This window comes from Spongiactinospora rosea, assembly GCF_003315795.1.
Taxonomy (GTDB): Bacteria; Actinomycetota; Actinomycetes; order Streptosporangiales; family Streptosporangiaceae; genus Spongiactinospora; species Spongiactinospora rosea.
On record NZ_QMEY01000040.1, the window covers coordinates 1 to 50,982 of the forward strand.

Genomic DNA, 50,982 nt, shown 5'->3' on the forward strand with positions numbered 1-50,982 from the left:
GCGCCTCGATCACCTGTCCATGCGTCAACTCCGCCGTGTCCCGCACCGGGCAGGCCGCATCCACCAGCTCCCGGATCCGTAACCGCGAGCAGAACCCGGCGATGACCGGTAACGCTCCGAGCATCTTCTCGACACTGGCCTGGCCCCACTGCGCACGCTGTCTCACCAGCCAGGTGATATCGCGACGACGATCACCACGGCAACCCGGCGATCTTCAAAAAGCCTCACGTGCGGAAAACGGGGCTAGCCTGCCGCTGTGGCAGTGGAACCCCTCGTCGCGGTGGTCGTGGTGGCCGTTCTGGTGGGCGTGCCCACCTTCGTACTGTGGCGCGTGCTCCGCGGGCGCAGGGAGCTGGGCAGCAGCCCCGCCGAGCGGGCCACGTTCGAGACCCTGCACACCGCCTCGCTGGCCGCGCCCCCGCTGCGTGCCGGGCTGACCGAGGCCGGGGCCACCAAGGCATCCCGCCACCTGCGCGAACTCCTCGGGTCACCGGCCCTGGCGATCACCGACGGGGAGCGGCTGCTGGTCTACGACGGCGTGGGCGAGCACCACGCCGCCGCCGCCTTCGGCCTGGCCGGTGAGACCTTCAAGGACGGCAGGACCCACGTCTTCGGCCCCGACGTGGTCACCTGCGACCACCCCGAGTGCCCGATCAGGTTCGCCGTGGTGGTCCCGCTCACCCCCGACGACCGGGTGGTCGGCACGCTCACCGCGTACGGCGGGCACGCCTCCGCCGGTCTGGTCCGCGCCGCGCAGGAGGTCGCCCGCTGGGTCGACTCCCAGCTCGAACTGGCCGAGCTGGACCGATCCCGCACCCTGCTGATGGAGGCCGAGGTCCGCGCGCTGCGCGCGCAGATCTCCCCGCACTTCATCTACAACTCCCTGACCACCATCGGCTCCTTCGTCCGCACCGACCCCGAGCGGGCCAGGGAACTGCTGCTGGAGTTCGCCGACTTCACCCGCTACTCCTTCCGCAGGCACGGCGACTTCACCACGCTCGCCGAGGAGCTGCGCTCGATCGACCGCTACCTCACCCTGGAACGCGCCAGGTTCGGCGACCAGCTCCAGGTCACGCTGCGGATAGCGCCGGAGGTGCTGCCGGTGGCGGTGCCGTTCCTGTGCCTGCAGCCGCTGGTGGAGAACGCCGTGCGGCACGGCCTGGAGAGCAAGCCGGGCACCGGCCGCATCTCGATCATCGCCGAGGACGCCGGGGCGGAGTGCTCGATCAGCGTGGAGGACGACGGCATCGGCATGGACCCCGAACGGCTGCGCCGCATACTGGCGGGCGAATCCGGCGAGCGCTCGGGGGCCGGCGGCGTCGGCCTGGCGAACGTGGACGTACGTCTGCGCCAGGTCTACGGTGACGAGTACGGCCTGGTCGTGGAGACCGCCCCGGGCGCCGGAACCAAGATCAACGTACGCGTTCCCAAGTACCACCCGGGCGTGTCCGCGCGCTGATCTACGCGCGTACCCGTTGACTTCTGATGCCGGTTTCATCACGCTCTAGTGCATTCGCCGATTAAGGAGGGGAGCCCTGGTGGTCGGCCTGCGCGTCCTCGCTGTTGACGATGAGCTGCCCGCGCTGGAGGATCTCGCCTACCTCCTGCGGGCCGACACGAGGATCGCCGAAGTGGCCACGGCCAGGGACGGCGCCGCCGCGCTGCGGCTTTTGGACCGTGGCATCGCCGAGGGCAGGCCCATCGACGCGGTCTTCCTCGACATCCGGATGCGCGGCCTGGACGGCGTGGTGCTCGGCCGGCTGCTCTCGCGGTTCGCCAACCCGCCGCGGGTCGTGTTCGTCACCGCCTACGAGGACCACGCGGTTGACGCCTTCGAGATCAAGGCCGAGGACTACCTGCTCAAACCGGTGCGCCCGGAACGGCTGGCCGAGGCGATCCGGCGGGTGAGCGTCGCAGCCGAGCACGCCGACCCCGAGACCGGGGGCCGCGAGCCGGACACCATCCCGGTCGAGCTGGGCGGGGTGACCCGGTTCGTGTCCAGCACCGACGTCAAGTACGTCGAGGCGCAGGGCGACTACGCCCGGCTGCACACCGAGGGCGGCAGCCACCTGGTCCGGATCTCGCTGGCCACCCTGGAGGAGCGCTGGGCACCCGTGGGGTTCGTCCGGGTCCACCGCAGCCACCTGGTCGCCGTCAAGCACATCGACGAGCTGCACATCGACTCCGGCCGGTGCGTGGTGCGGGTCGGCGAAACGGAAATACCGGTGAGCCGCCGCCACACCAGGGAGCTTCGTGATCTGCTTGTGCGCAGGGCGCGCAAGGCCCAGAGCTAGCTCGCATCGCATGGGGGGACGATGACCGAACGGCAGCGCAGGGTGGTCGTGACCAGCCCGCGCACGGTGGCCGCACGCCGCCCGCGCCATCCGGTGACCCGGGAGCTGGACGAGCAGACCCGGCTCGGCGAGGTGTACATGCGCTCGCTGATCAGGACGCAGTTCCGGCTCGGCCTGTTCGTGTGCACCCTGCTCGGCTGCGTGATCGGCGGGCTGCCGCTGCTGTTCCTGCTGATGCCGCAACTGCGCGAGGTGCACCTGGGCGCGCTGCCGCTGCCCTGGGCGGTGCTGGGCGGGCTGATCTTCCCGGCCTTCGTCGTGGGGGCCTGGCTGTACGTACGCCAGGCCGAGCGCAACGAACGCCACTTCGCCGACCTCATGGACGAGCGTCCGTGAGCACCGCCTCCGGCGTCACCGCGGTGGTCCTGGTCGTGGTGACGGCGGTGCTGATCGGCGCGTTCGGGCTGCGCCTGTCGCGCACCACCTCCGACTTCTACGTGGCCTCGCGGACCGTCTCCCCGCTGTGGAACGCCTCCGCGATCGGCGGCGAGTACCTCTCGGCGGCCTCCTTCCTCGGCGCGGCCGGGCTGATCCTCGCCTACGGGGCCGACATGCTGTGGCTGCCGGTCGGCTGGACCGGCGGCTACCTGGTGCTGCTGGTCCTGGTGTCGGCCCCGCTGCGCAGGTCCGGGGCCTACACGCTGCCCGACTTCGCCGAGGCGCGGCTGTCGTCGATGACCGTCCGCCGGACGGCGAGCGTGCTGGTCGTGCTGATCGGCTGGCTGTACCTGATGCCGCAGTTCCAGAGCGCGGGCGTGGTGCTGCGGACGATCACCGGGGCCCCCGAGTGGGTGGGCGGGGTGCTGGTGGCGGTCGTGGTGGCGGTCAACGTGCTGTCCGGCGGGATGCGGTCGATCACGTTCGTCCAGGCGTTCCAGTACTGGCTCAAGCTCACCGCGCTGGCCTTCCCCGTGCTCTTCCTGCTGTCGGCCTGGCGCGGCGCCGGGGCGCCCGGCATCAGCGCGCACGACGCGGCGACCTGGGCGCTGCCGCTGGGCGGGGGGCGGGAGTATCCGCTGTACGCGACGTACTCGCTGATCCTGGCGACCTTCCTGGGCACGATGGGGCTGCCGCACGTCCTCGTGCGCTTCTACACCAACCCGGACGGGCGGGCCGCCCGCCGTACGACCCTGGTCGTGCTGTCCCTGCTCGGCGCGTTCTACCTGCTGCCGGCGATCTACGGCGCGCTCGGCCGCCTCTACGCGCCCGACCTGATCGCCAGCGGGCGCACCGACGAGGTGGTGCTCGCGCTGCCCGGCCGCATGATCGGCGGGACGCTGGGCGACCTGCTGGCCGCGCTGGTCACGGCGGGGGCGTTCGCGGCGTTCCTGTCCACCTCCTCGGGGCTGACCGTGTCGGTCGCCGGGGTGATCGCCCAGGACATCCTGCGCGGCGGCGTGCGGTCCTTCCAGCTCGCCACGGTGGCGGCGGTGATCGTGCCGCTGGTGCTGGCAGCGGCGGCGCGCTCGCTGCCGGTGGCCGACGTGGTGGGCCTGGCGTTCGCGGTCGCCGCCTCGTCGTTCTGCCCGTTGCTGGTGCTCGGCATCTGGTGGTGGCGGCTGACCTCGACCGGCGCGATGGCCGGGCTGCTGGCCGGTGGGGGCCTGGCGAGCGCGGCGGTGCTGACCACGATCGTGATCGGCCCGCACTCCGGCTGGGCGGGCGCGCTGCTGGCCCAGCCCGCCGCCTGGACCGTGCCCATCGCCTTCGTGGTGATGATCGTGGTCTCACTGGCCACCCCCGGCAAGGTGCCCGCCGACGTGACCCGCACCATGGTACGCCTGCACGCCCCGGAAGGGCTCAACGTCAACCGCGGCGACTGGCGTCCGAGACGATCCTGACCAGGGCTTCCCCGCGTTCCTGAGAATGGCCGACCGCTCGTCGCGGATATCCGACCTTTCACCGCAATGGGCCGCCTGCTGAACGCCATGCCGTGACGACTCGGCGACCGGCCCGGCGCTGCCTCTTCTTAGCGGGCGTTTCCCCTTCTACGGTATGCGTGATCCACATCACAGCCGTGGGAGGCTCGGTGACGACCAAAGAACATGATGCGTCCGTCTACGAACAGGTACAGACGAGTCAGGAGTTCCAGGAGCTGAAACGGCGCTTCCGCGCCTGGACGTTCCCGATGACCGCGGCCTTCCTGGTGTGGTACCTGCTCTACGTGCTGCTCTCCGGCTGGGCTCGTGACTTCATGGGGATCAAGCTGTTCGGCAACATCAACGTGGCCTTGGTGTTCGGGGTGCTTCAGTTCGTGTCCACGTTCTGGATCGCCTGGGCGTACTCCAGGCACGCGGCCAAGAAGCTGGACCCGCTGGCCGACAAGCTCCGTCACGAGGTCGAGGAGAAGCAGCAGTGAGTTCAGAGGCGCTTTCCACCACCCTCTTCCTGATATTCGTCGCGGCGACGCTCGGCATCACCTTCTGGGCCAGCCGCAACACCAAGACCGCCGCCGACTACTACGCCGGTGGCCGCTCGTTCAGCGCCGCCCAGAACGGTATGGCGATCGGCGGCGACTACATGTCCGCCGCCTCGTTCCTCGGCATCGCCGGGATCATCGCCCTGTCCGGCTACGACGGCTTCCTGTACTCCATCGGCTTCCTGGTCGCCTGGCTGGTGGCGCTGCTGCTGGTCGCCGAGCTGATGCGCAACTCCGGCAAGTTCACCATGGCCGACGTACTGGCCTTCCGGATGAGCCCGCGCCCGGTGCGCACCGCGGCGGGCGTGTCCACGATCACGGTCAGCATCTTCTACCTGCTGGCCCAGATGGTCGGCGCGGGCGCGCTGGTCGGCCTGCTGCTCGGCATCGACTCGCCGGCCGGAAAGGCGCTGACCATCGTCGGCGTCGGCATCCTGATGATCGTCTACGTGGTCTTCGGCGGTATGAAGGGCACCACCTGGGTGCAGATCGTCAAGGCCGTGCTGCTGATGACCGGCGCCGCGCTGATCACCCTGCTGGTCCTGATGCAGTTCGGCTTCAACCTGTCCGGGCTGCTCGGCGAGGCCGCCGCGGAGAGCGGGAAGGGCGCCGCGTTCCTGGAGCCCGGCCTGAAGTACGGCACCGAGGCGCAGGGCCTGGCGGGCAAGATCGACCTGGTCAGCCTGGGCATCGCCCTGGTGCTCGGCACCGCGGGTCTGCCGCACATCCTGATCCGCTTTTACACCGTTCCCACCGCGAAGGACGCCCGGAAGTCGGTCATCTGGGGCATCGGCATCATCGGCGTCTTCTACCTGCTCACGCTGGTGCTGGGCTTCGGTGCCGCGGCGCTGGTGGGCGGCAAGGCGATCACCGCGGCGGACAAGGCGGGCAACACCGCCGCGCCGCAGCTCGCCAAGGCGATCGGCGACCTCATGTTCGGCTCGGTCGGCGGCACGATCCTGCTGGCGGTCATCGCGGCCGTCGCCTTCGCCACCATCCTGGCCGTGGTCGCGGGCCTCACCCTGGCCTCGTCCTCCAGCTTCGCCCACGACCTCTACGCGCACGTCATCAAGCGCGGCAAGGTCACCGAGCGGGAGGAGGTGCGGGTCGCCCGGATCTCCGCCTTCGTGATCGGCGCGGCCTCCATCGGCCTGGGCATCCTGGCCCAGGGCCAGAACGTCGCCTTCCTGGTGGCGCTGGCCTTCGCGGTGGCCGCCTCGGGCAACCTGCCGGCGATCCTGTTCAGCCTGTTCTGGAAGCGGTTCAACACCGCGGGCGCGGTCTCGGCGATCTACGGCGGCCTGCTGTCCGCGCTGATCCTGGTGATCTTCTCGCCGGTCGTGTCGGGCAGCAAGACGGCGCTGTTCCCCGGGGCCGACTTCTCCTGGTTCCCGCTGCAGAACCCGGGCATCATCTCCATCCCGCTGGGCTTCCTGTTCGGCTGGCTCGGTACCCGGATGAGCAAGGAGTACAACGCCGCGAAGTACGCCGAGATCGAGGTCCGCTCGCTCACCGGCGTCGGCGCGGAGCAGGCCACCCAGCACTGACGGCCGTCCCTTTCCAGGGTCCCCGGCGGGCATCGCCCGCCGGGGCCCTTCCCGTTCCAGGCCCTGTTCTCAGGCCGGAACGGTCTCCTTGGCCGTCTCCGCGGCAGGCTCGGGGGCGGGACCGGCGAGGGCCGACAGCTCGTCCAGGGCCGCGCGCAGGTGGCCCAGCAGCCGCCACACGTCGTCCACGTGGCGCGGGCAGGCCAGCAGCCCGAAGTCCAGCGACCCGTCGTAGGAGAAGCAGGTGACGCTGAGCCCGCCGCTCAGGTCGGTGACCACCGACATCGGGTAGTAGGCCACCACCTTGCCCCCGCACAGGTACAGCGGGACGCGCGGGCCCGGCACGTTGGAGACGATCAGGTTGACCGGCGGGCAGGCGAGCCCCGCCAGCCGGAAGACCGAGGCGGTGGCCAGCGCCGTCACCGGCGGCGGCAGCAGCGCGGAAAGGTCGCTCAGCCAGGTCGCGGGGGAGGAGGCGAAGCGGCGCTTGGCGGCGCGCATGGCCTCCCTGGTGGACAGCAGCCGCTCAAGCGGGTCGGCCAGGTGCGTGGCGATCGGGGCGGCCATCGCCGAGATCCGGTTGCCCACCGCGCCGGGGCCGCGTCCGTCGGTGCGGGCGCGGGCGGCCACCGGGACGGCGGCGATCAGCGGCCGGTCGGGCAGTACGTCCCGTTCGGCCAGCCAGGCCCGCAGCGCCGCCGCGCACATGGCCATCACGACGTCGTTGACGCTCATCCCGAAGGCCCTGCCGACCCGCCTGATATCCGCCAGCGGCAGCGAGCCGTAGGCGAACCGCCGCTGCCCGCTCACCGGCCCGGTCAGCGGCGTGCGCGGAACCTCCAGAGACGGCAGGGCGGGCGCCCGCCCTGCCTCGCCGCCGAGCAGCCTGGCCGCCCGCGCCACCCAGCGCGCCCCGGGCAGCGTGGCGGCGATCGGCACGGCGTCCAGGTCGGCCGCGGTACGGCGGAGCGAGCCGAGCGCCCGCAGCGGGTGCGTCATCGAGTTGACCGCCGCCCCGGCGAGCATGCCGAGCGTGCCCGGCGCGGTGACCGGGTCGGCCGGGGGCGGCGCGCAGGCGGGCTCGGGGCCGCCCGGCGCGAGGTCCAGCAGGGCGGCGAGCGTCTCGGCCCCGGACACGCCGTCGATGGCGCAGTGGTGGACCTTGGTGTAGATGGCCACCCGGCCATGCTCCAGGCCGTGGATCAGGTGCATCTCCCACAGCGGCCGGTGCCGGGACAGCCTGCGCTCGTGCAGCCTGGCGACCACGTCGGTGAGGAGTTCGGGGGCGGGCAGCGTGGTCTCGTAAACGTGGTCGGCGGGGTCGAAGCCGGGGTCTTCGGCCCAGTACGGCAGGTCCAGCCCGAACGGCACCCCGGCCAGCCGCAGCCGCAGCGCGGGGGCCAGGTGCGCCCGGCGGCGCAGCAGCGCGACCAGCGTGCCCTTGGTGATCCGGCCCGCGGCGGCGTCGCCGGGATCGACGATCGCGACCCCGGCGACGTGCGCGGTGGTCGTCGGCGACTCGGCATGGAGGAACTGCGCGTCGAGCGCGGTCAACTGGCGCACTGATCTCTCCCTCCAGCCGGGACGGTCCATGGGAACATCCTGAGGTCTTCGCGTTTCCGGAGGGTTTCACACCTACTGCCCGATGATTCTGACAGGTTAAATTCCGGTCACTAGCCGTTAAGCGTGTGATTTGTAGGGATCTCTTTGCGTCTCGCCGCGAGCGTGGCCTTCATGTAGAGATCACCCGTACCGGGTGCGCCACCACCGCCCCGAACAGGTAGCCGTCGGCGTTGAAGGGGGCGCGGAGCGGCTGCGTGGTCCCCGATTCGTCGGTGGCGCGGGCCAGCAGCGCGTAGCCGCCCGGACCCGGGGGGCGCCAGGTGAACCGCCACCGCGCCCATCCGGCGGCCGGGCGTGGCCCGTGCAGCGTGGCACGTTCCCAGCTCGCGCCGCCGTCCACGCTGATCTCCACGCGCACGACCCGGCCGTTGCCCGACCATGACCGCCCGCGCAGCTCCAGTTCCCGCCCGGCGGGCAGCACGGCGTCCCAGGGCAGCTCGAAGGCGCTCTTCGGCACCTGCGTGGTGAGCGGCGGGCCCCACCGGGGCATCCGGTAGAACACCGTGTTCCACGGCGTCAGGATCGGCTCGTCGGACACCTCGATCTCGCCCAGCCACTTGATCGAGGCGACCCCGATCCAGGACGGAACGATGAGCCGGGCGGGGAACCCGTGGTCGGGCGGCAGCGGCTCGCCGTTCATGTCCAGGGCGAGCAGGACGTCCGAAAGGGCCTTGGCGATCGGCAGCGGGCGGCGGACCCTGCCATGGTTGACCCCGCCGCAGATGTAGTCGGCGTCCAGGCCGACGCCCAGCACGTCCACCGCGCCGGAGGTGAGCCCGGCCGACCGCAGCACGGCCGCAAGCGGGACGCCGCCCCACCTGGCCACGCCGATGCCGCCCAGCCGCCACGGGGTGCCGGGCGTGGGCGTGCCCTGCTGGGCGGCGTAGAACGCCCGGCCGTTGCCCGCGCACTCCACCGCCGCGTCGATCGTCACCTGCGGCATGGCCCGCAGCTCGGCGTAGTCGAAGGTCCGGGGCGCGCGCAGGCCGCGTCCGTGGACCCGCAGCCGCCAGCTCGCCGCGTCGATGAGCGGCGTGGTGGTGTGGTTGCGCACGAAGAACCTGTCGTTGGGAACGTGGTAGCCCGTCCCGGCCAGGGCCTCCCAGCGGGTTTCGGCGTTGCTGTCGTGCGCGACGAACCACTCCGGTGGCAGCGGTTTGACTATGCCCCCGCTCACGGGAGGGGCGTCGTCCATGGGGTTCTCGTACGCCATCCGGTCGTCCCTTCGGTCAAACCACATATTCCCTACAGGGACAGTATGTAATCCTGGAACACGCCACGCCGTATCCGGGCGTGGTTTTCCTCACCCCTGTCCATCTTCATACCCGCCGCCCGGTTCGCCTTGCCCGCCCACGGCGCAGGAATGCCCTATGAGGATGAGGAGCGATCCGCCGGGGGAGCCCGGAGTGGAACTGACCGACTCCGACGAGCTGCGGGAGCTGGCCGCCCTGTTCCAGCGCGGCGAGAACCCGCCCTTCTCCGGCCTCAACACCTTCCTCAAGGCCCCTCACCTGCAAGACCTGAACCTGGTCGGCGAGCACCAGGTCGCGGTGGTGGGGGTGCCGCTGGACGCGGCGGCCGCCCACCGCCCGGGGCCGCGGTTCGGCCCGCAGGGCATGCGCCGGATCTCCACCCTGCACGCCTCGCACTACTGCGAACGCGGCGCGGACCTGCTGGACGGGCTCGACATCGTGGACCTGGGGGACGTCTTCCTCGCCCCCGCCGACCTGGACGCGGCCTTCGCCCGGATCACCAAGGCCGTGGCGCACATCGTCGCGCACGGGACGTTCCCCGTGGTGCTCGGCGGCGACCACTCGGTCGGGTACCCGGCCGCGCGCGGCGTGATGGAGGCGCACGGCGGCAAGATCGGCGTGATCCACTTCGACCGGCACCTGGAGAACCGCAACCCGGACGGCGGCGGCCCGGCGTCCCTCGTGCCAGGCCGCCGGGCCGTCCACGAGACGCACTTCGACCTGGGCAACCTCGTGCAGATCGGGGTGAGCGGGTGGCAGGCGGCGCGGGCCCCCATCCTGGACGGCTCGGTCGTGATCACCATGGAGGACCTGGAGGAGCGCGGCCTGGACACGGTGGCGGACCTGGCGCTGGAGGCGGCCTGGGGCGGCGGGGCGCGAGGGGTCTACCTGTCGTTCGACATCGACGCCGTCGATCCCGGGTTCGCGCCGGGGACGGGCTGGCCCGAACCCGGCGGCCTCTACCCGCGCGAGGCGCTGCGGCTGGTCCGGCGGTTCGCCAAGGAGGGGCTGCTCGGCATGGAGGTGGTCGAGGTCGCCCCGCCGTACGACTCCTCGGACGTGACCTCGCTGCTCGGGGTGCGGCTGATCTGCGAGGTGCTGGCCGCCTCGGTCGCCTCAGGCCACCTCGGCTGACCGCCCCCGCCCCGCTCAGCCGTCGCCGCGGCCCAGGAAGGCCAGCAGCCGCTCCAGCGGCCAGGTGTTGATCACGTCGTCGGTGGTGAGCCAGGCCCGCTGCGCGATGCCCACCCCGTAGCGCTGGTTGGCCAGGTGCGGGACGGCGTGCGAGTCGCTGTCGATGGAGAACTTCACGCCGTGGTGGCGGGCCAGCCGGACCAGCTCGGCGGGCAGGTCGGAGCGGTCGGGATAGGAGTCGATCTCCAGGGCGGTGCCGGTGCGGGCCGCGCAGCGGAAGATCTCCTCCCAGTCGGCGTCCACCGGCTCGCGCTTGCCGAGCTTGCGCGTGGTGGGGTGGCCGATGATGTGCACCTGCGGGTTTTCGCAGGCGGCGATGAAGCGGGCGGTCATCTCCGCCCGCGACTGGTTGAAATGGGAGTGGACGCTCGCCACCGTCACGTCGAACCCCTCAAGGACCTCCACCGGCCAGTCGACCGTGCCGTCGGGGCCGATGTTCAGCTCGGTGCCGTGCAGCAGCCGCATCCCCGGATAGGAGGTCTGCAACCGGGCCACCCGGTCGCGCTGGGCCAGCGCCTTGTCCAGCGTCATCCGCTGCATGACCAGGTCGGGGGCGTGGTCGGTGATCGCGTAGTAGGCGTAGCCCAGCCGGCCCGCCGCGGCCACCATGTCCTCGAGGGAGGCGATGCCGTCGGTCAGGTCGGTGTGGGTGTGCAGGTCGCCCTTCAGGTCGTCGAGGGTGACCACCTCGGGCAACTCGCCCTTGAGCGCCGCGGCGACCTCGCCGCCGTCTTCGCGCATGGTGGGCGGGATCCACGGCATGCCGAGCGCCGCGTAGATCTCCTCCTCGGTGCGGGAGGCGATCACCCGCTCGCCCTCGAACAGGCCGTACTCGGAGAGCTTCCAGCCCTTCTTGACGGCCATCTCCCTGATCCGGACGTTGTGCTCCTTGGACCCCGTGAAGTACTGCATGGCCGCGCCCCAGGACTCGGCGGGCACCAGCCGCAGATCGACCTGCACGCCGCCGGTGGTGCGCACCGAGGTCTTCTTCTCCCCGGCCGCGATCACCTCCGCGATATACGGCATCGCGCGGAACTCCTCCATCAGCGACGCGGGCCCCACGGCCAGGATGTCGATGTCGCCGATGGTGTCCTTCATCCGCCGCAGCGAGCCCGCGTGGGCGATCCGCCGCACGCCCTCGCCGGACAGCGAGGCGATGACCCTCTCGGCCAGCTCCATGGCGATGCCGATGTGCACCCGCCGCCCGGCCTGCTCCATCTGGTCGATGCCCTTGAGGAGGTTGGCCTCGGTGCGCGGGCCGAAGCCCTTGACCCCGCTCAGCCGCCCCGCCGAGATGGCCTCGCGCAGCGCGGCGGGGGAGTCGATGCCCAGCTCGGTGAACAGGAAGATGGCCTTCTTCGGGCCGAGCGAGGGAATGCGGGTCATCCGCCGCACGCCCTCGGGCACCCGGCCGCGCAGCTCGTCGAGCTGGCGGAAGCTGCCGCGGCTCAGGAACTCCTCGATCTTCTTGGCGATCGCCTCGCCCACCCCGGGCACCGAGCGGACGTCGCCGCCCGAGATGTCCTCAGGGTGGCCGGCGATGGCCTTGGCCGCCTTCTGGTAGCTGCGCACCCGGAAGGCGTCGCCCCCGGTCATCGCGAACAGATCGGCGTATTCCTGCAGCGCCGCCGCGGCCTCATCGTTCACCCGAGCCATGCCCCCAAGCGTAGGGGGTGGGTACGACGTTTCCCGGCACCCGGGCGCGCGCCCAGGTGCCGGTCAGGCGTCACTTCTCGGCGATGAACTTGTGGTAGCGGCCCATCCAGTACGGCAGCAGGTAGGACGTGCCGTCGTTGACGTGGGTGCCCGATCCGCCCTGTTCGAGCTTGTACGGGTCGTGGTTCCAGTGGCCGATCACCCGCTCGTCGATCGGCACCACCAGGCCGTTGCGGCGCATGCCGAGCTTGGTGGGGTCGGCGTCGGGCCGGATGTGCCGGCCGAGGTTGACGATGTCCAGCCGGGCGGTGTTGGACTGCTTCCAGTCGATCATGTTCAGCGGGAACCGCTTGAGGGTGTCCACCGACTGCTCAAGCCACGGCCCGGGCATGTCCAGCGGGAAGGGCCCGTAGGCGTCCAGCCAGGTCTGGTCGGCCAGGCGCGTCGCGGCGATGAAGTTGAAGAACGGGTTCAGCTCGTACTGCTCCAGCTGCCAGTAGTCGTACAGCGACCGGGCCCAGGACCGCTTCAGCTCGGCGTCCTTCTCGTAGGCCAGCAGGTGGTAGTAGTTCATGAACGCCATCTCGTCGTCGGACTGGTTGCCGCCGCCGACGCCCGGGGTGACCTTGGGCGCGAGGGTGTTCATGTCGTAGCCGTGCTCGTCGATCAGCCGCTTCTTGGCCGCGGCGTACTTCGGGTCGCCCGAGACGTGCTCGGCGATGGCCAGGAACGCCAGGATCGTCTGGCTGTTCAGCCCGCGCTCCTCGCGCCGCCACGGGTTGCCGTTGAGCTCCTTGGGGTTGAAGAAGCCCCAGCGGGTGGGCTTGCGGTCATGGTCGAGGAAGTAGAAGTCGCCTGCGATCAGGTGGTCGGTGGTGCGGGTGATGACCGACGCCACCTCGCGCTTCTCGGCGTCGTCCTTGGCGGCGACGTCGTGGTACAGGGCGTTGAAGAAGTAGTGCCCGACCAGTTCGTCGCTGCTGGTGTCGGTCTTCCAGTACCACTTGCCGTCCGCGCTCTTCGGCCAGCGCGGCACGAGGATCTTCCAGTACGCGTCGCCCTTCTGCTTGTCCCGGTCGCGCTGCTCGTTGTCGCGGAGGTTGGGGTCGGTCGCGGTGGTCTCGATGATCGAGCGGGCGATGAACCCGGGCGGCGCGGGGTTGGTACCGCCCTGCGTCACGTCGCCGAGGAACTTCAGCGCCTCGAAGACCTTGCGCGCGTTGTCCTTGGCCGCCGGGTCCTTGGAGGCGCCGTACCGGAACACCTCGGCCGCGCCGTACATCGCGGTCCACAGCCCGTCGTTGTCGCTGGAGCCCTGCACCCACTTGCTCAGGTCGCCGGGGGTGGGCAGGTCCACGCCCTCGACGAACCCGTACGGCGTGCGCTTGTGCATCGCGGCGATCGCCCGCTCGTAGACGTCCGCCTTCTCGGCCAGCGTCGTCCGCCGGGCCTCGATCCGGCCGACGCCCCCCGAGGTGGCGAAGTAGGCGTTGGCCTGCGCGTCCACCGCGATGGCCGCGACCGCGTCGCCGGGCAGCCAGCGGCGGCCCTGGCGGTACTCCCAGTTCGTGCCGTCGAAGCGGATCGCGCCGCTCGCGGTGCCGAGCCAGACGTCGCCGTCCGCGCCGGGCGTGAGCGCGGTGAAGCCGAGCAGCGGCAGGCCGTCGGCCGGGCCGTACGCCTTCCACGCGCCGCCGTCCCTGACGCCGACGCCGGACGCGGCGGCGTACCACAGCCGGTCCTTGCTGTCGTAGGCCAGATGGCCGATCGCCGGGGTGGCCGACACCTGCTTCCAGTCGCGGCCCGCACGTTCGTACAGGCCGGTCGCGGTGGCGACGGCGATCGTGCCGGACTTCGCGGACCGGGCGATGGCCACCGCGTGGCCGGGCAGCCGGTCGGGACGCCAGGCGTGGCCGCGGTCGTTGTGGTAGAGCCGATCGCCCTGCGCGAGGACGAGGTCGCGCCCACCGGCGAGCAGCGCCTTGGCCGGGTCGACGCCGTGCGGCAGCCGCATGGTCGTGGTGCGCCACCGGTCGCCGCTCGCGATCAGCAGGCCGCGCGCGGTCAGCGCGGCCAGGTCGCCGCCGCGCCAGGCCACCCGGTGCGCGGCTCCGGCGGCGACCTCCTTCCACGCCCCCGCGGTCCATACGGCCAATCCCTTGGCGTGGGCCGCGGCGATGACGCCGCCGGGTCCCGTGGCCAGGGAGACGGCCGCGCCGGGCAGCGCGGGAAGCGTGCCGCCGACCTGGAGGACGAACGGATCGACGAGGGCGGGGGCGGCGGCCGTCGTCGTCGCGGCGTGCACCCCGGCGGCGGGGATGATCGCGACCGCGAGGGCGGCGGCGAGCAGGAGGTTGTGCTTACGGGCCATGGAATTCCTCCGTGGAGCAAGTAGTGCAGAACCTAGTAAAGAGTCTTTATTGCATCTAGGCAAGAGTCTTTACTAGAATCCGGGTCATGGCCCAGCACGCGACCCTCGCGACCCTTCGCGAGATCAACGCATCGGTGGTCCTCACGGCGATCCGCGCCGACCCCCCGCTCTCGCGGGCCGAGGTCAGCCGCCGCACCGGGATGACCAAGCCGACCGTCGCCAACGCGCTCGACCTGCTGCTGGCCGCCGGCCTGGTACGGCAGGCGGCCCCGCCCGGCGAGACGCACTACGGCGCGGTCTACTTCGAGCCCGTGCACACGCTGGCCCACGTCCTGGCCCTGGACATCGGCACCCGCTTCGTCCGGGGCGCGATCTGCGACCTCGGCGGGGCCATGCTGGCCCGGCACGACCAGCGCATAGCGGACTCCGCGCCGGAGACCGTGCTGAGCGCCGCCAAGGCCGTCCACGACCGCCTGCTGGAGGGCGGCGGCGACCTGCCCGGCCTGGAGGTCGCGGTGGCCGGGGTCCCCGGCGTGGTGGACCCCAGGGAAGGCGTGATCAGGGAGAGCAACCGGGCCGAGCTGGAGGGCGTGCCGATCAGGGCACGGCTCGCCGAAGCGCTCGGCGTCCACGCCGAGGTCGAGAACGACGTCACCCTCGCCGCCGTCGGCGAGCACGCGTCCGGCGCCGGGCGGGGCGTGGACGACTTCGCGTTCCTGTCCATCGGCGCGGGCGTCGGCGCCGGGCTCGTCCTCGGCGGCCGCCCGCACCGCGGCCACCGGGGCGCCGCGGGCGAGGTGGACAACCCGCCGCCCGGGCAGGAGTTCGCGCCGGACAGCCCGTCCGCCGACGCGCTGGTGAGCTGGTCGGCCGCCTCGCTCGGCGAGCGGCGCACCCCGGAGGAGCTGTTCGCCGCCGGGCGTACCGGCGAGCCGAGAGCCGTCGAGATCCTCACCGAGCAGGCCAGGCGCACCGCCGTGCGCATCGCCGAGATCACCAAGGTCGCCGACGTCGAACTGGTCGTGCTCGGCGGCGGCATCGGCCTGGCCAGCGCCGACATCCTCGGCCGGATCGAAGACGCGCTCGCCGCCCTGGTCCGGCGTCCGCCCCGGCTCGCCGTGTCCGGCCTCGGCGACGCGCCGGTCCTGGTCGGCGCGATGGCCAGGGGCGCCCAGCTCGGCTGGGAGCGATTCACCACCCGCCGCATCAGCGAGGCGGCAGTCAGGAGCAACACATGAAGATCGCGGTCGTCGGGGGCGGCTCCACCTACACCCCCGAGCTGGTGGACGGCCTGGCCGCGCTGCCCATCACCGAGCTGACGCTGACCGACCCGGCCTCCGACCGGCTCGCCGTCGTGGGCGCGATGGCCGCCCGGATGTTCGCCAAGGCCGGCCACCCCGGAACCGTCCGCTGGACCACCGACCTCGCCGACGCCGTCGAGGGCGCGTCCGCCGTACTGCTCCAGTTGCGCGTGGGCGGCCAGCGGGCCCGGCTCGCCGACGAGACCTGGCCACTGGAATGCGGCTGCGTGGGCCAGGAGACGACCGGCGCGGGCGGCCTGGCCAAGGCGCTGCGCACGGTCCCCGAAGTACTGCGGATCGCCGAGCGGGTCCGCGCGCTCGCCCCCGGCACGTGGATCGTCGACTTCACCAACCCCGTCGGCATCGTCACCCGCGCGCTGCTGGACGCCGGCCACCGGGCGGTCGGGCTGTGCAACGTGGCGATCGGGTTCCAGCGGCTGTTCGCCCGCCTGCTCGGCGTCGCGCCCGCCGACCTCACCCTCGATCACGTCGGGCTCAACCACCTGACCTGGGAGCGGGCCGCCTGGGTGGACGGCACCGACCGCCTGCCCGAGCTGCTGAGCGGCCACCCCGGGGAGCTCACCGAGGAGACCGAACTCCCCGCGGACCTGGTCCGCGGCCTGGGCGTGGTGCCCTCCTACTATCTGCGGTACTACTACACCCACGACGAAGTGGTCGCCGAGCAACGCCGCGGCCCCAAACGGGCCGAGCAGGTGCTCGACCTGGAACGGCGGTTGCTGGCGATGTACCCGGACCTTTCGGAAAAGCCCGCGCTGCTGGAACAGCGCGGCGGCGCGCACTACTCCACCGCCGCCGTCGATCTGCTGACCTCACTGCTCGGCGACCGCGGCGACACCCAGGTGGTGAACCTCCGCAACGGCGGCACGCTGCCCTTCCTGCCGGACTCCGCGGTCATCGAGGTCCCGGCCCGGATCACCGCCGCGGGCCTGGTGCCGCTGCCGGTCCGCCCCGTCGAGCCGCTGTTCTCCGGCCTGATCGCGCACGTCACCGCCTATGAGGAACTGGCCCTTTCCGCCGCCCTGCACGGCGGGCGGGCCCGGGTGGAGGCCGCGCTGCTCGCCCACCCGCTGGTCGGCCGCTACGACCTGGCCCGGCGCCTCACCGACCGGCTGCTGGCCGCCAACCGCGACCACCTCCCGTGGGCCGCATGACCGGCCGGGCCGCCGTGCTCGCCATCGACGCGGGCAACAGCAAGACGGACGTGGCGCTGGTGTCGGCGCGCGGCGACCTGCTGGCCTGGGTACGCGGCGGCGGCTTCAACCCGCACGAGCGGCGGCTGCCCGAGGCCATCGCCATGATCGCCGCCCTGGTGCGCCAGGCCGCCCCCGGCGGCGGCCCGGTCGCCGAGCACGTCGCCGCGTTCCTCGCGCACTGCGACCTGCCCGTCGAGCAGGAGGCGATGCGCGCCGAGATCGCCGCCCAGGGCTGGGCCCCCGACGTCACCGTGGACAACGACACCTTCGCCATCCTGCGCGCCGGGTCCGGCCGCCCCTACGGCGTCGCCGTGGTCTGCGGCGGCGGCATGAACTGCGTGGCCCTCGCGCCCGGCGGCGGCTCGGCCAGATACCCCGCGCTCGGCAGACGCTCCGGCGACTGGGGCGGCGGCGAGTTCCTGGCCGAGGAGGTGCTGTGGTGGGCGGTCCGCGACGAGGACGGCAGAGGCGTCCCGACGATGCTCCGCGAGGCCGTCCCCGCGCACTTCGGGCTGCCCGACGTCCTCTCCGTCTGCGTCGCCTTCCACCTGCACGACCTCCCAGAGGAGCGGCTGCACGAACTGGTGCCGCTGCTGTTCGAGGTGGCCGGCCGCGGCGACGCCGTGGCCGGCGCGCTGATCGACCGGCTCGGCGACGAGACGGCCGTCATGGCCACGGCCGCGATGGACCGCCTGGACTGGGACGGCCGCACCATCCCCATCGTCCTCGGCGGCGGCGTGCTCACCGCCGCCGACCCGAGACTGCTGGCCAGGATCGAGAAAGGGCTGCGCGGCACCGGGGCGGACGTGGACGTCCGCCTCCTCGCCGACCCGCCCGTCATCGGCTCGGCCCTGTACGGCCTGGACCGGCTGGGCGCGACCCGGCCGGACGTCGAACGACGCCTCACCGAGGCGATCACGACGAGCGTCCCCGTGACGCCTGCACCAAGAAAGACCCCTTGAAGGGAGCCCCCACATGCCGCGGATACCGATCGGAACCTTCGCGCTCGTCCTGCTCTTCACGGCCGCCTGCGGAGGCGGCGCGAAGACCCCCTCCGACAACGTCCTGCGGATCGCCATGGTCTCCCCAGGTGAGGCGCAGATCCGGGTCTGGAAGGACATCGCCGGGCAGTACGAGAAGGCCCACCCCGGCTCGAAGGTCGAGCTGAACTTCCAGAAGGACACCCTCTACCAGGCGATCGGCCTGCCCAGCCTGCTCAACGGCCGCCAGGCGCCGGACATCTACTTCGAGTGGGCGGGCGACCGGCTGCGCACCCGCGTGAAGGAGGGCTTCGCCGCCGACCTCGGCCCGCAGGTGACCGGCGGGCCGCTCAAGGGGCTCATCGCCGACTCCGCCTACAACCGGGTGAAGGTCGACGGCAAGGTGGTGATGGTGCCGTTCGCGGCCGACGTCACGAACGTGCTCTGGTACAACCCCAAGCTCCTCACCGACGCCGGGGTGCAGCCGCCGAAGACGTTCGACGACCTGCTCGCCGCCTGCGACCGGCTCAACGCCAAGGGCATCACGCCCATCGCCTCCGGCAACAAGGACCTGTGGCCCGCGGGCAACTGGCTGACCCACCTGGTCTCGCGCGTGGTCGGCGAGCAGTCCTACCACGACACGATGTCCGGCAAGTCCGGCCTGAACACGCCGGAGTGGGAGCGCGCCTTCGGCTACATCGCGCGGCTCAAGCAGCACAAGTGCGTCAACGAGAGCGCCAACGCCGCCAACGACAACGAGGGCGCGCAGCTCTTCTTCAAGGGCAAGGCCGCCATGCACCCGATCGGGTCCTGGCTGGTGAGCTGGGCCATCGACGAGGCGCCCGGCCTCGCGTTCGACTACGTCAACCTGCCCGAGATGCCGGGCGGGGCGGGCGACCAGTCCAGCGTGATCGGCGTCGTCACCGGCTACGTCGTCAACGCCAAGAGCGCCAAGGTCAAGGAGTCCGCGGAGTTTCTGGCCCTGGCCAACTCGCCCGCCAACGTGGCGGCGTTCGTCAAGTCGGGCACCGTCCCGTTGGCCAAGGGCACGACGCCGGACAAGGAGGTCGATGAGCGGACGATCCGGCTCGACGGCCTGCTCGCCGACGCCAAGACCGTCGTCTCGCCCCCCGACACCGGCTACGACCTCAAGCGCGCCGACGCCCTCTACCGCGCGCTGGCCGCCGTGCTCGGCGGCGCGAAGTCGCCGAAGGACGCGCTGGCCGAGGCCGCCTCGAAGGCCGGATGACCGTGCGCCCGCACAAACCCCTCACCCCCTACCTCTTCGCCGCGCCCGCCCTGCTGGTCTTCGCCTTCGCGGTACTGGCGCCGGTGCTCGCCACCGGGGCGTTCAGCCTCACCGAGTGGTCCGGCTTCGGGGAGATGACCTTCACCGGTCTCGGCAACTACGCCAGGGCGCTGGGCGATGACGTGTTCGTCGGCTCGTTCCTGCACGTCACGGTCTACATCGCGGTGACGATCGTGCTGGAGGTCGCCCTCGGGCTGGTGCTGGCCGGGGTGCTCGCGGCCCGCCGGGGCGGCTCGCCCTGGTTCCGCGTCGCGCTGTTCGCCCCGGTCATGCTGCCGATGGTCGTCGTCGCGGTGCTCTGGTCGTTCGTCTACAACGGCGACTTCGGCCTGGTCAACGCGTCGCTGTCGGCGATCGGCCTGGACGGGCTGACCCGCGTGTGGCTCGGCGACCCGGCCACCGCGCTGCTCGCGGTGTGCGTGGTGTCCGGGTGGGTGTACGCGGGGTTCTACATGGCGATCTTCTACGCGGCGCTGACCCAGATACCGCCCGAGGTCATCGAGGCCGCCAGGCTCGACGGCGCGGGCGAGGCCCGGATTTTCGCCCGGGTGAAGGTGCCGATGATCCGCAACGCGGTCGAGGTCTGCCTGCTGCTCTGCGTCACCGGCGGCTTCCAGACCTTCGACCTGTTCTACGTGCTCACCGGCGGCGGCCCCTACAACGCCACCGAGATCCCGACCACCTACCTCACCCGCGTCGTCTTCCGGGACGGCGAGGTCGGCTACGGCTCGGCGATGGCGGTCCTCATGACCGCGGTCGTGGTGATCGTCGGCATCGCGTTCATGCGGCTGCGCCGGGACAGGGGGGCCGAGGCGTGACCCGGCTCCCGCGCATGCTGGTCACGGTGGCCTTCACGGTGCTGTCCGTGGCGTTCTTCGTGCCGATGATCTGGATGGTTCTGTCCAGCTTCAAGACCAACGCGGAGATCTTCGCCGGGCCCTTCTCCCTCCCCACCGCCCTGGACTTCGGCCGCTGGGCCGAGGCGTGGCAGGTGGGCGGGATCGGCGGATACGCGCTGAACAGCGTGCTCGTCACCGCCGTGTCGGTGCTGCTGATCCTGGTGCTGGGCTCGGCCGCGGCGTTCGCGTTCAGCCGGTACGTCTTCCCGGGGCGCGGCACGCTGATGGGACTGCTCGGCCTCGGCCTGCTGCTGCCGATCCAGTCCTACTTCATCGCGCAGAGCCGGATGTTCACCGAACTCGGGCTCGGTGACACGCGCTGGGCCCTGATCGTGCCGTACACGGCCATGGGCCTGCCGCTCGCGGTCTACCTGCTCAAGGTGTACCTGGACGCGCTGCCCGGCGAGCTGTTCGACGCGGCCAGGGTGGACGGCGCCGGCGACCTGCGGATCTACCTGCAGATCGCCGTGCCGCTGCTCAAGCCGGGCATCGCCACGGTGGCCGTCTTCTCCGCGCTGTCGTGCTGGAACGAGTTCCTGCTCGCGCTCCTCTACATCCAGGACGACGGCCTGAAGACCATCCCGGCCGGGCTGCTCGCCTTCTCCAGCAGGTACGTCACGGACTACGGCCTGCTGTTCTCCGCGCTGTCGATCATCACCTTGCCGATGATCGTGATCTACCTGGTCTTCAACCGGCAGGTGGTCGCGGGCATCACGGCGGGCAGTCTGAAGTGAGTCATTCCCGGTTGGCCGCCACCAGCACGATGGAACGGACCTGGGCGATGATGTCCAGCCGGTTGCGGACGAAGTCCGGATCGGTGACCGTGCCCGTCCCCGGATCGGTGTTACCCGCGCCGAACTCCAGGACGGGCGTGTGGACATGGCCGCCCGGGATCTTCCGGCCGAGCCGGTCGCGCAGCAGCGTGGCCCGGTAGGCGATCTCGTTGGAGAGGTAGTCGCCGCCGCTCCCGCTGCGCGCGGCCGAGCCCTCGGTGGGACCGTCCGGCCGTACGACGGGGATGGTCTCACCCGCGGGGATCTCGACCACCAGGGTGTTGTCGTGCACCGGGAAGCGGCCGGTCGGGGCGGCCACGATGTCCTGGTAGGGGAGCGTGGTCACCGTCCACTGGGGCTGGGTGGCGGGGGCGGTCACCGGGACGAGGCCGGTCGAGGAGCGGTTCTCGTTGTCCGGGAACCCGCCCCGCCAGGCCGCGTTGAAGCGCTCGATGTCGAACTGGCCCGGCCGCCCCTGGCTCACCGTCGTGAACAGGTCGACGCCGCGAAGGTGCGGGCGCAGCGCGCGTTCCACCATGCCATCGGCGAAGTCGTCCCAGCGCACCGGGAAGACGGCGGCCTCGATCCGGACCAGGCCCGTCTTGGTCCGGACGGTGGTGCCGTCGAGCGCCAGGGCGGTGGCGCCGGAGGGGTTGCTGATGCGGACGTCCCGGTCCAGGGTGAACGGGTCGAAGCCGGTGACCAGGACCCGCTTGACCTTGGTGCCGGTGGGGAAGCGGATGGCGTCCTGGCCTCTGGAGGTGCGCTCCAACTGGGCGAGAAGGGCCTTCCGGCCGCTGTCGCCGAGGTCGAACGCGGGCCGCCACTGCCGCAGCGCGCCGGTCATCCCGAGTCGCGCCCAGTACAGCGGCCGGTCGTCATCCCTGCTCAGATCGCCGCTCGCGGGACCGTGCCCCTGCGCCCGATCGACCGCCCGCCGCCACAACCGCTGGCCCTGCGCGGCGACGACCCGCTCGGCGGCACGGTACGACCGCGCCCCGCACAGCGCCCGCGCGAACCTGGCGGCCACGCCATCGAACCCGGCCCGCCGCAGGATCTCTTGCGGCGCGGGACGACCGAGACGCTGCTCCTCGACGGTGAGCGGGACCTGCGTGTCCGTACATCTGACGGCCGCCGGCGTCGGCGCGGCGAACGCGGGCGGCGCGCCGCCGACGACGATCGAAACAACGCAGACGGCGACCTTGACCCGTAACCCTCGCACTCGGACTCCTCTGCCCGGCGGCGGCAATGGCAAGGCATAAGTCTCCATCCCGGGCGGGATCATGACAATAGCCATTTACCAGCCCAAACACGGATAATGCCCACCGCTCCGTTCCAACGCCGCCCAAAACAGCCCCACCCAGACCCTTGCGGGCCTCCACTTCGCGCAGGCGAAAAGGGCGTGGCCCTCGCTGCGCTCGGTCGTTTTCCCGGTGTCGGGCTTTGCCCGACGTCGATGCTGGTGGAGTGCCGCGTGCTCTGGCCTTGGTTCTCATACGGCAAGCCTTCTTCCTGCCGCAGGTCCGTCGTCGACCGTCATCGTGCCCGGCTTTTCGCGTGAGTCGTGGTCCTTCGCCGTAGAACACCGGGGTCGAACTCGCTAGGGGACCCATGCCTGATCATGGGGCTGATCTGCCACCTGACCTGCGAAAAGGGGTCCTCGTGTCCTTCGTGAATGTCTCACTGAGGCTCAGTGATGGCGGGTGCCAATCACTGTTCACGGGCCATACGCGGGCCAACTTCAACACTGTATTTGCCCTGGTCAGGGCCGTGGTGCGGGGGGTCGTTCGGGCCGGCGGTTCGTTGTGGGCAAGCAAGGTCGTGGGTGGCAAGCGGTGCAGCGCATCCGCCTCAAGCCACTCGTTAGGGGCCGCGTGGCCGGTGCTGGCGCGGACGGCCGGCAGGGTACTTCGCGGCGGTTGTCCCCCCGCTGGGAGTGCGGCGCGTGAGGGGCGGCGCTACCGTTCCCCCCACAATGCCCCCACCCACTTTTCCCCCTCACCCCGATAACGTGAGACTTCGCCAGGGGGGCAGGTTCCGGCAAGGAGGAAGCATGTCCCTTTCGCTCTTTGAAAGGGGCATGCGCCTTGCCGGGTTCTGACCCCCTGGCGCACAATGGCTCGCGTTGGGGTGAGGGAACGTGCGCTACGACCTTGACCCTAACGAAGTAACGACGCTCGATGGCCTTTGTCTCGCTAAAAGTCAAGCGAGGGTATGGCTGCCCGAAGGCAGGACTACCCGTTTCTAGGAGCTTCCAGGGAGGGCATTTTAAAGTGCCTATAGGGGCCTAACGTTCGATCTCGCCGGCCTTGATGCGGGCAAGGAACGTGCGCCACTCGTCCTGCCCGAAAGCGAGAATGCCACCTTCCGGGTTCTTGGAGTCTCGCACGAAGACAGACGGGGCGGAGGTGGCGATTTCGATGCAGTCTCCGCCGTTGGTGCTGTAGCTACTTTTTCGCCAAGTCAACAGGAGGGGGTCCGTCGTCACTGGGGGCTTCCTTTCGGGTCTTCCATCAACGTGGAGATCAGCGATGCCGACTCATCGGGGGGCAATGCCTGCTTGGCCAGGCGCTGGAACACGTCTGTGTACATGGTTAGCTCATGAGCATCTTCGAGCACAAGGCCGCTGGCCGCTTGCTCTAGATACACTATGGCGGGGTCAATCGGTAGCGGGAACTCCAGAATATTGAATGCGCCGTCCAGAGCAGGATGCGCTCCGCTTGAGAACGCCAGAACTTGGATCGTCACATTGGGGAGTGCGCTTAGCTCTAGCAGCTTTGCGCATTGTCCCATCATTATCTCGACGCCAAATTGTCGATGAAATATGGCTTCATCAAGAATGGCGTGAATGCTAAGTGGCGGATTTCGGGTCAGAAGCTCCTGGCGGCTAGCTCGTACATTGAGCTTTTCGGCGGTCTCGTCACTTCTTCCACTGGATATGCTTGTTGCCATGATTATGGCTCGGGCATACTCTTGTGTTTGCAGCAGCCCGGGAATCACCTGCGGCTGGAATGTAAGCAGTGTTGAGGCTTCTGCTTCAAGGCCGATATAGCTGTCGAACCCTCTCTTAAGAGTCTCGCGATGGCGATGCCACCATCCCTTTTGCCGTGACTGACGCGCCATAGTGGTCAGCTCGTCACGTAGCCTCTCATCGCGTATCTCGTATATGTCCAGAAGGTCCGATACGTCGCCATGGTGGACGCTCACCCGTCCTGTCTCTATGCGTGAGACCTTGGTCGGTGACCATCCCAGTCGCCCCGCAACATCATCAGCCTTGAGCCTGGCGGCTTCTCTCAGCCTGCGTAGCTCATGACCGAGACGGCGGCGACGTGCCGTAGGACTGCTGGTCATGGATTTCCCCTTCTGTCCACCTCTCAGTGTGGCCATGTCGCCCCACCTGCGCAAATGCGTGGGACTCCAAGATTCTTGCTTCGAAGCAATTGCGTGTACGCGATTGCTCATGCATGCTGGCAGCCTACTCGACGGCGGCTAGCCCTGGCTGGTCAATGAGGTGGGGCTGCACGCGTGTACTTGGAGGTCCTATGGACGAGTTAAAGCAGTACTCGCTCCTCGCTCGCCTCGGCTGGCAGCTCGTGGTGATGGGCGCGCTGATCGAACTGCGGTCTAGCCCCCATGAGCCACCCACGTTGCGGATCTTCCGCAGACGGGGGCAATGGGTTCCCGTGCGAGCGGACATGAGGGAGGGCCGGCCGGTCTTCCTGATGCCGAAGGCCAAGGTTGCGCCTCCACAGTGGCGGTCGGTGGAAGCGCGCTCCAGCAAAGCCGCCGTTGAGGTTCGTGACCTAGTCCGGTCTTCGGCCGGGAGGAACGAGGCTTGATATGTCGCGCTTCCTGGGCAAGGTGCTGCTTCCCGGGGCGGAGTCGTCGGTGCCCGTGGCGCGGGCCTTTGCGCGCTCACTCCTTGAGGTCCACGGATATGCCGGGGATGTACTGGCGGTGCTGCTCGTCGTCAGTGAACTGGTCGGGAACTCGGTCCAGCATTCAGACTCCGGGCGTGTGCCGGACGGCCGGCTGTGGGTGACGTTCGAGCGCGCCGGGTCGGTGCTACACGTCACTGTCGCCGATTGCGGAGCGGAGACGAGTGTGCCGGAGGTACGTCGTCACGTGGCTGACGAGAGCCAGCATGGGCGCGGCTTGGCTCTGGTCGATGAGTTTTCTGACAAGTGGGGCGTGGAAAAGATCGTCGCAGGTAGGGCGGTCTGGGCTGACCTGGAGCTTAAGTGGTCGGCATGACCGAAGCGGAAGAGCGGCGTCGCTGGTGGTCGGACGGTGAGATCACGGTTGAACTGGCTGAAGCCGGCGACCCGACATGGTTGCGATTGGTGGACACCTGCCGTGCGGGCACTGCGGTGTGGGTGAGCCGGGCTCGCTGGGACCTGTTCCTCGTACAGGTGAAGTCCGGCGAGTTCGTGCCGGACCTCATGATCGTCCGGTCGGACCTGGTCCTCATCGATGTGGGCGATGTCGTTCCCGACGTTGTGTTGCCACTGCTGACGACCTGGGAGCACTGGACGACATTCCTGGTCGCGATCCAACGCGGCGAATTCGATCACATATAGCCGCGCTTTAGCAGGCGCGGGAGGGAGGGATATGGACAGTCACAAGGGCGTGGGGCTGGACGTTGAACCGTCTGCGCTCGGGCCGGCATGGCTGCGGTTCTGGGAACGAGCGGACAGGACCAGTTGCGGGGTGCAGGTGTCGAGGCCCGGATTTGCGAAGTTCGTAACGGAGGTACGAGCAGGACACATCATGCCCGAAACCAATCACGGGCTGTTGGTACTGCGGATCGGGGATGCCGACCCTGACCGGTCGGGCGTGGTGCTCACAACGCCGGAGTCGTGGCGGACGTTCGTCACTCAGGCGTACGCGGGGGCGTTCGATCGCTTCCTACGGATGTGAGGCTGCGGCGGTTGCGGCGCAAGTTGAGCAGGCCGGCCGGTGCGGTGCCGGAGCGGCTGGAAGGAGGGACGTACATGAGCAGGAACACCCTGGCGTCGCCGGGGATCGTGGTGGAGTTGTCGGCGCTTTCTGCCGACTACGTGCGGGTGCGGGAGACCGCTGACCTCACCAGTAGCGGGGTGCTGGTGTCACGGCAGCACTTCAGCGCGTTCATGGCCGGCGCGTTATCCGGGGAAGTGCGGCCGGTGGAGCTGGGTGACCTGGCCCTGGTCAGGATCGGCGATCTGACCGAGCGGTCCCCATGGCTGGTGACCACGCGTGAGTCCTGGGACATCTTCCTCACGCGCGCAACGCAGGGCGAGCTGGATGACTTCATTCTGCGGCGGCGGATGTGACCTCTACTTCGGCCGGGTCGTGCTGGTGGTGTCGCGGCCTGGCCGACTGGTTACCGGGTGAGAGGGGGTGGTCAATAGGTGATGGGGAGGGCTGGCCGGCCGCAGGATTCAGTCAGCTCTCCCGTAAGGGTTTTCACGGAGTTAGCGGACCCTCCCTGGGTGTTTGGTAGCTCCCGATCGGGGAGGGTCCGTGTACTCGTGCCAATGCGTAGGGTCGGCGGGTCTAAATCGATCGTGTCAGGCGTTCGATTCACGGACGGTGGAAGATGCAGCGCAGGCTGACCGATGAGCAAGCAGGGGAGATCCAAGAGGTTGCGGCGCAGGGCTGGAAGCCGGGGGACGGACCTCGATTAGCAAAAAAGTTCGGCGTATCCAAAAGCACCATCTACGACGTGGCCTTTGGGCGAACCTACCTGCCCGGGCGGCCTGGGGTGGTACGGGGTGAGGCTCATCCGTTCGCACGACTGACTGAGGAGATTGTTCGGACGATCAGACACGATGCGGCGGATCGCTCTCGGGGTTGGCTCGTGCGGTTGGCGCAGAAGCACAGCGTCCCACAGAGCACGATTGCAGACGTGGTACACGGCAGGACATGGGTACATGTGCAGACTTCGGAGGGAGCTGCCCGGGATGACTGAGCGGCCTGGTCTGCGGTTAGAGCCTGCGATGTGGCCGGGCTGGTGGCGTGTGTGGGAGAACGCCGACGTTATGCATGGCGGTGTTCTCCTCCCACAAGAGCGGATGGGGCAGTTCTTGGCCGGGGTCGTAGCGGGCACGGTGCGCCCTGAAACCCTGGTGGGGCTGATGCCCATCTTGCGTATCCCTGTACCCGACGTGTTCGTGCCTGGCTCGATGGCCTATCTCTATACCACTTCACAGGCGTGGGCGACGTTCGTTGGCCGGGTGAAGCGCGGTGAATTTCTTGAGCTGATGCCGGGGGGCTGATGCTTCGGCAGGGCATGCGGCATGCCTCGCTGAAGGCCGTGCCAGTCGGCGCGGCAATGTCCACTGATTGGAGGTGATCTATGGTGACATCGGCGTTCAGGTGACTTCCTTGTGTGCCTCACAAATTCCACACAGACTCCGCTCTGAACGCTGGGAAGACTGCGCACTGCCATACCTCCCCGGGCCGAACCACCGGCCTGGGGAGGTTCTTCTATATGGGTACGAGATAGATAGCGCCGACGTGACGAACTGTGCCTCCGTTGGCTGAGCTGTGTACCGGTACCGGGAGCCGGCCGCTGTGGCGCGGAACCGTCAGGATCGATGTGACGAACTGTGCCTCCGTTGGCTGAGCTGTGTACCGGTACCGGGAGCCGGCCGCTGTGGCGCGGAACCGTCAGGATCGATGTGACGAACTGTGCCTCCGTTGGCTGAGCTGTGTACCGGTACCGGGAGCCGGCCGCTGTGGCGCGGAACCGTCAGGATCGATGTGACGAACTGTGCCTCCGTTGGGTGCGATGGGTGCCTGTGCCAGTGCGGGGCTCCGAGAGGAATGAGGGCTGGCGGAACATGGCCATCGGCTCACGCCCGGCTGCCGCCTGCGTCCCATGAATTGGACCGACTCCAATGCGCGATTGGCGGACGCGGTCAGATTGGGGCCGCGAGCACGAGGTTTCGCTATGCAATCAGGCTGCCGGGAGTGCTGACTGGGATGCCCACTTACGACTTAAATGTCCTTATATGTGAGGGATCGTGTGATTGCCCGGGCGCGCGGCGGCGCGGCCGGGACCGGCCGCCAGGCCGCATGCCCGGGCCGCTGGCCGCCTGGCGCGCTCGGGCGGCGCGCAGCGCCGCCCTTGATCTCTATAAGAACAATTCGGCAAATCGGGCGTGCCGTGGCGAAGTCTGGGCTAAGGCGCTTGATCGTGGAGAACAACGGTTTAGAGTGGCACCTGTCGATGAACTCGCTAGGGCGAAGGGATAGGCGTGGCCGACATTGCTGGAGCGAGCCAGCGACCACAAGGACGTTTCGGTCCCAACATAAGCACGGTTCTGGCCGAAACGCCCAAACGTGGACGTGTTGGGGTGATCACCGAGCATCTTCAATGGCTGATCGGGCAAGACGGGCATCCATGGATCCATGAGCTGTCCGTAATCGCCGTAGAGCAAAAACTTACGAACACTGTCCTGCGCGACGTCGTGTCAGATGTCGCATGGCTGAGCCGAGATGCCGGAGAGCCCATCCCGGAGGAGAACAAAAGCATCCCCTCGGGGGTGGATCGGGACGTTTACCGGCTCGTAGAAATGTATGCAGTCGCACAGCGGTTGCGGTTCGACTTTCTGTTTCAGCAGCTATATGATCGCTGCCGCGCATGGCTGAGCGAGACCAGTGACGCGCTGATTCTAAGCTGTGCGGCGATGGCTGCGATGGGGTTGCGGCACCCGGATGGGCTGGATCTATACAAAAAGGCGATTGAGGCACCTGACGCGGACAAGGTGGTACGTCACGTTGCCCTCACGGCAGTATGGATAGGTCAACATATCCCGGAGCAAGCATCCTTGATGCTTAGCCTGTGCTCAGACATGATCAGTAAGGGAGAGAATGACGCCAACTTATACTTTAGGCGCTGTCGTGCATGGACACGTCTAGCGCGCTACGAAGAGGCTCTGGACGACATCTTTCGGGCTATGCATATGCTCGGCCACAGCCAAAATGCGATCCACCAGGATTACGTTAGAGAGTGGCAGATCATCCTGAGCCACATGGAGCAGGAAAGATCGCTTAAGACCGTCGTCGAAAAGTACGGAGACGAGGTCAGGGAGCGCGCTCTCAATCAGGTGGACGACATCACCAAAGAGCTGGACGAGAAGTTAGCGAAGGCTGAGCGCTTAGTAGCGGAAAATCAGTTGCAGCTTGTTCAAATCCTCGGCCTCTTTGTCGCGCTTGCTGCCTTCCTTATTGGTGGTGGTGTCACTATCGGGCAAGCCAGCGGGTGGATACAGGGGCTTATCACAATCGCCGGGCTGGCGGTTGGATCGCTGCTCTTTTTCGCTATGCTGCGCTGGACGATTCAATACAAGAGGAATAACTAGTGGGGCCTGGCCTGCGACCCTTTATACCGCAACTCGTTGCACCGGTGCGGACAGTAGGGCGACGAACGTTCGATTTCTCACGCCATGTGACCGTGATGGCCATCCTTAACCGCACTCCAAATTCCGGACTCGATCCCGCTTCGACGCTGGACCTCGATGATGTGGTGCGAAGGGCAGAGGAAGCGATATCGGACGGGGCAGAGTGGATTGACGTTGGGGGCCGTTCGTTCAGAGCTGATCAGCCCCCGCTGTCAGACCAGGAAGAGATAGAGCGCGTGGTGCCTGTTATCCGGGCCGTGCGGGACAAGACTGATGCGGTGATCTCGGTCGATACACACCTTCCCGCTGTGGCGCGTGCGGCCCTGGAGGCCGGGGCCGATGTGGTCAATGACACCAACGCGCTTCGCACGCCCGGAATGGTGGAGATCGTAGCCGGCTCCGGTGCGAGTGTGATCATCACGCACAGCGTAGGCGGACCGCACCATCATGTGCCCCGACCAACGTACGGGGACGTGGTGAAGGAGGTGGCGGAGTTCCTACGTGAGCGAGTGGAGTATGCGCAGGCCCATGGCGTGCCACCCGAACGGATATTCATCGACCCCGGGCATGATCTGAACAAGAACAGCGCTGACTCGCTGGAGCTTACGCGGCGACTCGATGAGATAACGGTGCTCGGCTACCCCTGTATGGTTGCCGTGAGTAACAAGCACTTCATTCGCGAGACTCTGAATGCGCTGCGCGGCGTATCTTTGCTTGAGGGAACCATTGCAGTCAATACCATGTCCGTGTATCAAGGTGCCCGTCTGGTTCGGGTGCATGACGTAGCGGCCAACGTTCAGGCCATGCGTGCGGCGGAGGTTCTAGTTGGATTGCGGGAGCTGGAGCACCCACAGCACAATATGTAGCAAGTTGTGGGCGACCGGTATGACTTCGGGTTAAGAGGTCAGGCTGGTGGCGCTTGCCCGTAGGCCACTTCATTAGAGGGCGCGACTGCTGGCGCTTGCGCCGGCGTTCTGAGTGGTAAAACTAAGAAACGTGACGGCCCATGAAGGCCGTCACGTTTCGTGTCCGGATGAAGAAACGTTTCAACCGGCGCTGATGTCCTGCTTGCTGGAGATGAGAACGCGGTCGGCGCGGATGGTGATGCGCGATATCGCGACGGGCGTATCTCCGGCATGGTGCGTGCGTTCAACAGTGATGACCGGCACTCCTTGTGGAATGGCCATTTGGTGGGTTTCCTCGGATGTAGGCATCCGAGCTGACGTGTCTTCTTCCACCGTGGTTACCTGTGTGCCGATACTGGCGAATCGTTTGATGACGTCCGGCGCGTTCATGGGGTTGGTCTCTGGCCGGGTGATGGGTGGCTGGTCGAGAAGCCTTTCGTAGTGCTCGGTCACTTCGATCGGTTCATTGCCGATAGTCCAAGTCATCAGGGCCTTGCTGACCCTTGCGGGCAGACTCAGATCAAGACACCATGCGATGTCATTTGAGGCGTCCACCTCCGACAGCTCGACCGTGAGTGTCTGATCGACTTCGGTGTTGTCGGCCGGCCGGAACTCCTGTCCGTTGCGGACCAGGCGGCGGATGAGATCGCGGTTCGCGACAAAGCTTCCCTTGCCTTGCCTGCTGACGATCAAGCCTTGCTGCCGTAGCCGCGAGATCACCGCACGAGCGACATTGCGGGAGATCTTGTACAGCTCCTCCAGCTCGCGCTCACCAGGGATGCGATCACCCGGGCGTAGCTCACCTGCGGCTATCTGCGCGCTGATCCTGTCGGCAACGACCACGTACATCGGTGTGACGGACATCACACCCCACCTCCTCAGCTTGCTTCACCTACAGTGTAGACCAACACCACTTAGTGGGTTAACCTACTAAGTAGTTGGACCGAGAGAGGAGCGCGTTGATACAAGGACCGATCCCCCTGGAGTTCGAGCTGGTGTTCCCGCACGGTGCCTACGCGGTGGGTGTGGTGGAGCCGGTGAAGGACTTCGACCGCAGTACCAAGGAGCGGATCGTTCAGGCGGTGGACAGGCACACCGGTCTCCCGGTGTGGCAGATCCTCGTCATGGACGCCGACCCGGCCGCTAAGGCGGCTCAGAAGACGGTGGCCGTGAAGATCAGTAGCGCGACTGAGCCGCAGTCGCCGCCGCTGACGCCAGAGAACCCGATCGTTTCGGTGGAGTTCGATGGCATGACGGTGACGCCGTACGTTCACCAGGCAACCGGACGCCTGGCCTACTCGCTGCGGGCTTCCTCCATCCGTCCGTCTCGCACGAGGGCGGGGGCGGGCTCATGAGGACCGAACGACAGCCGTACACATACTGCGTGATGAGCGAGCGGCCCGGCAAGATCCATCGGTCGGTGTCGTTCTATGACGCCAGGCTGCGCATCTCCACGGGCGTGGTGGAGGACTACCGGCCGTACCTGACCATCGGTACCGACAGTGCCGAGATGACGGTGAGCACCACGGGTGGCGGGCCGGTGACGCTGGCTGACCTGGAGCTGGCAGAGCGGTTGGTGGCGGCGGCACGTGACTACCGGTCGAAGTGCCGCGCGGCCTACACGGGGGCTCTGCCGGCCTAGGGCGGCGGGCACGAGATAGGGGGCTGACCGGCGGGGGTCGCCGAACAACGCGGGGCTTCGGCGGCCCCTCTCCCCCCGATGCTCACGGCGGCGAGCCGTGATCTCTGAGCTTCGTGCATTCAAAGGAGGCGTTAGCTGGTGTTACGGCGATTGCCGGGCACTGAGATAGACAACACTGTTTCGACTACTCCGGCCACGGTGGTGTTTCGGCCGGTGGTGGTCCCGACTCCAGCGATCTTCGTCATCGTTGTTTGGCTGTGGCGCACGGTCGCGGGGCTGGTCCGCATGGTGGTGCGTCACCCGGTGGCGTGCGCGCTGGTAGCGGGTACGGGGTGGCTGTATTCCGCGTCTGAGTGGCTGATCGTCGCGGCTGCGTGGCTGGCCGTGGTGTTCGCAATGGTCGCCTGGGTTTTGTGGTCACCTCGGACCTGGGGGCGGTTCGTGGGTTGGCCGCTGGTGAGCTGGGCTCGGCTGGTCTGGGTCTACCGGCGCCGCTGGCGTGCGGTGGTGGCTGTGACCGGGCTAGGACGGGCTGTCCAGGGCCGCTGGTACGGGCCTGACCTGGTGAGAGTCAGGTGTGATGCCTGGTCGGACCGCATTCGGGTGCGAATGCTGGAAGGACAATCGACACAGGAGTGGACCGACCGCGCCGATAATCTCGCCCACGGTTTCAAGGCACGGTCGTGCCGGGTGACGGTGCCCCGCCCGGGGTGGGTAGAACTGGTGATTCCCCGGGGTGATGTGCTCGCTGATGTCGTTTCGGTTCAGCCGGTGCCTGCGGTGCGGGTTGATGCGGTGGCTATCGGGCTTCGTGAGGATGGCGGGCCGTTCAAGCTGAAGGTGCATGGGACCCATGTACTGATCGCTGGGGCGACCGGGGCGGGTAAGGGCTCATTCCTGTGGGGGATCGTGCGCGGGCTCTTGCCTGCGGCACAAGCAGGAGTGGCACAGCTATGGGCGCTCGATCCCAAGCGCATGGAGTTGGCGTACGGCCGGGGCGTCTTTCACGCCTATGCCTCGACGGCCGAAGAGTGCGCGGAGCTGCTTGAAGAGGCTGTTCGGGTGATGCACGAGCGAGCGGACCGGTACGCGGGCGTGCGCAGGGATCACGAGGCGACCGTTACTGACCCGTTCATTGCCGTGATCGTTGACGAGGTGGCGTTCCTGACCGCCTACCAGACCGATCGCGGTCTGAAGCAGCGCATCGCGGCAGCGCTGGCGACGCTGACCACGCAGGGCCGCGCGGTCGGTGTCGGCGTGATCGCTGCATTGCAAGATCCGCGCAAGGAGGTGCTGAGCCTGCGCAACCTGTTCCCCGACAGGATCGCCCTGCGGCTCGATGAAGCGGAGCAAGTTGACATGGTCCTGGGCGATGGGGCTCGGGATCGCGGCGCGCTGGCCGACCAGATCCCACGTAGCGAAAGTGACCCGAGTGTCGGGGCGGGTGAGGCGTACGTGCGGCTGGAGAACGCGCCGCAACCGATCAGGGTCCGCGCGGCATATGTGTCGAATGCGGAGATCAAGGAAATGGAAGCGGCCTTCTCGATGGGGGAGTCATAGGTGCGCAGTGAACGGCTGGACGGGTTGCGGTGCGCGGCCTGCGGGGAGCTGGAAGTGCTCTACCACGATGTGCCGGCCGGGGTGGTGGAGTGCCGGAACTGCGGGGTGCGGGTGCGGGCGCTGTTCGACGGCGACCAGGAAACGGAACTGGAAGAGGCGAACGAGGCACCGGGCCAGCGGCCGGTGGACGGGGCGGCTGACGGCGAGCCGGTAGAGCGCGGGTCGTACGCGTGAGCGGCGGATGCTGGCAGCGCATGGCCGTAGGCCACTCCCGCTAGGGGGCGCACGGCTGTCGGCACTGGCACGGCAAGAGATGACCTGTTGCTGATCACAGCAGAAACGGAAGGGGCGCACGTGACCGGAGGCCGGGGGCTGGACATGCGATCGGTGCCACTGGAGGTCGCGGAAAAGCTGGCCCAAGAGGCCGGGGTTTGCATCCGGCCCTTGGCGTTCCGGGTTCACGATGCGAAGGCTGGAACGTCTCGGGTGGTAGAGGTCGCCTGCGGGGCGCGGCTGGAAGCGAAGTGCCCGCCGTGCGCGAAGAGGAATCGTCAGGCACGGATGGCGCAATGCCGCGAGGGTTGGCACCTGGAGGCGGAACCTGAGCCGGCGTTGCTGAACGAGGGACAGCAATGGCTCGTGGAGTTCCGGGCCGACTTGCGGGCTCGACGGGACGCGATGGAGGCGGCGGGAGAAGACGTCTCCGACTGGGCGGCGGCCATTGCCGGTGTGGAAGAGGAGATGCGGGCGGCTGGCATTCCGGCGAGCGTGATCGGTCGCACGTCCGGGCCGTCAGATCGGCGGGTGAGGTCAACACGGCGTCGGCAGGACGCTCCCAACCTGCCACGTCGGGTGATGGCGGCGACGACAGTAGGGCGGACCTACGCCGCGCCAGACGGGAAGGTCTACCGTCCATCGCTGTTCGTCACGCTCACGCTGCCATCGTATGGCCGGGTGCGTGACGGGGTGCCTGTCGATCCGGAGACGTACGACTATTCGGCGGCGGCTCGGGGCGCATTGCATTTCTCGAAACTGGTGGATCGCTTTGTTCAGAACCTTCGCAGAGTCGCCGGGTTTGAGGTTCAATATTTCGCGAGCGTGGAATATCAGAAGCGGCTTGCTCCGCATTTGCATCTCGCGATCCGCGGGACGATCCCCCGGGCCGAGATTCGGCGGGTGGTGGCGGCGACCTACCATCAGGTGTGGTGGCCATCTACTGATGTGCCGGCATACGAGGGCGAGACCCTGCCGGAATGGGTCGATGGGGTCGGGTATGTTGACTCGGCGGGGGCGGTCCTGCCGACGTGGGATGAGGCACTTGACAGCCTAGGAGCGGATGACGCGGCCACCCCGTTGCATGTGGTGAGCTTCGGCAAGCAGATGGATATTCAGGGTGTCCTGGCCGGGTCGCCGGATGCTGACCAGCGGGTTCGACATCTGGCGAAGTACCTGACCAAAAGCCTCGACGCTTCGACGGGAAAGGGCGGGGCGGACAACGCGGCTCGACGCCGGCATGCGGCGCGTCTGGTCGAATCGCTGCGCTTTGAGCCGTGTTCGCCTCGGTGCGCGAATTGGTTGCGATACGGCGTTCAGCCGAAGGACGCAAAACCGGATATGGTGCCTGGCCGGTGCCGGGGAAAGGCGCACTCGCCGACTCACCTGGGATATGGCGGGCGGCGTGTGCTGGTGTCGCGTAAATGGTCGGGGCGCACGCTGGGAGAGCATCGCCGAGAACGGCGGGCCTGGGTGATGGAAGCACTGGGGATCACGGCGGACGAGGCGACGGCGACGGCAGGCCGGTACTCGTGGGAGCAGATCAGCGGCGCGGAGCTGGGACCGCTGCGTGTCCGGTTGCTGCGGCTGGTAGCCGAACGCCGAAGATCGCACGTTGCCATGCAGAGTGCGGAGGCCGGTGGCGACGTTGGGTGCCGGGGGCCTGGTCCTAGCGAGAGTGATCAGGCCAGTCAGTCAGGAGACGCGGCCCTGTCGGGGAGACGGTGAAGATCGCAAGCAAAGGAGGGCAAAGAGTGGAAGCGCGTGTTCGTGTTCCGGGCCTGACGGTGCGGGTCAGTGCCGGATTGCTCGTCGATCTGCCGGTCAGAGTCCGCATCGCCCGGGTGGCGTTGTGGGCGGGGCTGGCCTGGGGGGTGCTGTTCGGGGATGTCGCAGGCCGGTTCGCTGCCCGGGCAGGCTATGACGAGGAAACCGGGCTGACGGCTGCGGCTCGCCCGGGTCGAGAGGTCTCCGACGTACGGGGGCGGAAGTGAGTGACTGGCCGGAGATCACCGTCACGATCACGATCAACATCAACATGGTGATCGCAATCATCATCGCCGTGGGCGTCGTGGTATCGGTCACGAGCTTGATGTGGGACCTGGTCCGGCAGCGAGGCCGGGCCAAGTGGCAGCGCTATCAGGAGCGTCGGCGACACCAGTAGGCGGCAGTCGGAACGGGTCACTAGGCACGGAAGGGGTTGCGGTGTTCTTGAACGATCTGACGCTGATCCTCCTGGCGCTGTGCTGGCTGGGGGTCTTCTGCTGGTTCACGATGCGGGGACATCGGGAGTGGGAGAGTTCGGCGGAGCGGCGGCGGCGGGCTCGCTGGTAGGCGGGTAAGGCCGTAGCAGGGAGATGGGCTCTGACCGGTCACGTAGGGCGTGGGGAGTGACCGGTCAGCGCGCAACGGCGGGGCGGGGCTACGGCGAGGGTCGCCTAAAGAAAGGCGTGCCGTAAGGCTCCACTTCTCGCCGAAGGCGGGGCTACCGCCCGAAGGGTGGTGGGGGCGGCGGGTGGGTCCGGAACCGGTAGATGCAGGGTGACCTCTACGGAGATGATCATGCAGGGGGACCGGCGCGTGCCGGCTGATGTGGGGGCGGCGGTACTCGGCGCACTGCGGTAGGCCGGGTTCTTTAAAGTGCTGCGGAATGGTTCGGAGAATGGCGCAAATATGCGCTTCGGCGCTACGGGTGAATTCTTCGGGGGGCGGCAGAATATGACCGATGATGATCTTATGACGATCGATGACCTGCGGCGCTGCCTCAAAGTGCCTCGCTCGACGCTGTACAAGTGGCTGAATACTGGTCGGGGGCCTAGGTCAATTAAGCTTCCAAACGGATCGCGTAGATTTCGCCGGTCAGATTACCTACAATGGTTGGAGGAAAGGGAAAAGGGCTTCGCGTAGGGCAAAGATTGATTCCGCCTAGCGGCAGCCCTAAAAATCGGGAAGCGTAGGACATTCATCGACGAAAGGGCGATCATGGGCAAGAAGCCGCTTGACCTGCGGTTCTGGGAGATACGTAATCGAAAGGGGCGTAGGCGTCCCTACGAGCTGCGGTGGGTTCTCGCCGGGCGGGAACACTCGGTGTCGTTCAAGACAAAGACGCTCGCTCAGCGCTTTCAGTCGGACCTGACCGAAGCGGCTAAGGACATCTCGACCGAATGGGACCTTCGGACAGGTCAGCCTGCCGCGTGGGGGCGCATCGAGGCTGACTGGTTCTCGCTCGGTGTTAAGTGGGTGGGAAAGGTCTGGGGCGACCTCGCTCCCAATACCCGGAAGTCCATCGCAAGCGACCTCTCCGAAGTCACGATTCTTGCGATGCTGAGCAATTCCCCGAAAGCGCGTAGGAGCCGGCCAGGGCTGAAGGTCTTGCGGGCCGCGCTCAAGCAATGGGCGTTCTGCCCGGGGCGCGCGGAGACACCGCCGGCAGAGATCGCTGATGCACTGGCCTGGCTGAAAGCGCATACCTTGCCGGTAACCGACCTTGCCGAGATCGACCAAGTGCGCGATGCCCTGGCCAAGCTCGGCAAGTTGGCTGACGGACGTAAGGCGAGCACGAGCACTCTTCGGCGTCGGCGGGGCGTGCTGCACAGCATGCTCGACTACGCGGTCAGCACAAAGATCATAAAGATAAACACCCTGGCAGGTATCCGGGGCGCACATCACCGTCAAGGGGATGTAGAGGTCTCACCTGTGAGAGTTCCCAGCATGGAACAGGCGGTACGGCTCCTCAGCGCCGTGCGGGACCTCAAGCAGCCAAAGACAACTAAGGTGCCGTCACGCGGCCCGCACCTCTTCGCCTTCTTCGCGACCATGTACTACGCGGGCCTGCGCCCTTCGGAATGCCTGGCGCTGAAGAACATCGCCTGCGACCTCCCAGAGGCCGGCTGGGGCCTGCTGACACTCACGGGGGCGGCTCCTACAGTCGGGAAGCTGTGGACCGATGATGGTCAGCTACATGATCAGCGGGGCCTGAAGCACCGGCACGAAACGGCGGTGCGACTGGTGCCCATCCCGCCGGTCCTGGTCCGCATCCTGCGCGCTCACATCGCCCAATTCCCTCCTGCGCCCGACGGCAGGGTGTTCTATGACGGTCCGGACAAGGCGATCCTCAAGGGCAACACCTACCGGTGCGTCTGGAAGCGAGCGCGTAGGGATGCTCTGAGCGCGGCTGAGGCCGCCTCGCCGGTCGCCCAGCGTCCATACGATCTGCGGCACGCCAACGCCTCAGTCCTGCTGAAGGCTCGCGTGGACCTCGCAGAGATAGCCCGGCGGCTCGGCCACAGCATCAAAATGCTTCTCGTGACCTACGCTCATTGGATCGATGACGGCAGGGAAGCGGCCAACACCGCGATAGAAGCACTGCTAGACCTGCATTCGATCACCTCCGCGACCAGCGGAAACGCGCCTGAACTTCACGGGCCAGTCACGGGCCAACAGGCGGAACTTAGCCCCGTGTCACGATAGAACCGCAGGTCAGCCCCATGATCCCGTTCTATGTGGTTGTGGTTCGCCGTTCCAGCACCAGCCAAAACAGCCCCACCAAGCCCTTGGGCCTCCACTTTGCGTAGGCGAAGGGCGTGGCCCTCGCTGCGCTCGGTCGTTTTCCCGGTGTCGGGCTTCGCCCGACGTCGCCGCTGCTCATATGCCGTGCGTCCGGGGCCGGTCTTCTGTCTTCTGTACGGCAAGCCGCCTTCCAGCCGCAGGTCCGTCGTGGGCCGGTCATCGTGTCCGGTCTTTCGCGTGAGTCGTGGTCCCGCGTCGTTCCAGCACCGGCTAAAACAGCCTGCCTAGACCATCGCGGGCCTCCCATTCGTGCAGGTGAAAAGGCGTGGCCTTCGCTGCGCTCGGTCGTTTTCCCGGTGTCGGGCTTCGCCCGACGTTGGTGCTTGTCGAGTGCCGTGTTTTCTGGCCTTGGTGTTGCACGGCGGACCGCCTTTCACCTGGCGGCCCGTGGTCGGCCGGTCGCTGTGCCTGGCGATGAACGCGTCGCTGGCGTACGGTTCCTGCTGTCGTACTGCTCATGCTGAGCGATCTGCCTTGGGGCGCGTTCCAAGGTGTGTTCCGGCCTTCGTCTCGGTTCTGGTACGCAAGCCTTCTCCAGGCGGAGGCCCGTCGCCCGTCGGTCACCCTGCCCGGTCTTTCTCGTGCGTTGTGGTACCCCAGCACCGGTCACGAGGATGACCGCGCGCTCGGCGAACTGGGCTTGCTCCGGTTTGACGGACATCCCAGATCAGGGGCTCACCCCCGGAAAGATGTCCATGATGGAGAACATGGCGAAGAAGAAACCACGCCCGCGGCCGTCGTTCACACGGGAGTTCAGGGCAGAGATCGTCGAGCTGTGCCGGCGGGGGGACCGATCGATCAGCGAGGTCGCCCGCGACTTCGATCTGACCGAGACCTCGGTGCGGCAATGGGCACGCCAGGCCGACTTCGAGGCCGTCATCGCGGCCTGACCACCACATCGTTGGTGTCCGCCAAAGTGGAGCAAGCTCAACATCGGCTGGACTCGATCCCGCGCCGGGTGATGTGCGGGATGACCCTCAAGGCGGCTGAAGCCGCCGCCTCGGGCACCGGTGAGCACCGTGGACAAGGCGGCTCTGATCATTCGCGCGCTTCGGCACGCGCGAAGGTGAGCAGCCGCAGTTGACCGGCCGCTGTTCCGGCTCAGCTCATGCCGCCGTCCACTCGCAGCACCGCTCCCGTCACGTAGGAGGAGCGATCGCTGAGCAGCCAGGCGGCGGCCTCGGCGATCTCCTCGGGCTCGGCCGCGCGGCGAAGTGCAGTGCGGGCGTTGAGCTTCTCGACGATGCCGGGCGAGGCGGCCTCCCAGGCACGGACCATCTCGGTCAGTGTGGTGCCGGGGGCGATCCCGTTGACCCGGATGCCCTCCGGGCCGTAGGTGGCGGCGGCGGACTCGGTGAGGCTGTTGAGCGCCCGCTTCATCGCGCCGTAGGCGGGCAGCGTGGCGTTCGGTCCCCAGCTGCCGACGGTGGAGGTGTTGACGATGGCCCCGGTCCCGGCGGTGGCCCGGATGGCGGCCACCTCGGCGGACATGGCGATCCACTGTCCTTTGAGGTTCACGGTGTACATGAGGTCGAAGTCGGCCTCCGGCATCTGATCCATCGGTGCCGGGGGCACCGCCGTCGCGCCGTTGTTGAAGGCGATGTCGAGCCTCCCGTACAGCTCCACGGCCCGGTGCACCGCGGCGCGGACGCCGGGCGGGTCGGCCAGGTCGCACAGGACGTGGTCGGCGACGCCGCCCATCGCGCGGATCTCCTCGACCACCGCCTTGAGCGGACCCTCGGTCCGGGCGGCCAGCAGGACCGTGGCGCCCTCCCGGGCGAACAGCCGCGCCGCGGCGGCGCCGATGCCGCGCCCGGCACCGGTGATGAAGGCGATCTTGCCGGCCAGCAGGCCCATGTTCTTGCCATTGATCATGAAACCGAGGCTAGCCCCGGGTACGTGGCTCACCCAGGTACCGGCGATACCTGGCTGAGCACGGCACCGGCCGCGCACACTGGGCGTGTGGACAAACAGGAACGGCCGCTTTCCTGCGCAGCAGGCGGGAGCGGATTTCCACCGCCGACGTGGGTCTCCCGGCCGGGCGGCGGCGTCGTACTCCTGGGCTGCGACGTGAGGAGGTGGCCCAGCTCGCATACATCTCGACCGAGTACTACACGCGCCTCGAACAGGCCCGTGCCCCGCGCCCGTCCCGCGAGGTGCTGGCCGCGCTGACCAGGGCGCTGCGCCTCTCGGACGCCGAACGCGACCACCTGCACCACCTGGCCGGCGCGCCGCCGGGCCCGCCGCCCGGTCCGTGCCGCGAGGTCCACCGCGACACCCTCGACCTGCTGGACCGGCTGCCGCAGGCCGCCGTGTTCGTGCTGTCCGCGACCTACGAGGTGATCGCCTGGAACGACCTGGCGGCCGCTTTGATGGCGGACTTCTCCGCACTGTCCCCACGCGACCGCAACCTGGTCCGGCATGCCTTCCTCGGGCTGCGCCTGGAGGGGGCCCGGGCGCCCATCCTGGCAGAGGACGACAGGGTCGTGTTCGCCCATGAGGCGGCCCGGCGGCTACGTGCCGCCGCCGCCCGCTACCCCGGCGCCGCCGAGGTGGACGAGCTGGTATCGGAACTGTTGGCCGGTAGCGCGGAGTTCGCCCGGGTGTGGGCCTCGCACGACGTGTCCCCCCGGTCGAGCCTGCGCAAGACCCTGCACCATCCGCTGGTGGGCCCCATCACCCTGAACTGCCACATACTGGACATATCCGACCGGGACCAGCGAGTCGTGATCTACACGGCCGACCCGGACTCCCCGGCCGCGGAGGCACTGCGGCTGCTCTCGGTGATCGGCACCCAGCGCATGAACGTCCCCGGCTGAACCGGCGAATCCCGTTCGGTGAACGCTATTGTTCCGTGGTGCTGGACGGTGATCATCCGTCGAGGTTCTGGAGAGTGGCATGCTGCTGACCCGAGCGGTCCCGGAGGCGTTACCGAAGCGGCGGCGCAGGTGGCCGTTCTTCGTTTGCGTGGCGGTTCTTGCACTGATGGTGGCCCACACCGTGGTGTTCAGGGTTCCACAGTGGCGAAACGATGAGAACCTGGCCCGGCTGAGCGAGCGGGTGAGGATGGTTCCGCTTCCGCCTCGCACCGAGCATGACCTGCGGGCCGAGGCGCGTGAGGTGAGACTGCTGGAGGGCAATGGCAATCACTGCGATTATCTGGTCCATCTGGCCCTTGTCACCAAGCTGCCCGACGCCGAGATCGCACGCTACTACGAGTTCGTCACGGTCGAGGGAGTCGATGGGGCCAAGCTTTCCGGCACCGTGTACGTCAACCCGAGCGGATCATGGCGGGAGGGCTTCAAAGGCGTCATCGTGGAATTCTTCGACGGGGGCCACGAGGCCGGATTCGACCTACGCTGCCACTGACCGAGATGCTCGGCCGCCCCGGTGCGTCCGTTCACCTGAGTATGGCCCTGTTGTGGCAAGGTGGGTGAAGGCGGTATTCGGGGCTATTGCCGGTAAGCCTCGCCTCCATTGATGATCGGCGAGGAACTGGTCAGGTCCTACCGAGAACGCGGAATACGACGTCGCGTTCATGGCTGTGCGCTCGTATCAGGCCCCGGCCGCCATTCACCGGGGGCGGCGGCGCGGCGGCGATCACGGAGTGGCAGGCGGCCGGGAGTCGGCTCCGCTCGGCCTTCGCTTTCAGCAGGTCTGGCCGGGGATCGTGGAGGGCGTGAGCCGGCGGCTCTCGTCCTGACCGGAGCCTGCGGCGCGGGCCGGGAGTCCATACGGCGGAGCCCGGTGCCCGCCGCCGCCCGCCCGTGGTCGCGCGCGTCCGGGGTGCGGTTCGGCGTACTTTTCGATCTTCGCAACTCGATCGGACGGAAAGCCGGATACCGCCATCTCCCGGGACGGCGGCTGGCCCGCCAGGGCGGGTACGCCGGTTCAGGATGCCGCGGTCTCCAGGTGGCGGGCCGGCGGGGTGACCTCGATGTCGGCGTACGGCCGGATCGGCAGGCTGGTCGTCGGCGTCGGCGGCCGGCCAGATGCCGATGTTGGCGCGGGCGGCCCAGGATGCGCCAGAAGTGGCGGATCGTCCCCGCGGCCATGAGTTCGCGCCCCCGGGCCTTTTCCCGTTCGATCAGTGCCGCGCTCTCGACGGCGGGGAACTCGTAGGCGCGGGCCCCGTCGACACGTACCAGGAAATCCATGCTCTCTTCCTTCCGTGAGCGGTGGTTCTGCCCGCTGACGCGGCTTGTGTCCCGGCGCGTCGTACCGGACTGTTAGAGGAATGAGGATCTCGATCGCACTTGTCGCCGTGCTGCTCTTATCCACCCTGGGTGGCTGTGGTGTGGTGCGGGTGCAGGGAGCCGAGCAGCAGGCAGTGTCGCCGTCGCCATCACCCTTGCTTCCCTGCCCGGAAGCCGTTGAGGGGCCGATGCCCGGCCCTTGCGTGACGATGCCGTCCTGGGAGCAGAAGCACGCGGAAAATAAGGCATATCGCCAGCGGGCCCCGCTTTCTTCTGAGGCGGCTGCGGAGGGCGAGCCCGTGGCCGAGGCGCTGCGGGGCGGACTCGCCGACCTGCGTGAGCGGAGACTGTACGGCGAGGTCCATGTGGCGAAGGTGGTACGAGCGGTGGCCCCGCCGGGGACGAACGTCGTCATCAGGGCGGGAGGCGCGCGCTCGGCGGTGGTGTTCGCCATCGAATTGCCGGGAGGATGCGTGACCGGCTTTTACGACGAGCGTGAGTCGGAGGTGGAGGTGGGGGGCTACATCAGTGACGGTGGTTGCCTGGCGGCTCCCGGTCATTGACCTCTGGCTCCACCGGCATCGTGACCATCCAGGCCGCGGGCGGGTTCCCCGGTCCCGGCGTGGGCTCTGGCCTGGGGTCGCGGCTCCGGCCCGGCGCGGTGGAGGCGGGGGCCATGGCGGTACGGGAGCCGCTGGCGACCTGATCGGCGGTGTTGACAAGGAGCCCTTGTATTCCTATCGTTTTAGTGGGATTTGAGATGCCTGTCGGCGGTGAGTGCTCCCGCCGGTCCGGGTGTTCGATGAATTCGGGCATTCCGTGTGCGCTGAATGGCATTCCGATCGCACGATTCGCTACTCGTGATTTCATGCTCCGCGTCGCCCGGAAAAACGGGCCGACCGATGGTATTGACGCGATCACGGATAGTTCATTAACGTTGCACCATGACATCGGGCCTGCTTCTGGTGGCTCGTCTGCACGTTGATTTCAAGCGGCAGGCGAGCGCACTCTGTCCATTCGTCACTCCCTAGCCGGTCGCAGTTCAGGGCGTCGGGCTCCAGTTTTGGCAGCATCCATTTTTCGCCGAGTCCTCATGTCGCCTGTTCTGTTCGCCTTCGGCCTTAATGGCACTTATCAGACCTTCGCCATTTCCCCGAAGGCGGCACCTTGCCGCCAGCGAAAGGAGCTGGAACAGCATGAGTGGTGGACGAACAGGGCGCGTTATCGAAGGGGCCGGGGTCAGTCGGCGGCGTTTTCTGACCGGATCGGCCGCGACGGCCGCGGCGGCGGTGGCGGCCACGTCGCCGGCGATTCCGGGATTCACCGGGGTGGCCTCCTCGGCCGCGCGTCCGAACGTGTTGCTGATCGTCACCGACGATCAGCCCAAGCAGACCAACTGGGCGATCCAGAAGACCATCAACTGGCTCGGCGGGCAGGGCGTGACATTCTCCAACGGTCATGTCACGACCCCGCTGTGCGCGCCCTCGCGGTCATCGATCTTCTCCGGCCGCTATGCCCACAACCACGGCGTACGCAACAACGCGGCCTCGCTGAGCCTCGACCAGAGCACCACCGTGCAGCGCCACCTCAAGCAGGCGGGGTACCGCACCGGGTTGTTCGGCAAATACCTCAACTCCTGGCCCCTTGCCGATGCCCCGCCGCACTTCGAGGAATGGGCACTGTTACAGCCCGGATACGTCGACCGCCAGTGGAACGTCAACGGCACCGTCCAGACGATCAACGGCTACACCACGAACATCATCAGAAACCGCACGCTGGCCTTCCTGGAGCGGGCCCGCACCGACACCCGCCCGTGGTTCGCCTACGTCACCCCGTACGCCTCGCACGAGCCCAACACGCCCGCCGCGCAGTACGCCGACACGGTGGTGCCGGCCTGGAACGGCCGTCCCTCGGTCCCGGAGGCCGACCGGAGCGACAAGCCCGCGTATGTCCAGAACGCGACCAACACCCTGGCCGACGGCCGGGCGGTGCGCACCCGGCAACTGCGGACCCTGCTGTCCGTGGATGACGCGGTCCAGGCGTTCCGCGACAAGCTGGCGGCCATCGGGCAGCTCGACAACACGCTGGTCATCTACATCGGCGACAACGGGTTCCAGTGGGCCGACCATGGGCTGCTCGGGAAGGGGACACCGTACTCGCCCGCCCACGAGGTGCCGTTCTACCTGTCCTGGCCCGCCGGCGGCCTGGGCGGCGGGACCACCGACAACCGCATCGTCGCCAACATCGACATCGCGCCCACCATCCTCGCCGCGGCCGGGATCATCCCGGGCACCCCGCACGACGGCGAGTCGCTGCTGTCCGCGTTCGACCGCGATCATCTGCTGATCGAGTGGTGGAAGCAGGGCACCGCGGGCGTCAAGGACAGCTGGGCCTCGTTCGTGGCCAGGAACAGGCAGTACGTCGAGTACTACGACCTGCACACCGACACGAGCGGCAGGGTCTCCGGCACCGGGCAGGTCACCTTCCGCGAGTACTACGACCTCGTCAACGACCCCTACCAGCTCACCAACAGGCTCTATCAGGCGACCCCGGCCGACGAGCAGAACCTGGGCATCCCCACGCTGGCCGCCCGGCTCGCCGCCGACCGCCAGAGCTGACACCGAGGCCGCGGCCCGTCCCCCTCCCACCGGCGCGGGCCGCGGCCACTTCCGAGAGGAGGCCCTATGGCCGACCCCTGCTGCGGCCCCGGCCGCGAGCAGCCGACCGCTCTGGCGACCGTGCCGGTACGGCCGCCCGCCGCATCCCACCGCCACGAGAGCATGATCCGGCTTCCGGGAGGGTCATTCCTGATGGGCGCGGAAGACGGGGACGGCTACCGTGCCGACGGGGAAGGGCCGATCAGGAGGATCGAGCTACGCCCCTTCCGAATCGAGGCGACGGCCGTGACCAACGCTCGCTTCGCCGCATTCGTCAAGGCCACCGGATACCGCACCGAGGCCGAGGGCTTCGGTTTCTCCTTCGTCTTCGCGGGCTTCCTCAACGCGGAGAACGCGCCGGCCGCGCAGGTCGTGCATGCCGCACCCTGGTGGCGCGCGGTGGCCGGCGCCTGCTGGAAACGGCCCGAGGGGCCCGGCTCGTCGATCACCCCCAGGCAGCATCACCCGGTCGTGCACGTCTCGTGGAACGACGCGCGGGCCTACTGCGAATGGTCGGGGACGCGGCTGCCGACCGAGGCGGAGTGGGAGTACGCCGCGCGGGGCGGGTTGGAGCGACGTCGTTACCCGTGGGGGGACGAACTGACGCCGGGCGGGCGGCATCTGTGCAATGTCTGGCAGGGCGATTTCCCGATGCTCAACACCGGCGAGGACGGTCACCTCGGCACCGCCCCGGCGAAGTCGTTCCGGCCCAATGGGTACGGCCTCTACAACGTCGTCGGCAATGTCTGGGAATGGTGCGCCGACTGGTTCAGCGCCGACTTCCACCGCACCGGGCCCCGCGAGAATCCGGCCGGGCCGCCTGAGGGCACCGCCAAGGTCATGCGGGGTGGTTCGTACATGTGCCACGAGTCGTACTGCAATCGCTATCGCGTCGCCGCGCGGTCCTCCAACACACCGGACAGTTCAGCGGGCAACATCGGCTTCCGCGTGGCCGCTGGCTGAAGGCGCTATGCCGCACGGCGACCCCGGCCCTTGCTGCGTCCGGACGCTTTCCCAGAGTCGGGCTGCGCCCGACGTTGGCGTTGGTCGTGTGCCGTGTGTTGTGGCTTGTCTTCTTTACGGCAAGCCGGCTCCAGCCGGAGGTCCGTCATCGGCCGGGGACCACATCCGGCCTTTCGCGCGCGTCGTGGTGCCTAGCCATTACCCTTGTCATCGTCAAGCTGGGTCGATGCGGTAGCGGTAGCGCAGGTCCCACTGGTAGATCGGCAGAATGTAGGTGTTGACCTTCACCGCTCGATCGTCGGCGGTCCAGCCGATGTGGACGATGTCATAGACCCACTGCTCGCTGCTCATGCGCAGGAACCTGCGTTCCTCGGGCAGGGGTGGTCGTACGCGGATGCGCTCTTCGATCTCGGCCTGAGCATGGCCGAGTTCGGCCAGGCGGCTGCTGATCCCGCCGGCGCCCGGGTCTTGTTCGGCGATGGGCGTGCCGTCGGCGATCGTGCGCGGGATGTAGCTGGTGACGATCTGGATCGGTACGCCGTCGGCGCGCATACGGCGGGCGCGGATGATGACGCTGTCGGCGTCAGGGGCGACGCCGAGGAGGTCTGCGACGTGCTCGGGGGGCCGGCCGGGTCCGATGGTGTTGTCGGAGTCCAGTTGGTAGCCGCGTTCGACGAGCTCGGAGGCGAGCGCGCCACGGGCCCCGCCGCGTTCGCGATGTTCGCGGCTGTGCCGGACGGCGGCGTCGCGCAGGATCGGCGGTAGTTCGTGTACCCGGGTGCCGACGCCTCTTTCCACGCGTACGAGCCCTTCGTTCTTGAGGATCGTGAGCGCCCGGTTGACGGTGGCGCGGTGGACGGCGAGTTCTTCGGCGAGTTGCTCTTCGGTGGGCAGTAGGGTGCCGCGGGGGTAGACGCCGGTGTGGATGGCCGTGCGGATGGCCTCCGCGACCTCGTGGTAGCTGCTGGGGCTCATGAGGTCACCATAACGCTAGTACGTACTACATACTCATTGACCCAGCGCTCCGAGCCCCCTGTCCAGATCATGAGGGCGACCACGTAGCGCTCCCGCGGCACTGAGCAGGCAGGGTGGGCTGGAGATTTCGCTTCGGCGAGGGCGTGGACCCGGACGGGCGGTCAGTCGGGGAGCAGGTGGAAGGCTGTCAGCAGGCCGGTGAGGGCCAGGGTTCGCCGCAGGGCGCGGGGGACGTTGGCCAGGTCCATGGTCAGGCCGTGGGCGGCCAGGTGTTGCTGGCTGGCCAGGAGGCCGCGTGCGCCGGCGACGTCGCAGAAGGTGAGGCCGCCGGTCTCCACGGTGAGGTGTTTCCGGCCGGCGGCGGTCACCTTGGACATGGTCGACACCAGCAGTGGAGCGGTGGCGATGTCGAGTGCGCCGTCCACGGCCAGGACGCTGCGGGTGGTGTCGCGGTGGTCAAGGTGGACCGTCAGGAAGGGCCCGCCGTACATCGGGCCGGGCGCGCGATCGGATGGGTGCTCGGGCATGGGGACTCCGATCCATGGCGGGCGACGAGCCTCCATGGGCATGTGGGCCCATGCCAGGCGGGGTGACGATCTGCCCGTACCCGCAGCGCGCCTTCCGGAACCTGGGCCTGCGAGTCGGGCTTCCGTCAGACGGTGTGCCAAGGGCCGAAGGCGCTGCCGGGGCCGTTGGCGTTGCCGGTCGCCCAGAAGTTTCCGTCCCGGCCGCGGACGTAGACGCCGACCGTGCCGTCACGGAACTGGAGGACGGAAGGTCTTCCGGTGAACATGCCACCGTCGCTCAGCCTCCTCCACGCCTGCTCGAACAGCCCTCCGGGCTTCTTCTGCCCCTGAGCGTTCAGGCTTCCGTCGGCGAGCACGACGTAGGTGTGGAGGGTGCCGTCGGCGGCCAGGATGACCTCGGGATCGCCCGCGACGGCCATGGCCCCGCCGCCGGGAGAGGTCTGCTGCCAGGGGCCGAAGGCGGTACCGGGCCCGGAATCGCTGGTGCCGATGAGGGTGCCGCTCGGCGTGCGGACATAAAGGCCGGTGCCGCCGCCGGAGAACCGGACGACGGCCGGCCTGCCGACGAATGAGCCGCCGTCCAGCCGGGTCCAGGCGGCATCGAAGGCCCCACCGGGCTGCTTCTGGCTCTGCCGGTTCAGGCTGCCGTCCGCGAGCACGGCGTACGTGGTGACCGTGCCATCAGTGTTCAGCACCATGGCCGGATCGCCGCTCACCCGCATCGCTCCGGCCGGGGAGGTCTGCTGCCATGGCCCGAAGGCGCTGCCGGGACCGTTCGCGTTGCCCGTACCCATCACCGTGCCGAGGACGGAGCGGACGTAAGCGCCCACGGTGCCGTCCGCGAACTGGAGCACACTCGGACTGCCCACGCAGTTGCCGCCGCTGGTCAGCCGCTCCCACGGGGTGAACAGACCCCCGGGCTTCTTCTGGCCCCGGCCGTGCAGGTGCCCGCCCGGCTGCACCGCGTAGGAACCGATCCGCCCGTCCGGGAACAGCACCATCTCCGGACCGCCGAGGCCCGAGCCCCTGCCTGTCCACCAGGTGGTCTGCTTGCGCGCGCCGGGCCAGCCGAAGCTGATGTGGACGTGGTCGGTGTGCGGGCTGGAGCCGGAGTAGGCCGTCCATGCCTTGGTGTTGGTGGCCCAGATGCGGCGGTTCCAGATCACGTACATGATGCCCATGCGGCGGAGAATGGCGTGCTTGTTGCCCCATTGGTCCGTCGCCAGCATCCAGTTGACCAGGGCGTCGCCTTCGGCGCGCTGATTGGCGTCGTTGGCATTAAAGGGGTAGTCGAGGGCGCGGCCCTCCTTGTGCTCGCTCTGGCCGCGGACCCCGCAGGCGCGGCTGATGCCCAGATCAGGGCGTCCGTACGTGGCCCGCAGCAGGTCGCGGATCTCCACCACGCCGGGCTTGGCGGTCGGATCACAGTCGGTCTGGCCCTGCATGGGCTGGTAGCCGTCGATCTGCGGCCCGAACTCCGGCGTCGGCGGCGCCTTCGCCGCCGCTCCAGCCGCCGCCTGCCGCTCGTCGTCAACGGTCATCGAAAGGCCCCGTTCTCGCGCTCCTGTCGTGCTCGGATCGCCTCCGGGAATCTCGGGCATCGCGATCCCCGTGGCTTAGGGTGACTTTACCAGCACAATAAGTGATGTCGCCATCCTGGGGGCTGCCGGTTGCCGTTGTGGAAGGTCAGGCGGCGGCCGTCAGGGTGCGGAGTTCTTGGGCGGCGGGGAGTTTGCGGGCCTGGGCGGGGAGGGAGTCGAGGATGTGGCCGGTGATCAGGCGGCGGGCCGCGGTCACTGGAAGGCCGGGGGCTGTGGAGAGGGCGTGGTCGAGTCCTTCGGTGATGTGGCCTTCGCGGACCAGGGTGAGTGCTTGCATGGATCGGCAGTTGGCGATCGCGTACACGCGCTGGGATGGGAACGCGGCGATGGCCGCGTCGGCCGCGCGGTAGGACGCGGTGGTGTCTCCGATCAGGGCGCTGACCCACGCCTCATTGAACCTGAGCTGGCTTTCGGGGAATCCCTTATAGGTCATCTTCTCTTGGCGGACCTGGTCGGGCAGGCGCTCGAACATGTCGAACACGTCGTTCAACGCCTGCCGCGCCTCGCGGGGATCGGCGGTTCCCTTAGCGGCCTGTGCTGCGAGGCCGTACGTACGCGTCTTGCACGCGTAGGCGAGTCCGGCTGAGGGCCTGTCCTCGGCGAGGAGGATGGCCCGGTTGGCGACCCGGGTGACGATCTCGGCGGGCTGCCCCTGCCAGTAGAGGCCCATCGCCTCTCGGGCGCGCATGTAGACCGCCAGGTCGCGGTCACCGGAGGCGTCGGCGGCGCGGCGGGCGGCACGGATCGCCTCGCGTGCGGCGGTGGCGTCCTTCTTGCCCAGGAGAGCGTCATAGAGCGCGAGGGAGAGCTGAGAGCTGATCCGCAGGTACGCCGATCGCGAGGGGCCGGACGGAGTGCGATCGAGAATGCGGCCGACTTCGATGATGTCGGCCGTGATGTTGCCCATGTTGGTCACGGAATCGGCAATGATCTCGTGAATCTCGTGATCGCGGATGATCTGTTCCCAGTCCGCGAGATCGGCTTCTGCGCGGTCGCCAATCGCACGGTTCACCCCGGCGAAGATCGTTTCTGTCAGAGGGGGAAGCGCGAGGCTGGGTACGAACGCGCTCAGGATCTGTATTGCCGTGCGACGTTCCATGTCATCTCCATTATTCGCATCCCATATGACTGTACCCTCGGACGTCTCCTCCATACTGGGACGGCTCCCACCGAAAAGCTTGGAATCGGGTATGCGGTACACCTGGCAGTACAAGGGGCGGTAAGGGTCGCTCGGTTTGTGTCGTCCCGTCTCGTGCCCCCGGATGCTGCCGACGATCGACTTCACCGGGGGCAACGTGTACGGCTCGGCGATCGCGATCATCTCGTGGGCCAGGCGGGTCCGGCCCCAGTCCTTGGCCTCGCGGGCGGCGCGCAACCGTGCGGCCCACGCCGGAAGTTTCGCCTTGGTCTTCATCGCGCCTGCCTCAGCGGGAAAGGTGTAGAGGGTTCCGCCCTCAGTATCCACGCCGTTATGCCTCGACGCAGGCCGATTACTGCATTGAAATGGCCCTGCGTCAAAAGACGGCCCCGCTCGGGCGGCGCAACGCCCGAGCGGGGCCTTGATCGCAGAAGGAGCTGCGACCCAATGACGTTTTCTCACTGAATTTCAGCTGATCCGGCGGTGTTCGAAATGGACGAGGACGAGGGCGGCGCGGACGAGATCGCCGATCCGGCTGGGGCTGAGTGTGGTGTGCCGGAGAGCGGTCCAGCGTTCGGTCAGGAGGGCGAAGCCGCGTTCTCCCAGGCAGCGCAGCGCGCGCTGCAGGGCGTTGCGGGTGCGGTTGCCGACGCTGAGGACGTTGCCGTCGGCGGGTTGCCTGAACGGCACGAT

53 protein-coding genes and 1 pseudogene are annotated in these 50,982 nt (G+C 68.2%); 37 read left to right on the forward strand and 17 right to left on the reverse strand.

Going from position 1 to position 50,982, the window contains the following annotated elements; all coding sequences use genetic code 11:
• Positions 1–124, reverse strand: a 124-nt coding sequence (locus DP939_RS42675) for a DUF4277 domain-containing protein (RefSeq protein WP_225878402.1), incomplete at its 3' end; no start/stop codon positions are given.
• Between the two features lie 138 nt (positions 125–262).
• Here DP939_RS42675 and DP939_RS42680 point away from each other — a divergent pair.
• The 6 genes from DP939_RS42680 (at position 263) to DP939_RS42705 (ending at position 6,320) form a co-directional block, all read left to right on the forward strand.
• Positions 263–1,459 carry a histidine kinase gene (locus DP939_RS42680; RefSeq protein ID WP_113986563.1) on the forward strand — a complete coding sequence of 399 codons (1,197 nt, stop codon included), beginning with the start codon at positions 263–265 and terminating at the stop codon, positions 1,457–1,459.
• Positions 1,460–1,538: 79 nt separating this feature from the next.
• Entirely contained in the window at positions 1,539–2,294 is a 756-nt protein-coding gene (locus tag DP939_RS42685) for a LytR/AlgR family response regulator transcription factor (protein WP_113986564.1), read from the forward strand.
• A 21-nt stretch (positions 2,295–2,315) separates the two neighbouring features.
• Positions 2,316–2,690 (forward strand): hypothetical protein, encoded by a 375-nt coding sequence (locus tag DP939_RS42690; RefSeq protein WP_113986565.1) that lies wholly within the window; start codon positions 2,316–2,318, stop codon positions 2,688–2,690.
• Complete coding sequence (locus DP939_RS42695; protein ID WP_113986566.1) at positions 2,687–4,195, forward strand: sodium/solute symporter; 1,509 nt, start codon at positions 2,687–2,689, stop codon at positions 4,193–4,195. The genes DP939_RS42690 and DP939_RS42695 overlap by 4 nt, the downstream gene beginning before the upstream one ends.
• Positions 4,196–4,383: 188 nt before the next feature.
• Entirely contained in the window at positions 4,384–4,713 is a 330-nt protein-coding gene (locus DP939_RS42700) for a DUF485 domain-containing protein (RefSeq protein WP_113986603.1), read from the forward strand.
• The gene (locus DP939_RS42705; protein ID WP_113986567.1) at positions 4,710–6,320 is read left to right on the forward strand and encodes a solute symporter family protein; all 1,611 of its coding nucleotides are present in this window, start codon (positions 4,710–4,712) and stop codon (positions 6,318–6,320) included. The genes DP939_RS42700 and DP939_RS42705 overlap by 4 nt, the downstream gene beginning before the upstream one ends.
• Before the next feature lie 69 nt (positions 6,321–6,389).
• Here DP939_RS42705 and DP939_RS42710 read toward each other — a convergent pair whose 3' ends face one another.
• On the reverse strand, positions 6,390–7,883 hold the full coding sequence (locus DP939_RS42710) for a wax ester/triacylglycerol synthase family O-acyltransferase (protein ID WP_113986568.1): 1,494 nt from the start codon (positions 7,881–7,883) through the stop codon (positions 6,390–6,392).
• A gap of 169 nt (positions 7,884–8,052) precedes the next feature.
• Positions 8,053–9,156: a sulfite oxidase gene (locus tag DP939_RS42715; protein WP_225878886.1), complete on the reverse strand. Its 1,104-nt coding sequence runs from the start codon at positions 9,154–9,156 to the stop codon at positions 8,053–8,055.
• Between the two features lie 157 nt (positions 9,157–9,313).
• On the opposite strand from DP939_RS42715, the gene DP939_RS42720 reads away from it, so the two are divergent.
• Positions 9,314–10,330, forward strand: coding sequence for an agmatinase family protein (locus DP939_RS42720; RefSeq protein WP_158578982.1), 1,017 nt, complete (start codon positions 9,314–9,316; stop codon positions 10,328–10,330).
• A gap of 15 nt (positions 10,331–10,345) precedes the next feature.
• Here DP939_RS42720 and polX read toward each other — a convergent pair whose 3' ends face one another.
• Both polX and DP939_RS42730 read right to left on the reverse strand, forming a co-directional pair.
• Complete coding sequence (gene polX / locus DP939_RS42725) at positions 10,346–12,046, reverse strand: DNA polymerase/3'-5' exonuclease PolX (RefSeq protein WP_113986570.1); 1,701 nt, start codon at positions 12,044–12,046, stop codon at positions 10,346–10,348.
• Between the two features lie 70 nt (positions 12,047–12,116).
• A complete protein-coding gene (locus tag DP939_RS42730) occupies positions 12,117–14,417 on the reverse strand; it encodes a hypothetical protein (RefSeq protein ID WP_113986571.1) in 2,301 nt (766 codons plus the stop codon).
• Between the two features lie 86 nt (positions 14,418–14,503).
• Between DP939_RS42730 and DP939_RS42735 the strand changes: the two genes are divergently transcribed.
• From DP939_RS42735 to DP939_RS42760, 6 genes are read left to right on the forward strand one after another with little or no spacing between them, the layout of a single operon-like run.
• The gene (locus tag DP939_RS42735) at positions 14,504–15,655 is read left to right on the forward strand and encodes an ROK family protein (protein WP_113986572.1); all 1,152 of its coding nucleotides are present in this window, start codon (positions 14,504–14,506) and stop codon (positions 15,653–15,655) included.
• The gene (locus DP939_RS42740; protein WP_113986573.1) at positions 15,652–16,890 is read left to right on the forward strand and encodes a 6-phospho-beta-glucosidase; all 1,239 of its coding nucleotides are present in this window, start codon (positions 15,652–15,654) and stop codon (positions 16,888–16,890) included. The genes DP939_RS42735 and DP939_RS42740 overlap by 4 nt, the downstream gene beginning before the upstream one ends.
• A complete protein-coding gene (locus DP939_RS42745) occupies positions 16,887–17,894 on the forward strand; it encodes an N-acetylglucosamine kinase (RefSeq protein ID WP_113986605.1) in 1,008 nt (335 codons plus the stop codon). The genes DP939_RS42740 and DP939_RS42745 overlap by 4 nt, the downstream gene beginning before the upstream one ends.
• A 13-nt stretch (positions 17,895–17,907) precedes the next feature.
• The gene (locus DP939_RS42750; protein WP_113986574.1) at positions 17,908–19,161 is read left to right on the forward strand and encodes an ABC transporter substrate-binding protein; all 1,254 of its coding nucleotides are present in this window, start codon (positions 17,908–17,910) and stop codon (positions 19,159–19,161) included.
• The gene (locus DP939_RS42755; RefSeq protein ID WP_199565786.1) at positions 19,158–20,039 is read left to right on the forward strand and encodes a carbohydrate ABC transporter permease; all 882 of its coding nucleotides are present in this window, start codon (positions 19,158–19,160) and stop codon (positions 20,037–20,039) included. The genes DP939_RS42750 and DP939_RS42755 overlap by 4 nt, the downstream gene beginning before the upstream one ends.
• Entirely contained in the window at positions 20,036–20,854 is an 819-nt protein-coding gene (locus tag DP939_RS42760; RefSeq protein ID WP_199565787.1) for a carbohydrate ABC transporter permease, read from the forward strand. The genes DP939_RS42755 and DP939_RS42760 overlap by 4 nt, the downstream gene beginning before the upstream one ends.
• Before the next feature lies 1 nt (position 20,855).
• On the opposite strand, the gene DP939_RS42765 is transcribed toward DP939_RS42760, so the two are convergent.
• The 3 genes from DP939_RS42765 to DP939_RS42775 form a co-directional block, all read right to left on the reverse strand.
• A complete protein-coding gene (locus DP939_RS42765) occupies positions 20,856–22,115 on the reverse strand; it encodes a pyroglutamyl peptidase (RefSeq protein ID WP_113986575.1) in 1,260 nt (419 codons plus the stop codon).
• A gap of 1,065 nt (positions 22,116–23,180) precedes the next feature.
• A complete protein-coding gene (locus DP939_RS42770; protein ID WP_113986576.1) occupies positions 23,181–23,381 on the reverse strand; it encodes a DUF397 domain-containing protein in 201 nt (66 codons plus the stop codon).
• Positions 23,378–24,244, reverse strand: coding sequence for a helix-turn-helix domain-containing protein (locus DP939_RS42775; protein WP_113986577.1), 867 nt, complete (start codon positions 24,242–24,244; stop codon positions 23,378–23,380). The genes DP939_RS42770 and DP939_RS42775 overlap by 4 nt, the downstream gene beginning before the upstream one ends.
• 489 nt (positions 24,245–24,733) lie before the next feature.
• Between DP939_RS42775 and DP939_RS42785 the strand changes: the two genes are divergently transcribed.
• The 7 genes from DP939_RS42785 to folP all read left to right on the forward strand — a co-directional run bounded on the left by DP939_RS42785 (position 24,734) and on the right by folP (position 30,149).
• On the forward strand, positions 24,734–25,147 hold the full coding sequence (locus DP939_RS42785) for an ATP-binding protein (RefSeq protein ID WP_113986579.1): 414 nt from the start codon (positions 24,734–24,736) through the stop codon (positions 25,145–25,147).
• Positions 25,144–25,473, forward strand: a complete 330-nt coding sequence (locus tag DP939_RS42790) for a hypothetical protein (RefSeq protein ID WP_113986580.1) — start codon at positions 25,144–25,146, stop codon at positions 25,471–25,473. Before DP939_RS42785 ends, DP939_RS42790 begins: the two co-directional genes overlap by 4 nt.
• A gap of 190 nt (positions 25,474–25,663) precedes the next feature.
• Positions 25,664–25,813, forward strand: coding sequence for a hypothetical protein (locus DP939_RS46580; RefSeq protein WP_158578983.1), 150 nt, complete (start codon positions 25,664–25,666; stop codon positions 25,811–25,813).
• A 74-nt stretch (positions 25,814–25,887) separates the two neighbouring features.
• On the forward strand, positions 25,888–26,208 hold the full coding sequence (locus DP939_RS42795) for a hypothetical protein (protein WP_147268365.1): 321 nt from the start codon (positions 25,888–25,890) through the stop codon (positions 26,206–26,208).
• Positions 26,209–26,838: 630 nt separating this feature from the next.
• A complete protein-coding gene (locus DP939_RS42800; protein ID WP_147268366.1) occupies positions 26,839–27,153 on the forward strand; it encodes a hypothetical protein in 315 nt (104 codons plus the stop codon).
• Positions 27,154–28,137: 984 nt separating this feature from the next.
• The gene (locus tag DP939_RS42805; protein WP_147268367.1) at positions 28,138–29,244 is read left to right on the forward strand and encodes a hypothetical protein; all 1,107 of its coding nucleotides are present in this window, start codon (positions 28,138–28,140) and stop codon (positions 29,242–29,244) included.
• 95 nt (positions 29,245–29,339) lie between these two features.
• Positions 29,340–30,149, forward strand: a complete 810-nt coding sequence (gene folP / locus DP939_RS42810) for a dihydropteroate synthase (RefSeq protein WP_113986608.1) — start codon at positions 29,340–29,342, stop codon at positions 30,147–30,149.
• 180 nt (positions 30,150–30,329) lie between these two features.
• On the opposite strand, the gene DP939_RS42815 is transcribed toward folP, so the two are convergent.
• A complete protein-coding gene (locus tag DP939_RS42815) occupies positions 30,330–31,052 on the reverse strand; it encodes a GntR family transcriptional regulator (protein WP_147268368.1) in 723 nt (240 codons plus the stop codon).
• A gap of 131 nt (positions 31,053–31,183) precedes the next feature.
• Here DP939_RS42815 and DP939_RS42820 point away from each other — a divergent pair, with 131 nt between their 5' ends.
• From DP939_RS42820 to DP939_RS42855, 11 genes are all read left to right on the forward strand, one after another.
• Entirely contained in the window at positions 31,184–31,543 is a 360-nt protein-coding gene (locus DP939_RS42820; protein ID WP_225878887.1) for a plasmid replication, integration and excision activator, read from the forward strand.
• Positions 31,540–31,830 (forward strand): hypothetical protein, encoded by a 291-nt coding sequence (locus tag DP939_RS42825; RefSeq protein ID WP_147268369.1) that lies wholly within the window; start codon positions 31,540–31,542, stop codon positions 31,828–31,830. The genes DP939_RS42820 and DP939_RS42825 overlap by 4 nt, the downstream gene beginning before the upstream one ends.
• A gap of 198 nt (positions 31,831–32,028) precedes the next feature.
• The gene (locus DP939_RS42830; protein WP_225878888.1) at positions 32,029–33,390 is read left to right on the forward strand and encodes an FtsK/SpoIIIE domain-containing protein; all 1,362 of its coding nucleotides are present in this window, start codon (positions 32,029–32,031) and stop codon (positions 33,388–33,390) included.
• Positions 33,391–33,624, forward strand: a complete 234-nt coding sequence (locus DP939_RS42835) for a hypothetical protein (protein WP_113986588.1) — start codon at positions 33,391–33,393, stop codon at positions 33,622–33,624.
• Between the two features lie 87 nt (positions 33,625–33,711).
• On the forward strand, positions 33,712–35,391 hold the full coding sequence (locus DP939_RS42840) for a replication initiator (RefSeq protein WP_199565789.1): 1,680 nt from the start codon (positions 33,712–33,714) through the stop codon (positions 35,389–35,391).
• A gap of 26 nt (positions 35,392–35,417) precedes the next feature.
• Entirely contained in the window at positions 35,418–35,657 is a 240-nt protein-coding gene (locus DP939_RS45755; protein ID WP_147268370.1) for a hypothetical protein, read from the forward strand.
• Positions 35,654–35,827: a hypothetical protein gene (locus DP939_RS46585; RefSeq protein ID WP_158578984.1), complete on the forward strand. Its 174-nt coding sequence runs from the start codon at positions 35,654–35,656 to the stop codon at positions 35,825–35,827. Before DP939_RS45755 ends, DP939_RS46585 begins: the two co-directional genes overlap by 4 nt.
• Positions 35,828–35,868: 41 nt before the next feature.
• Complete coding sequence (locus DP939_RS48970; RefSeq protein ID WP_263972386.1) at positions 35,869–35,997, forward strand: hypothetical protein; 129 nt, start codon at positions 35,869–35,871, stop codon at positions 35,995–35,997.
• 402 nt (positions 35,998–36,399) lie between these two features.
• Positions 36,400–36,570 (forward strand): helix-turn-helix transcriptional regulator, encoded by a 171-nt coding sequence (locus DP939_RS49530; RefSeq protein ID WP_199565790.1) that lies wholly within the window; start codon positions 36,400–36,402, stop codon positions 36,568–36,570.
• 75 nt (positions 36,571–36,645) lie between these two features.
• Positions 36,646–38,133: a tyrosine-type recombinase/integrase gene (locus DP939_RS42850; RefSeq protein WP_113986589.1), complete on the forward strand. Its 1,488-nt coding sequence runs from the start codon at positions 36,646–36,648 to the stop codon at positions 38,131–38,133.
• Between the two features lie 806 nt (positions 38,134–38,939).
• Positions 38,940–39,122 (forward strand): helix-turn-helix domain-containing protein, encoded by a 183-nt coding sequence (locus DP939_RS42855; protein WP_158578985.1) that lies wholly within the window; start codon positions 38,940–38,942, stop codon positions 39,120–39,122.
• A gap of 211 nt (positions 39,123–39,333) precedes the next feature.
• Here the strand turns inward: DP939_RS42855 and DP939_RS42860 are convergent, their stop codons facing one another.
• Positions 39,334–40,107: an SDR family NAD(P)-dependent oxidoreductase gene (locus DP939_RS42860; RefSeq protein ID WP_113986591.1), complete on the reverse strand. Its 774-nt coding sequence runs from the start codon at positions 40,105–40,107 to the stop codon at positions 39,334–39,336.
• A 149-nt stretch (positions 40,108–40,256) separates the two neighbouring features.
• Between DP939_RS42860 and DP939_RS42865 the strand changes: the two genes are divergently transcribed.
• Together DP939_RS42865 and DP939_RS42870 are read left to right on the forward strand one after the other, a co-directional pair.
• Positions 40,257–41,051, forward strand: a complete 795-nt coding sequence (locus DP939_RS42865) for a helix-turn-helix transcriptional regulator (RefSeq protein ID WP_404828637.1) — start codon at positions 40,257–40,259, stop codon at positions 41,049–41,051.
• 79 nt (positions 41,052–41,130) lie between these two features.
• Entirely contained in the window at positions 41,131–41,601 is a 471-nt protein-coding gene (locus DP939_RS42870) for a hypothetical protein (protein ID WP_113986593.1), read from the forward strand.
• Between the two features lie 167 nt (positions 41,602–41,768).
• Here DP939_RS42870 and DP939_RS49535 read toward each other — a convergent pair whose 3' ends face one another.
• On the reverse strand, positions 41,769–42,389 hold the full coding sequence (locus tag DP939_RS49535; RefSeq protein WP_199565791.1) for a muconolactone Delta-isomerase family protein: 621 nt from the start codon (positions 42,387–42,389) through the stop codon (positions 41,769–41,771).
• 80 nt (positions 42,390–42,469) lie between these two features.
• On the opposite strand from DP939_RS49535, the gene DP939_RS45760 reads away from it, so the two are divergent.
• Both DP939_RS45760 and DP939_RS48975 read left to right on the forward strand, forming a co-directional pair.
• Complete coding sequence (locus DP939_RS45760; protein WP_147268371.1) at positions 42,470–42,991, forward strand: hypothetical protein; 522 nt, start codon at positions 42,470–42,472, stop codon at positions 42,989–42,991.
• A 20-nt stretch (positions 42,992–43,011) separates the two neighbouring features.
• Positions 43,012–43,134 carry a hypothetical protein gene (locus tag DP939_RS48975; protein WP_263972387.1) on the forward strand — a complete coding sequence of 41 codons (123 nt, stop codon included), beginning with the start codon at positions 43,012–43,014 and terminating at the stop codon, positions 43,132–43,134.
• 336 nt (positions 43,135–43,470) lie between these two features.
• Here the strand turns inward: DP939_RS48975 and DP939_RS48415 are convergent, their stop codons facing one another.
• Positions 43,471–43,800: a hypothetical protein gene (locus tag DP939_RS48415; protein ID WP_225878895.1), complete on the reverse strand. Its 330-nt coding sequence runs from the start codon at positions 43,798–43,800 to the stop codon at positions 43,471–43,473.
• Between DP939_RS48415 and DP939_RS42890 the strand changes: the two genes are divergently transcribed.
• Both DP939_RS42890 and DP939_RS42895 read left to right on the forward strand, forming a co-directional pair.
• Positions 43,685–45,046, forward strand: coding sequence for a sulfatase family protein (locus DP939_RS42890; RefSeq protein ID WP_225878893.1), 1,362 nt, complete (start codon positions 43,685–43,687; stop codon positions 45,044–45,046). The two genes, DP939_RS48415 and DP939_RS42890, sit on opposite strands and share 116 nt — an antisense overlap.
• Positions 45,047–45,112: 66 nt before the next feature.
• The gene (locus DP939_RS42895; protein ID WP_113986597.1) at positions 45,113–46,048 is read left to right on the forward strand and encodes a formylglycine-generating enzyme family protein; all 936 of its coding nucleotides are present in this window, start codon (positions 45,113–45,115) and stop codon (positions 46,046–46,048) included.
• Between the two features lie 213 nt (positions 46,049–46,261).
• Here the strand turns inward: DP939_RS42895 and DP939_RS42900 are convergent, their stop codons facing one another.
• The 5 genes and pseudogenes from DP939_RS42900 to DP939_RS42925 form a co-directional block, all read right to left on the reverse strand.
• Complete coding sequence (locus DP939_RS42900) at positions 46,262–47,023, reverse strand: GntR family transcriptional regulator (RefSeq protein ID WP_113986598.1); 762 nt, start codon at positions 47,021–47,023, stop codon at positions 46,262–46,264.
• Positions 47,024–47,184: 161 nt separating this feature from the next.
• Positions 47,185–47,550, reverse strand: a complete 366-nt coding sequence (locus tag DP939_RS42905; RefSeq protein WP_158578986.1) for an STAS domain-containing protein — start codon at positions 47,548–47,550, stop codon at positions 47,185–47,187.
• A gap of 125 nt (positions 47,551–47,675) precedes the next feature.
• The gene (locus DP939_RS42910; RefSeq protein ID WP_113986600.1) at positions 47,676–49,091 is read right to left on the reverse strand and encodes a hypothetical protein; all 1,416 of its coding nucleotides are present in this window, start codon (positions 49,089–49,091) and stop codon (positions 47,676–47,678) included.
• A gap of 145 nt (positions 49,092–49,236) precedes the next feature.
• Entirely contained in the window at positions 49,237–50,526 is a 1,290-nt protein-coding gene (locus tag DP939_RS42915; protein ID WP_147268372.1) for a hypothetical protein, read from the reverse strand.
• A 231-nt stretch (positions 50,527–50,757) separates the two neighbouring features.
• Positions 50,758–50,982 (reverse strand): annotated as a pseudogene (locus tag DP939_RS42925) (IS5/IS1182 family transposase); the annotation flags it as partial.

Excerpts from the sequence above, each read along its gene's own strand:
- DP939_RS42690 (WP_113986565.1), top strand. The coding sequence starts at position 2,316 with ATGACCGAACGGCAGCGCAGGGTGGTCGTGACCAGCCCGCGCACGGTG.
- DP939_RS42715 (WP_225878886.1), bottom strand. The coding sequence starts at position 9,156 with ATGGCGTACGAGAACCCCATGGACGACGCCCCTCCCGTGAGCGGGGGC.
- DP939_RS42720 (WP_158578982.1), top strand. The coding sequence starts at position 9,314 with ATGAGGATGAGGAGCGATCCGCCGGGGGAGCCCGGAGTGGAACTGACC.
- polX (WP_113986570.1), bottom strand. The coding sequence starts at position 12,046 with ATGGCTCGGGTGAACGATGAGGCCGCGGCGGCGCTGCAGGAATACGCC.
- DP939_RS42730 (WP_113986571.1), bottom strand. The coding sequence starts at position 14,417 with ATGGCCCGTAAGCACAACCTCCTGCTCGCCGCCGCCCTCGCGGTCGCG.
- DP939_RS42735 (WP_113986572.1), top strand. The coding sequence starts at position 14,504 with ATGGCCCAGCACGCGACCCTCGCGACCCTTCGCGAGATCAACGCATCG.
- DP939_RS42740 (WP_113986573.1), top strand. The coding sequence starts at position 15,652 with ATGAAGATCGCGGTCGTCGGGGGCGGCTCCACCTACACCCCCGAGCTG.
- DP939_RS42745 (WP_113986605.1), top strand. The coding sequence starts at position 16,887 with ATGACCGGCCGGGCCGCCGTGCTCGCCATCGACGCGGGCAACAGCAAG.
- DP939_RS42750 (WP_113986574.1), top strand. The coding sequence starts at position 17,908 with ATGCCGCGGATACCGATCGGAACCTTCGCGCTCGTCCTGCTCTTCACG.
- DP939_RS42755 (WP_199565786.1), top strand. The coding sequence starts at position 19,158 with ATGACCGTGCGCCCGCACAAACCCCTCACCCCCTACCTCTTCGCCGCG.
- DP939_RS42775 (WP_113986577.1), bottom strand. The coding sequence starts at position 24,244 with ATGACCAGCAGTCCTACGGCACGTCGCCGCCGTCTCGGTCATGAGCTA.
- DP939_RS42785 (WP_113986579.1), top strand. The coding sequence starts at position 24,734 with ATGTCGCGCTTCCTGGGCAAGGTGCTGCTTCCCGGGGCGGAGTCGTCG.
- DP939_RS42790 (WP_113986580.1), top strand. The coding sequence starts at position 25,144 with ATGACCGAAGCGGAAGAGCGGCGTCGCTGGTGGTCGGACGGTGAGATC.
- DP939_RS46580 (WP_158578983.1), top strand. The coding sequence starts at position 25,664 with ATGCCCGAAACCAATCACGGGCTGTTGGTACTGCGGATCGGGGATGCC.
- DP939_RS42795 (WP_147268365.1), top strand. The coding sequence starts at position 25,888 with ATGAGCAGGAACACCCTGGCGTCGCCGGGGATCGTGGTGGAGTTGTCG.
- DP939_RS42800 (WP_147268366.1), top strand. The coding sequence starts at position 26,839 with ATGACTGAGCGGCCTGGTCTGCGGTTAGAGCCTGCGATGTGGCCGGGC.
- folP (WP_113986608.1), top strand. The coding sequence starts at position 29,340 with ATGGCCATCCTTAACCGCACTCCAAATTCCGGACTCGATCCCGCTTCG.
- DP939_RS42815 (WP_147268368.1), bottom strand. The coding sequence starts at position 31,052 with ATGTCCGTCACACCGATGTACGTGGTCGTTGCCGACAGGATCAGCGCG.
- DP939_RS42825 (WP_147268369.1), top strand. The coding sequence starts at position 31,540 with ATGAGGACCGAACGACAGCCGTACACATACTGCGTGATGAGCGAGCGG.
- DP939_RS49530 (WP_199565790.1), top strand. The coding sequence starts at position 36,400 with ATGACGATCGATGACCTGCGGCGCTGCCTCAAAGTGCCTCGCTCGACG.
- DP939_RS42850 (WP_113986589.1), top strand. The coding sequence starts at position 36,646 with ATGGGCAAGAAGCCGCTTGACCTGCGGTTCTGGGAGATACGTAATCGA.
- DP939_RS42855 (WP_158578985.1), top strand. The coding sequence starts at position 38,940 with ATGGCGAAGAAGAAACCACGCCCGCGGCCGTCGTTCACACGGGAGTTC.
- DP939_RS42860 (WP_113986591.1), bottom strand. The coding sequence starts at position 40,107 with ATGATCAATGGCAAGAACATGGGCCTGCTGGCCGGCAAGATCGCCTTC.
- DP939_RS42870 (WP_113986593.1), top strand. The coding sequence starts at position 41,131 with ATGCTGCTGACCCGAGCGGTCCCGGAGGCGTTACCGAAGCGGCGGCGC.
- DP939_RS49535 (WP_199565791.1), bottom strand. The coding sequence starts at position 42,389 with ATGGATTTCCTGGTACGTGTCGACGGGGCCCGCGCCTACGAGTTCCCC.
- DP939_RS45760 (WP_147268371.1), top strand. The coding sequence starts at position 42,470 with ATGAGGATCTCGATCGCACTTGTCGCCGTGCTGCTCTTATCCACCCTG.
- DP939_RS42895 (WP_113986597.1), top strand. The coding sequence starts at position 45,113 with ATGGCCGACCCCTGCTGCGGCCCCGGCCGCGAGCAGCCGACCGCTCTG.
- DP939_RS42900 (WP_113986598.1), bottom strand. The coding sequence starts at position 47,023 with ATGAGCCCCAGCAGCTACCACGAGGTCGCGGAGGCCATCCGCACGGCC.
- DP939_RS42905 (WP_158578986.1), bottom strand. The coding sequence starts at position 47,550 with ATGCCCGAGCACCCATCCGATCGCGCGCCCGGCCCGATGTACGGCGGG.
- DP939_RS42910 (WP_113986600.1), bottom strand. The coding sequence starts at position 49,091 with ATGACCGTTGACGACGAGCGGCAGGCGGCGGCTGGAGCGGCGGCGAAG.